The 56,457-nt window shown below is 65.8% G+C and carries 53 protein-coding genes (2 of these 53 running past the window's edge); 12 read left to right on the forward strand and 41 right to left on the reverse strand.

All coding sequences use genetic code 11. The features are described from left to right. The 3 genes in view from RM463_RS14165 to RM463_RS14175 are tightly spaced (at most 56 nt apart) and all read right to left on the reverse strand, a layout consistent with a single transcriptional unit that may run on beyond the window. Window positions 1–101, reverse strand: the 5' portion of a protein-coding gene (locus RM463_RS14165) for a FecCD family ABC transporter permease (protein ID WP_409228809.1). It extends 1,009 nt beyond the left edge of the window; the window shows 101 of its 1,110 coding nt (coding positions 1–101); it begins with the start codon at window positions 99–101; its stop codon lies off the left edge, out of view. A 19-nt stretch (window positions 102–120) separates the two neighbouring features. Further along, window positions 121–1,089: an iron ABC transporter permease gene (locus RM463_RS14170; protein WP_311430350.1), complete on the reverse strand. Its 969-nt coding sequence runs from the start codon at window positions 1,087–1,089 to the stop codon at window positions 121–123. Window positions 1,090–1,145: 56 nt separating this feature from the next. After that, on the reverse strand, window positions 1,146–2,075 hold the full coding sequence (locus RM463_RS14175; RefSeq protein WP_409228786.1) for an ABC transporter substrate-binding protein: 930 nt from the start codon (window positions 2,073–2,075) through the stop codon (window positions 1,146–1,148). Between the two features lie 236 nt (window positions 2,076–2,311). On the opposite strand from RM463_RS14175, the gene RM463_RS14180 reads away from it, so the two are divergent. Both RM463_RS14180 and RM463_RS14185 read left to right on the forward strand, forming a co-directional pair. Further along, a complete protein-coding gene (locus RM463_RS14180) occupies window positions 2,312–4,441 on the forward strand; it encodes a TonB-dependent receptor domain-containing protein (protein WP_311430351.1) in 2,130 nt (709 codons plus the stop codon). 203 nt (window positions 4,442–4,644) lie between these two features. After that, on the forward strand, window positions 4,645–5,553 hold the full coding sequence (locus RM463_RS14185; protein WP_311430352.1) for a LysR family transcriptional regulator: 909 nt from the start codon (window positions 4,645–4,647) through the stop codon (window positions 5,551–5,553). A gap of 9 nt (window positions 5,554–5,562) precedes the next feature. Here RM463_RS14185 and RM463_RS14190 read toward each other — a convergent pair. From RM463_RS14190 to RM463_RS14200, 3 genes are all read right to left on the reverse strand, one after another. Next, a protein-coding gene (locus RM463_RS14190) for an IS5 family transposase (RefSeq protein ID WP_311430353.1) occupies window positions 5,563–6,365 on the reverse strand; the annotation gives its coding sequence in 2 pieces (ribosomal slippage) (window positions 5,563–6,035 and window positions 6,035–6,365; 804 coding nt in all). 189 nt (window positions 6,366–6,554) lie between these two features. Further along, a complete protein-coding gene (locus RM463_RS14195) occupies window positions 6,555–7,538 on the reverse strand; it encodes a DMT family transporter (RefSeq protein ID WP_195688402.1) in 984 nt (327 codons plus the stop codon). Between the two features lie 112 nt (window positions 7,539–7,650). Further along, entirely contained in the window at window positions 7,651–9,351 is a 1,701-nt protein-coding gene (locus RM463_RS14200; RefSeq protein ID WP_311430354.1) for a DEAD/DEAH box helicase, read from the reverse strand. Between the two features lie 448 nt (window positions 9,352–9,799). Here RM463_RS14200 and RM463_RS14205 point away from each other — a divergent pair, with 448 nt between their 5' ends. Then, window positions 9,800–10,252 (forward strand): YaiI/YqxD family protein, encoded by a 453-nt coding sequence (locus RM463_RS14205; RefSeq protein WP_311430355.1) that lies wholly within the window; start codon window positions 9,800–9,802, stop codon window positions 10,250–10,252. Between the two features lie 45 nt (window positions 10,253–10,297). Here RM463_RS14205 and hslR read toward each other — a convergent pair whose 3' ends face one another. Beyond that, a complete protein-coding gene (gene hslR, locus RM463_RS14210; protein ID WP_195688405.1) occupies window positions 10,298–10,684 on the reverse strand; it encodes a ribosome-associated heat shock protein Hsp15 in 387 nt (128 codons plus the stop codon). 40 nt (window positions 10,685–10,724) lie between these two features. Further along, the gene (yrfG, locus tag RM463_RS14215; RefSeq protein WP_311430356.1) at window positions 10,725–11,396 is read right to left on the reverse strand and encodes a GMP/IMP nucleotidase; all 672 of its coding nucleotides are present in this window, start codon (window positions 11,394–11,396) and stop codon (window positions 10,725–10,727) included. Between the two features lie 73 nt (window positions 11,397–11,469). Between yrfG and nudE the strand changes: the two genes are divergently transcribed. Then, a complete protein-coding gene (gene nudE, locus RM463_RS14220) occupies window positions 11,470–12,051 on the forward strand; it encodes an ADP compounds hydrolase NudE (RefSeq protein WP_195688407.1) in 582 nt (193 codons plus the stop codon). Between the two features lie 18 nt (window positions 12,052–12,069). On the opposite strand, the gene RM463_RS14225 is transcribed toward nudE, so the two are convergent. From RM463_RS14225 to RM463_RS14245, 5 genes are all read right to left on the reverse strand, one after another. Then, entirely contained in the window at window positions 12,070–13,155 is a 1,086-nt protein-coding gene (locus tag RM463_RS14225; protein WP_311430357.1) for an oxidoreductase, read from the reverse strand. 60 nt (window positions 13,156–13,215) lie between these two features. Further along, entirely contained in the window at window positions 13,216–15,060 is a 1,845-nt protein-coding gene (ilvD, locus tag RM463_RS14230) for a dihydroxy-acid dehydratase (RefSeq protein ID WP_311430358.1), read from the reverse strand. 102 nt (window positions 15,061–15,162) lie between these two features. Continuing rightward, window positions 15,163–15,711, reverse strand: coding sequence for a hypothetical protein (locus tag RM463_RS14235; protein ID WP_311430359.1), 549 nt, complete (start codon window positions 15,709–15,711; stop codon window positions 15,163–15,165). Window positions 15,712–15,787: 76 nt separating this feature from the next. After that, window positions 15,788–17,611 (reverse strand): TRAP transporter fused permease subunit, encoded by a 1,824-nt coding sequence (locus tag RM463_RS14240; RefSeq protein ID WP_311430360.1) that lies wholly within the window; start codon window positions 17,609–17,611, stop codon window positions 15,788–15,790. Beyond that, a complete protein-coding gene (locus tag RM463_RS14245; RefSeq protein ID WP_311430361.1) occupies window positions 17,611–18,588 on the reverse strand; it encodes a TAXI family TRAP transporter solute-binding subunit in 978 nt (325 codons plus the stop codon). Before RM463_RS14245 ends, RM463_RS14240 begins: the two co-directional genes overlap by 1 nt. A 96-nt stretch (window positions 18,589–18,684) precedes the next feature. On the opposite strand from RM463_RS14245, the gene RM463_RS14250 reads away from it, so the two are divergent. Beyond that, window positions 18,685–19,413 (forward strand): SDR family oxidoreductase, encoded by a 729-nt coding sequence (locus RM463_RS14250; protein ID WP_311430362.1) that lies wholly within the window; start codon window positions 18,685–18,687, stop codon window positions 19,411–19,413. Between the two features lie 114 nt (window positions 19,414–19,527). On the opposite strand, the gene lon is transcribed toward RM463_RS14250, so the two are convergent. The 10 genes from lon to RM463_RS14300 form a co-directional block, all read right to left on the reverse strand. Then, window positions 19,528–21,966: an endopeptidase La gene (gene lon / locus RM463_RS14255; protein ID WP_311430363.1), complete on the reverse strand. Its 2,439-nt coding sequence runs from the start codon at window positions 21,964–21,966 to the stop codon at window positions 19,528–19,530. 131 nt (window positions 21,967–22,097) lie between these two features. Continuing rightward, window positions 22,098–23,333, reverse strand: a complete 1,236-nt coding sequence (locus RM463_RS14260) for a DUF945 family protein (RefSeq protein WP_311430364.1) — start codon at window positions 23,331–23,333, stop codon at window positions 22,098–22,100. Between the two features lie 73 nt (window positions 23,334–23,406). Beyond that, window positions 23,407–23,880 (reverse strand): phosphatidylglycerophosphatase A, encoded by a 474-nt coding sequence (locus RM463_RS14265; RefSeq protein ID WP_195688034.1) that lies wholly within the window; start codon window positions 23,878–23,880, stop codon window positions 23,407–23,409. Further along, a complete protein-coding gene (gene thiL / locus RM463_RS14270; RefSeq protein ID WP_311430365.1) occupies window positions 23,877–24,842 on the reverse strand; it encodes a thiamine-phosphate kinase in 966 nt (321 codons plus the stop codon). Before thiL ends, RM463_RS14265 begins: the two co-directional genes overlap by 4 nt. 11 nt (window positions 24,843–24,853) lie before the next feature. Beyond that, window positions 24,854–25,351: a transcription antitermination factor NusB gene (nusB, locus tag RM463_RS14275; RefSeq protein WP_195688036.1), complete on the reverse strand. Its 498-nt coding sequence runs from the start codon at window positions 25,349–25,351 to the stop codon at window positions 24,854–24,856. Then, window positions 25,348–25,842 (reverse strand): 6,7-dimethyl-8-ribityllumazine synthase, encoded by a 495-nt coding sequence (gene ribE, locus RM463_RS14280; RefSeq protein WP_195688037.1) that lies wholly within the window; start codon window positions 25,840–25,842, stop codon window positions 25,348–25,350. Before ribE ends, nusB begins: the two co-directional genes overlap by 4 nt. 138 nt (window positions 25,843–25,980) lie before the next feature. After that, entirely contained in the window at window positions 25,981–27,150 is a 1,170-nt protein-coding gene (gene ribBA, locus RM463_RS14285) for a bifunctional 3,4-dihydroxy-2-butanone-4-phosphate synthase/GTP cyclohydrolase II (RefSeq protein WP_195688038.1), read from the reverse strand. A gap of 354 nt (window positions 27,151–27,504) precedes the next feature. After that, the gene (gene ribD, locus RM463_RS14290) at window positions 27,505–28,653 is read right to left on the reverse strand and encodes a bifunctional diaminohydroxyphosphoribosylaminopyrimidine deaminase/5-amino-6-(5-phosphoribosylamino)uracil reductase RibD (RefSeq protein ID WP_311430366.1); all 1,149 of its coding nucleotides are present in this window, start codon (window positions 28,651–28,653) and stop codon (window positions 27,505–27,507) included. A gap of 12 nt (window positions 28,654–28,665) precedes the next feature. Next, the gene (gene nrdR / locus RM463_RS14295; RefSeq protein ID WP_195688040.1) at window positions 28,666–29,139 is read right to left on the reverse strand and encodes a transcriptional regulator NrdR; all 474 of its coding nucleotides are present in this window, start codon (window positions 29,137–29,139) and stop codon (window positions 28,666–28,668) included. Window positions 29,140–29,214: 75 nt separating this feature from the next. Continuing rightward, on the reverse strand, window positions 29,215–29,673 hold the full coding sequence (locus RM463_RS14300; protein ID WP_311430367.1) for a copper chaperone PCu(A)C: 459 nt from the start codon (window positions 29,671–29,673) through the stop codon (window positions 29,215–29,217). A gap of 199 nt (window positions 29,674–29,872) precedes the next feature. Here RM463_RS14300 and RM463_RS14305 point away from each other — a divergent pair, with 199 nt between their 5' ends. Then, window positions 29,873–30,694, forward strand: coding sequence for a TlpA disulfide reductase family protein (locus RM463_RS14305; protein WP_195688041.1), 822 nt, complete (start codon window positions 29,873–29,875; stop codon window positions 30,692–30,694). A 58-nt stretch (window positions 30,695–30,752) separates the two neighbouring features. After that, a complete protein-coding gene (gene dsbG / locus RM463_RS14310) occupies window positions 30,753–31,529 on the forward strand; it encodes a thiol:disulfide interchange protein DsbG (RefSeq protein ID WP_311430368.1) in 777 nt (258 codons plus the stop codon). Window positions 31,530–31,624: 95 nt separating this feature from the next. On the opposite strand, the gene RM463_RS14315 is transcribed toward dsbG, so the two are convergent. The 9 genes from RM463_RS14315 to RM463_RS14355 form a co-directional block, all read right to left on the reverse strand. Continuing rightward, complete coding sequence (locus RM463_RS14315; RefSeq protein WP_311430369.1) at window positions 31,625–32,590, reverse strand: c-type cytochrome; 966 nt, start codon at window positions 32,588–32,590, stop codon at window positions 31,625–31,627. Beyond that, window positions 32,587–33,282, reverse strand: a complete 696-nt coding sequence (locus RM463_RS14320; RefSeq protein ID WP_195688043.1) for a cytochrome c — start codon at window positions 33,280–33,282, stop codon at window positions 32,587–32,589. The genes RM463_RS14315 and RM463_RS14320 overlap by 4 nt, the downstream gene beginning before the upstream one ends. 19 nt (window positions 33,283–33,301) lie before the next feature. Further along, window positions 33,302–34,639 carry an ATP-binding protein gene (locus RM463_RS14325; protein WP_311430370.1) on the reverse strand — a complete coding sequence of 446 codons (1,338 nt, stop codon included), beginning with the start codon at window positions 34,637–34,639 and terminating at the stop codon, window positions 33,302–33,304. Next, window positions 34,636–35,337, reverse strand: coding sequence for a response regulator transcription factor (locus RM463_RS14330; protein WP_311430371.1), 702 nt, complete (start codon window positions 35,335–35,337; stop codon window positions 34,636–34,638). Before RM463_RS14330 ends, RM463_RS14325 begins: the two co-directional genes overlap by 4 nt. Window positions 35,338–35,496: 159 nt before the next feature. Further along, on the reverse strand, window positions 35,497–35,910 hold the full coding sequence (locus tag RM463_RS14335; protein WP_311430372.1) for a DUF6691 family protein: 414 nt from the start codon (window positions 35,908–35,910) through the stop codon (window positions 35,497–35,499). Then, window positions 35,907–36,380, reverse strand: a complete 474-nt coding sequence (locus RM463_RS14340) for a YeeE/YedE family protein (protein ID WP_195688047.1) — start codon at window positions 36,378–36,380, stop codon at window positions 35,907–35,909. The genes RM463_RS14335 and RM463_RS14340 overlap by 4 nt, the downstream gene beginning before the upstream one ends. Window positions 36,381–36,440: 60 nt before the next feature. Further along, the gene (locus RM463_RS14345) at window positions 36,441–38,204 is read right to left on the reverse strand and encodes a sulfate permease (RefSeq protein WP_311430373.1); all 1,764 of its coding nucleotides are present in this window, start codon (window positions 38,202–38,204) and stop codon (window positions 36,441–36,443) included. 50 nt (window positions 38,205–38,254) lie between these two features. Next, window positions 38,255–39,121, reverse strand: a complete 867-nt coding sequence (locus tag RM463_RS14350) for an MBL fold metallo-hydrolase (protein ID WP_311430374.1) — start codon at window positions 39,119–39,121, stop codon at window positions 38,255–38,257. Between the two features lie 163 nt (window positions 39,122–39,284). Next, window positions 39,285–40,031 (reverse strand): MBL fold metallo-hydrolase, encoded by a 747-nt coding sequence (locus RM463_RS14355; RefSeq protein ID WP_311430375.1) that lies wholly within the window; start codon window positions 40,029–40,031, stop codon window positions 39,285–39,287. Between the two features lie 682 nt (window positions 40,032–40,713). On the opposite strand from RM463_RS14355, the gene RM463_RS14360 reads away from it, so the two are divergent. Next, window positions 40,714–41,250, forward strand: coding sequence for a gluconokinase (locus RM463_RS14360; protein ID WP_311430376.1), 537 nt, complete (start codon window positions 40,714–40,716; stop codon window positions 41,248–41,250). 84 nt (window positions 41,251–41,334) lie between these two features. Here RM463_RS14360 and RM463_RS14365 read toward each other — a convergent pair whose 3' ends face one another. The 8 genes from RM463_RS14365 to RM463_RS14400 all read right to left on the reverse strand — a co-directional run bounded on the left by RM463_RS14365 (window position 41,335) and on the right by RM463_RS14400 (window position 51,562). Further along, the gene (locus RM463_RS14365) at window positions 41,335–42,636 is read right to left on the reverse strand and encodes a TRAP transporter large permease subunit (protein ID WP_311430377.1); all 1,302 of its coding nucleotides are present in this window, start codon (window positions 42,634–42,636) and stop codon (window positions 41,335–41,337) included. Then, window positions 42,636–43,244, reverse strand: a complete 609-nt coding sequence (locus tag RM463_RS14370) for a TRAP transporter small permease subunit (protein WP_311430378.1) — start codon at window positions 43,242–43,244, stop codon at window positions 42,636–42,638. The genes RM463_RS14365 and RM463_RS14370 overlap by 1 nt, the downstream gene beginning before the upstream one ends. 69 nt (window positions 43,245–43,313) lie before the next feature. Then, window positions 43,314–44,348: a TRAP transporter substrate-binding protein gene (locus RM463_RS14375; RefSeq protein ID WP_311430379.1), complete on the reverse strand. Its 1,035-nt coding sequence runs from the start codon at window positions 44,346–44,348 to the stop codon at window positions 43,314–43,316. Window positions 44,349–44,414: 66 nt separating this feature from the next. After that, on the reverse strand, window positions 44,415–45,182 hold the full coding sequence (locus tag RM463_RS14380; protein WP_311430380.1) for an FCD domain-containing protein: 768 nt from the start codon (window positions 45,180–45,182) through the stop codon (window positions 44,415–44,417). Window positions 45,183–45,363: 181 nt separating this feature from the next. After that, entirely contained in the window at window positions 45,364–46,629 is a 1,266-nt protein-coding gene (gene glyA, locus RM463_RS14385) for a serine hydroxymethyltransferase (protein WP_311430381.1), read from the reverse strand. A 129-nt stretch (window positions 46,630–46,758) separates the two neighbouring features. Next, window positions 46,759–47,919: a hypothetical protein gene (locus RM463_RS14390; protein ID WP_311430382.1), complete on the reverse strand. Its 1,161-nt coding sequence runs from the start codon at window positions 47,917–47,919 to the stop codon at window positions 46,759–46,761. A 335-nt stretch (window positions 47,920–48,254) separates the two neighbouring features. Further along, complete coding sequence (locus tag RM463_RS14395; RefSeq protein ID WP_311430383.1) at window positions 48,255–50,849, reverse strand: FtsX-like permease family protein; 2,595 nt, start codon at window positions 50,847–50,849, stop codon at window positions 48,255–48,257. Next, window positions 50,846–51,562 (reverse strand): ABC transporter ATP-binding protein, encoded by a 717-nt coding sequence (locus tag RM463_RS14400; RefSeq protein ID WP_195688059.1) that lies wholly within the window; start codon window positions 51,560–51,562, stop codon window positions 50,846–50,848. Before RM463_RS14400 ends, RM463_RS14395 begins: the two co-directional genes overlap by 4 nt. Between RM463_RS14400 and RM463_RS14405 the strand changes: the two genes are divergently transcribed. The 3 genes from RM463_RS14405 (at window position 51,561) to RM463_RS14415 (ending at window position 54,952) form a co-directional block, all read left to right on the forward strand. Further along, window positions 51,561–52,223: an arylesterase gene (locus tag RM463_RS14405; protein WP_311430384.1), complete on the forward strand. Its 663-nt coding sequence runs from the start codon at window positions 51,561–51,563 to the stop codon at window positions 52,221–52,223. The two genes, RM463_RS14400 and RM463_RS14405, sit on opposite strands and share 2 nt — an antisense overlap. Window positions 52,224–52,281: 58 nt before the next feature. Continuing rightward, window positions 52,282–52,983: a transglutaminase-like cysteine peptidase gene (locus RM463_RS14410; RefSeq protein WP_311430385.1), complete on the forward strand. Its 702-nt coding sequence runs from the start codon at window positions 52,282–52,284 to the stop codon at window positions 52,981–52,983. A gap of 67 nt (window positions 52,984–53,050) precedes the next feature. Then, entirely contained in the window at window positions 53,051–54,952 is a 1,902-nt protein-coding gene (locus tag RM463_RS14415; protein WP_311430386.1) for a LapD/MoxY N-terminal periplasmic domain-containing protein, read from the forward strand. Between the two features lie 89 nt (window positions 54,953–55,041). Here RM463_RS14415 and RM463_RS14420 read toward each other — a convergent pair whose 3' ends face one another. Next, window positions 55,042–55,914 (reverse strand): DMT family transporter, encoded by an 873-nt coding sequence (locus RM463_RS14420; protein WP_311430387.1) that lies wholly within the window; start codon window positions 55,912–55,914, stop codon window positions 55,042–55,044. A 103-nt stretch (window positions 55,915–56,017) separates the two neighbouring features. Between RM463_RS14420 and RM463_RS14425 the strand changes: the two genes are divergently transcribed. Beyond that, window positions 56,018–56,457, forward strand: the 5' portion of a protein-coding gene (locus RM463_RS14425) for an MFS transporter (RefSeq protein ID WP_311430388.1). Its footprint extends 874 nt past the window's final position; only the first 440 of its 1,314 coding nucleotides appear in the window; it begins with the start codon at window positions 56,018–56,020; the stop codon falls past the right edge of the window.

The following is a 56,457-nucleotide window of genomic DNA, read 5'->3' on the forward strand; positions in this document are numbered from 1 at the left end:
AGTCGCCAGTGTCCAAGTGGCGGGGGTATATCCTCTGCGAGGGCGGCTCTTGATTCGGCCGGGGTCGTTTCCCGGGGGGCAAACCGTTCGAGGCTCTCCATGTTCATTCTCTGCGCCTCCTTACAGCGTCGGCAGGCGTCGCGCGCGCACGATGGCCACCAGCACCGGGGCGCCGAGCAGGGCCGTCAGCACCCCGATAGGCAACTCCGACGGCGCCACGACCAGGCGCGAGATGATATCCGCCGCCAGCACCATCAGCGGCCCCAACGGTAGACAGATCCAAAGGGTGCGGCGGATATCGGGGCCGGCCAGGGCGCGAGCGGCGAAGGGCACCACCAGGCCGACGAAGGCGATGGGGCCGGCCACCGCCGTGGCCGCCCCCACCATCAGCGCCACCGCCAGAACCACCAGCAGGCGAACGCGGCCCGGATGATGGCCCAGGCCCGAGGCGACCCGCTCGCCCAGTGCCAGGGCCGCCAGGGGCCTGGCGATGACAACGATGATCCCCAGCGCCAGGCCCAAGCTGGGCAATACCGCCAGGAGATCCTCGAGACGGCGCCCCGCCAGGCTGCCCACGACCCAGAAGCGGATCTCGTCGGCGGTCCGCTGATCGAACAACAGCAACAGCGAGGTGAGCGAGGCGAGCAGCGCCGAGAAGGCGGCACCGGCCAGCACCAGACGTACCGGGTCCCTGCCCATGCCACGCAGACGCACCACGCTGAGCACGGCCAGGCAGCCCAACAGCGCCCCCACCTGCCCCACCGCGATGCGCAGCGTCGCCGCGCTGGCACCCAGCCACAGCGCCACGCCCACGGCGAACGCCGCACCGGCACTGACGCCCAGCAGCCCGGGCTCGGCCAGCGGGTTGCGCGACACCGCCTGCAACAGCGCCCCGGCCAACCCCAGCGAGATACCGACGACGATGCCGATCAGGGTGCGGGGTGCACGCAGCGAGCCCACCACGAAGGTGGCCTCGTCATCGCCGTGCCCTGCCAGCACGGCCAGGGCCCGGCCCGGGGTTACCTCTCCGGCGCCCAGCATCAAGCTGACGATGACCACCGCTGCCAACAGCACCAGCAGGAGCATCATGACGCGCCAAAGCCCCACCGGGCGGCGGGGTTGAAGACAGAAGCCGCTCGCCGCCATCAGGGCAGCAGCGCGGCTTGGATGTCGTCCAGGATCGCCTGGGCAGCCAGCGGGCCACTGGCGCTGGTCCACAGCTGGCCATCCACCGGAACCACCCGATCGCTCTTCACGACCGGCAGGCGGGCGAAGGCGGCCGACTGCCTGGCCGCTTCCAGGGCCTGATCGCCCTCTTCATTCAGAGTGGCCAGAAACAGCCAGTCACCCTCCAGCCGCGAGAGGTTCTCGAGGCTCAGCGGGTCGCTATGCACCCCGCCTTGATTGACCAGTCCGGCATCGGTCACCTCGAGGCCGGCCGCCGCCAGCATAGCGCTGGAAAACAGCGCATCGGACATCACCAGCGGGCCCTGAGGCATCCAGCGCACCAGGTTGGCGCTGCCGCCCACGCCGGCTTCTTCGACTGCCTCGGCCACTGCCGCGGCGCGCTCTTCTACCCGGGTGATGGCGCTTTCCAGCGCCTCCTCGCGGCCCAGGGCCTCACCGAAGAGGCGCGCTTCATGCAGCCAATTATCGGGGGCCAGCTCACGGGCCTCCGGTACCACGGTGGGCGCGATCTTAGACAGCAACCTGTACTGCTCGTCGGACAGCTGCGGGGAGGCCAGGATCAAGTCCGGCCGCTCGGCCAGCACAGCTTCCAGGTTGACCTCGCGCACCACCCCGACAATGGCCGGGCGGGTCTCTTCTTCGAGGTAGGCCTCGATATAGCGGGCGACGCCATCACCACCGCGGGTAGTGACGGCGCCCACGGGCGTTACCTCCACCGCCAGGGCAGCATCCAGGGCGCCCTCATGGAGGGTTACCACCCGCTCGGGGGCATCGGGAACTTCGACTTCACCATGGGCGGTGGCAACGCTGGCGGCCTGAGCCGTGGAAAAGGTCAAAAGCGTGGTCAGGCCGGCCATGGCGGCGGCGTGGCGTGTGACATGCAACATGGGCAGGATCTCCTTGGTCTCCGCTATGATAATAATTATCAGAGGCTTTTGCATGTAGCAAATAACGCAACGCTGCGTTCGAGATATCGCAAAGAGAAGGCTTCTGAGGCAGGCGCAAACCGGGGCAGCGTTCCTCTTTCTGCAACACAATGTTTTGTGAAAGCAAGTGTTATTTGATGATGATTCCCATATAAAATGCAAAGATTATTCGAAATCAATCTCATTCAAGGCATGCCATGAACCGCTTCAACCCTCATCTCCTGACCAGTGCCGTCGCGCTGGTCACCGCTTCCACTGCCCTGGCCCAGGAGACCCGGCAGCTGGATAACATCGTGGTCACCGCCGCCGGCTTCGAGCAGGCCATGGCCGAGGCTCCGGCCAGCATCTCGGTAATCAGCCGCCAGGAGCTGGAGGAGAAGCGGGTCAGCAGCGTCGCCGATGCCCTGCGCGATGTGGAGGGCGTCGATGTGGGCGGCCAGGTAGGCAAGACCGGCGGTCGCAATATCAGCATCCGTGGAATGCCCAGCGACTATACCCTGATCCTGATCGACGGCCGCCGCCAGAACACCGCCGGCAGTGTTACTCCCAATGGCTTCGGCGAGACCTCCACCAGTTTCATGCCGCCTGTCTCCAGCATCGAACGCATCGAGGTGATCCGCGGACCGATGTCGACCCTCTACGGCTCCGATGCCATGGGTGGGGTGATCAACATCATCACCCGCAAGGTTGGTCAGGAATGGAGCGGCTCGGTGCAGGCCGAAAGCACCTTTAATCAGCATGACGACTTCGGCGACAGCCGCGAGACCAGCCTCTATGCCAGCGGCCCGCTGATCGAAGACACCCTCGGACTCCAGGTGCGTGGTCGGTTTTATGAGCGCGACGCCTCAAGCCTGACCTATACCGAAACAGACGGTACCGAGGTGCCAGTCAGCCAGCGCGGCCCCAGCCCCGTCGAGGGGGATATTTACAGCCTGGGCGCCAGGCTCACCCTGACGCCCCACCAGGACCATGAACTCTGGCTCGACGGCGAGACTAGCCGCCAGGAGTACACCAACGATGACTGTCAGCTGGGCACCCTGGACGGTCGCACCCGCAGCTGCGAACCCGACCCGGGCGTGGCCAACGGCTACAGCGACGAGCTGCGCTTCGAGCGCGACCAGATCGCCGTCGGGCATACCGGTCGCTTCACCGCCGGCACCTGGGAGTCCAGCCTGATGCACAACACCACCGAGACCAAGGGTCGCACCATCCCGGGCACCATGGGGCAGCCTTATACAGGTTTCCCCGATATTGTGGGCGGCGATGCACGTGAGCTCGAAACGACTAACACCGTCCTGGACAGCAAGTTCATCATGCCGCTTGGCGACCATATGACAACGCTCGGCGGTCAATGGATGGATTCCGAGCTGACCGATGGTCTTGCTACCGAAGCCTTCGAGCAGACCACCTGGGCACTGTTCGCCGAAGACGAGTGGTGGTTGGCCGAGGACTGGGCCCTGACCCTGGGTGGCCGTTACGACCACCATGACGCCTTCGGCAGTCAGTTCAGTCCCCGCGGCTATCTCGTATGGAGCGCCAGTGATGACTGGACCCTCAAAGGAGGAGTCAGCCGTGGCTACAGGACACCCTCACTCAACGACTTGCACAATGGCATCAATGGTGTCACCGGCCAAGGTACCATCCTGACCATCGGCAACCCTGACCTGCAGCCGGAAAAGAGCACCAGCAGCGAACTCGCCGCCCAGTACGATAACGGCAAGGGGTTCATGGCCAGCGCCACCCTCTTCCACAACCGCTTCGACGACAAGATCTCCTCCGGCCCGGGTATCGTGGTCAGCGGTGATCCGATGATCCCTGATGGCACCTACTCTCAAGACATCAATATCGACGAGGCCGAGACCCAGGGCATCGAGCTATCCACACGCATCCAGCTCTCGGAAAGCGTCAACCTGAGTGCCAACTACACCTATACCGAGAGCGAGCAGAAGAGTGGTGAGCAGCAGGGTGAGCCTCTAACCGATACCCCGGAGCACGCCGTCAACGGCACCCTGCGCTGGCAGGCCACCGACCGCCTCGGCACCTGGCTCTCCGGCGAATATCGCAGCGAGCGCTACCGCAACCGCGAGCGAGTGCGCGGGGCGGCCTCCTACGACGACCTGGGCGACTTCGAGTCCTATGCGTTGTTTCATCTGGGCGGCAGCTATCGAGTATCCAATGCCTTCACAGTGAGCGCCACGATCCGGAACCTGTTCGACAAGGACTTCGTCGACTACCGCGCCTACGATGGCGGTGCCAGCTACGGCAATATTTATGCCAATAGCGCGGAAGGCCGCCGCCTCTGGCTCTCCGCTCGCTACGAGTTCTGACGTCGACTCATCTTCTGTTTCGAGCCCCATCTCTCTGTATCCGATGCTTCGCTTCGCCCCGACCACCCCGGGGCTTTTTATTACCCTTCATGCTGCTCTCTATTCACTATAAGGAGGTAACGACACAAAACTAAACCTTAATCGTTTTTATTAATATTCATGACATGACATACTGTCCATCTTTCGGCGCAACCCTCACGATCATGCACGACTTCGATGAACTGGCCGCCTTCGATGCGGTGATGACCTCGGGCAGCCTGACCCGCAGCGCCCGTGAAATGGGCCTGGCCAAGTCGACACTCAGCCGTCGCATCACCCAGCTAGAATCGCGGCTTGGGCAGACGCTGCTGCGGCGCCAGGCCAACCGGCTAACACCTACCGAGGCGGGGCAGGTATTTCACGACTACTGCCGCGAGATGCTGAGCCTGGCCAGCCGCAGCCGCGAGGCGCTGGCCGATCTTTCCGAAGTAATGCGCGGGCACCTTACCCTGGGAGTGCACTGCAGCCTAACGCGCAGCTGGGCGGCCAAGGTGGTCGAGGCCTTCCTGGCATGCCACCCCGAAATGGAGTTGACCCTGCAGGCACGCAAACGTCCGGAATATTCCTCGGGAAAACAGTGCGTGCAGGTATGGCTGGGCGAACTGCCCACCGAGACCGGCCTCAAGACAGAGCCCCTGGGGCGGCTCACCCAGCGGCTCTACGCCAGCCCCGGCTATCTGGCACGCCACGAGGCACCAACATGTCCCGACACGCTGGCATACCACCCTTGGATCGACCTGCTCGGCACCACCCATGACGGGTTGACCTTACACCACGCCGAGCGGGGCGAATTCTGCTTTCGCCCGCCACGCTCCCGGCTTAGCGTCAACCTGCCGGAGCTGCAGTTGGATGCCATCGCTCAGGGCCAGGGCCTCGGGGTGCTGCCGGAATGGCTCGTCGCGGCACGAGAGGTGTATCACCCCGGTGAACTCATGCCCTGTCTGCCCGAGTGGCGACCAACGCCGCTGGCAGCCACGCTGCTTTACCCCTATGGCCAGCGCCCCCAGCGCATGGACGCCCTGCTCGATGCACTGCGCCAGGCAGTGCCGGCGTCATGGTATAATGCCTCCTAAGAGCTTATTTCAAAACGCTCTCATGAGCCGTTTGAAGCAGATCATCGAGCAGCCCAGCAGGGTAAACGCCTCATGGATGTCGGCTCGGCGCTCGTAACGCGTGGCCAGACGCCTCATCTGCTCCATCCAGGCGAAGGTACGTTCCACCACCCAGCGGTGGCGTCCGAGCCTCTGGCCATCTTCGATGCTTCGGCGAGCTATTCGGGGCCGAATGTGTCGGGTGCGACAGGCTCGGCGGCAACGTCGAGCACCGTAGGCCTTGTCCGCATGCAGCTTGCGGGGACGTTGCCGTGGCCGGCCACGTCGTCCTACCACGGGATGGACGGCATCCAGCAGATCTTCCAGGAGCACGCTATCGTGCGTATTCGCCCCCGTCAGTCGTACCGCCAGCGGTGTCCCGAAACGGTCAGACAACAGGTGGCGCTTGGTGCCCGGTCGGCCTCGGTCCGTCGGATTCGGCCCCGTGGCAGCCCCCCTTTTTTGGCCTTTATGGAGGCACTGTCCATGCAGGCTCGATCCCAATCCAGACGGTCGGCACCGTGCAGGTGCTCCAACAGCACCTGATGCAGCCTTTGCCAGACACCGGCCTCATGCCAGTCTCGAAGGCGACGCCAGCAGGTGACGCCGGAGCCGCACCCCATTTCCTGAGGCAGCATGTCCCATGGGATACCGGCCTTCAGAACGAAGAGGATCCCGGTCAAGGTGGCACGGTTGGAGTTGGGAGGTCGGCCACCACGCGGCTTTGGCTTCTCCGGCGGTAACAGCGGCTCCACGATTTCCCAAAGCTCGTCGGATACGATCTTCTTGGCCATACCAACAGGCTGGGGTTGTCACTGGCGTGAATCAAGGTTTTGAAAAGCGCTCTTAGCCCTGACGCCGAGTCGCGCCTTCCCACAAGGTGACCACAGGCACTACAGGCATAGGTGCGAAGAGCGCCCTTCCTTTCAGCTTCCAGCCGCGAAGCGGCGCTCTTCCAGCTTCAAACTCCCGAGGCCGCCGCCTCAGTGGCGCTCACCCACCGGCGGTGCGAGGTCTCCGCGTTCGAGGCTCTCTTCCGCGGCCTCGTCACGCAGGCGCCGGGTGTCCGGGGCCCCCTCGGCAGCCTTGCGGCGCTGGCGCAGGAGGTCACGCAGCGAGCTGATCAGCATGGCGGCGACGATCATCCCCCCACCCACGAAGGCGAGCGGCGCCGGCACCTCGCCGACCCACCACCACACCAGCAGGGTACCGACCAGGGTCTCGAGCAGCATCACCAGGCTGACCTCGGCACCCGGCAGGTAGCGCGCCCCGGTCTGGATCAGGAAGTAGGCCAGCGGCAGCAGCATCCCCATCAGCAACAGGCGCTGCATATTGTCGCCATCGGGTATCTGGGCGCCGCCCATCAGCGCCCCGGGGACCAGCATCACCAGGCATCCCAGGGGCAGCACCACCGTGGTGTCCAGGCCACGCTTTCCGGCACCGGGTCGTGAGCTCGCGACGCTGGTGTTGATCGCAATGGAGACCGGCACGATCATCGCCACCGCCAGGCCCAGCAGACTCCCCTGCCCCACCTCACCGGCGGCCATCAGGCTGGCGCCGGTAATACAGATTGCGATCACCACCCAGGTCTGGCGGCGCAACCGCTGCCGGAAGAACAGCAGACCGATCAGCCCGGCCACCAGGGGCGCCAGGTTGAGCATGACCAGCACATTGCCCGCCGAGGTCAGGCGAGTGGCCACCACGAAGGCCCAGGCGCTGGCGGCAAAGGCGAGCGGGCACCACAATGCCGCGGGTCCGCAGGCCAGTATCGCCTTCCCCAGGCGCTCGCGATAGCGTGCCGCGGCGATCAGCAGCAGCACCACACCCAGCATCAATCCACGCCAGAACATGAAGGTGGCGACATCTACCGAGGTGTCCTTGACCAGCAGCGCATCCGGCGAGAGCAGCAGCACACCACTCATCGTGATCAGATAGCCGCGCAGGCGAAACGGCAAACGCTTCCACATGATGCATCCTCCCGATGCTCGAAGTTATCGAGTTCACTAACGACGACAGGCCGGAGCTGGGCTCCGACCTGTCGTGAGGTGGAATGCCGCCCTGGGGGCGGCAGCCGAGGCGTTACGCGCGTGACTGGCGACGAATCGGCGCCTGGCCATCATCGTTGCGACGGCGCGGGGCACGCTCGGAAGTGCCACGATCCTCGCTGATCTCCAGCGGGCGGCCGGCGACACGGGCGCGCGCCATCTTGGCCAGAATGCTGGACGGCAGCGAGCTGGGCAGCTCGACCACGGAGAAGGCGTTGCGGATGTCGATGCGCCCGATACGCGCGCCTTCGATACCGCCCTCGTTGGCCAGGGCACCGACCAGCTGGCCGGGCTTGACGCCGTCCTTGTGGCCCACGGCCACACGGTAGCGGGTCATCCCCTCGCTGGGCGCACGGTCACGCGGTCCACGGCCCGGCTTGGCATCACGCGGGGCGCGCTCCTTGCGGGGCGCCTGCAGGCGGCCGATGGGCGCCTCGTCGGCACGCGCCAGGCGGGCGAAGGCACAGGCCAGCTCGACGGGGTCGTAACCCTCACCGATCAGACGCTCGACCAGGGCCTGCTGCTCCTCGGCACCGGCGGTCAGGGCGGCAATCACCTTCTGGTGGAACGCCTCGTCGCGGTGCGCGCGAATGGCCGACTCGTCAGGCACCGCCATCTCGCTCATCTTCTGGCCGGTGGCCTGCTCGATCCAGCCTACCTTGCGGCCCTCACGGAAGCCGACGAAGGTGATCGAGGTACCGGTGCGCCCGGCACGGCCGGTACGGCCGATGCGGTGGGTGTAGGCCTCGGAATCCTGGGGCAGATCGTAGTTGAAGACATGGGTGATACGCGGCACGTCGAGGCCACGGGCGGCGACATCGGTGGCGATCAGCACGTCGACCTTGCCGCGCTTGAGACGCTGAATGGTGCGCTCGCGCAGGCTCTGGTCCAGATCACCCGAGAGGCTCGCCACGTTGAGGCCGCGAGCGGAGAGCTGCTCGGTCAGGGTGGTACAGGCGGCACGGGTACGCACGAAAACGATCGCCCCGTCGACCGGCTCCACCTCGAGGATGCGCGAAAGTGCCTCCAGCTTGGCACCGCCGTCGACCCGCACCAGACGCTGCTCGATGTTCTCGCCGGTGGTGGTACGCGACTCGATGGAGACCTTGACCGGGTCCACCAGGTAGCGGTTGACGATACGCTCGATCTCGGCGGGCAGGGTCGCGGAGAAGAACACCCGCTGGGCTTCCTTGGGGGTGTCGGCCACCACGCGCTTGACGTCGTCGATGAAGCCCATGCGCAGCATCTCGTCGGCCTCGTCCAGCACCAGGGCGCTGAGACCGTCGAGCTTGAGGCTGCCGCGATCCAGGTGATCGATGATCCGCCCCGGGGTACCCACGACGACCTGGGCGCCACGTCGCAACGCACCCAGCTGCTCGCGATACTCCTGGCCGCCACACAGGGTCGCGACTTCCAGGCCCTGGAGGTTCTGTCCATAGCGGCTGAAGGAGACGGCCACCTGCTGCGCCAGCTCGCGGGTCGGCGCCATGACCAGCACCTGCGGCTCACGGCGAGTCAGTTCGAGACGCGAGAGCAGCGGCAGGGCGAAGGCCGCGGTCTTGCCGGTACCGGTCTGGGCCTGGCCCAGCATGTCGCGCCCTTCCAGCAGCGCCGGAATGGTCTCCATCTGGATCGGCGAGGGGGTCTGGTAGCCCAGGGTCTCGACGGCAGAGAGAACAGCAGGCAGCAGGGCAAGATCACCGAAGTTCGGCGAGGCGACGGAAGAAGAGGTCATTGATCACACCTTGGTAAGCCGGGATCACCGGCGTAAATTCATTGGCGTCCCTGACGCGAGCGAAAAGCGATCAGGCGCGCTGCGGCCAGTGATGGCTGTCAGCACGGGACATCGGAGTCGGGGACGCCGGTCGCACCTGGCATCGGGTCAGCGCCATCGGTGATGACAGTGAACCCCTGTGGCGACCGTTTGCGCCGATCACGCCAGAACGGCGGAATCTCGGTTGGCGCTCCATCTACACAATTCGAACGCTTGCGGCGGCCGGCAATGGCGGCTGGGCCTGGCGTTGCGGCGCCCATCTTCTGTTCGGTCGATGACCGCCAGCGATGGCGTCGTACATGATGGTGGGGTCAGCACATGCGAGGAGGGCGCATGCTACCATCGTCGACCTAGCCTGGCCAGCCTTTTTGGTCTTTCTCTTACTGCGTTGTTCCATCGAGGAGATATCATGCCCAGCCTATGGGTCGATGCCGATGCCTGCCCCAGGGTGGCCCGCGAGATCATCGTGCGCGCCGCCGAGCGAACCGCCACGCCCACCTGGTTCGTGGCCAACCATACGGTGCCCCTACCCCGCTCACCGGTCGTCAAGGCGCTGGCCGTCAGTCACGGCTTCGATGCCGCCGATGACGAGATCATCGAGCGTCTGGCGGCCGATGACCTGGTGATCACCTCGGACCTGCCGCTGGCCATGGCCGCCATCGAGCGCGGTGCGAAGGTAATGACCACCCGTGGCGAGACACTCGACGCCGATAACATCCGTGCGCGAGTGCAAATGAGGGATTTCATGGAGACCCTACGCGCCAGCGGCGAGCATACCGGCGGCCCCAAGGGGTACTCCGATACCGACCGCCGTGAGTTTGCCAATGCGCTGGACCGCTGGCTGGCCAAGGCGCACCGTTAACCCCTTTCGATATCCAGGCGCCAGTCGCGAGGCGGAGCCTACCTCCTACTCCCCCTGATTGCGCTGGAAGCGCTGGATCTCGCGACGCTGCTTCTTGTCCGGGCGCTTGAGAGGGTGCTGCATGACCTGATTGGTCAGTCGTCGCGCCTCGGCCTCCTGCTCGCGGCGGCGGGCACTCTCCTCGGTCTCGCGGTAGAGTTCGCGCGCCTCGGGGGCGCCACGCCGCTGGTCGGAGAGTGCCATCACCTCCACCTCCCAGATATCCCAGCCCTGGGGCACGCGTATGATGGCACCGACCTCGACGTTCTTGCTGGTCTTGGCCCGGCCGCCGTTGTAGTGCACCTTGCCACCCTCGATGGCCTTCTTGGCCAGGCCGCGGGTCTTGAAGAAGCGTGCCGCCCACAGCCACTTGTCGAGCCTGACACTATCCATGGGAATCCTCCTAGCTGTCGGCCACGAGCCCACCCACCGCTCAAGGGGTCAGGGGCGGCTCGTTGCCAGGCAGAATGGTCGCGAAGGTGTCCAGGGTGATGAACTCCTCCAGCTCGCGTTCGGGCCGCTGACTGTTGGGCTGCTTGATGCCCAACAGATGACGAATGCCGAACTGTCGGGCGCTCTCCAGTACCCGTGGGTTGTCGTCGATAAACAGGGTGCGGGCCGGCACGAAGGGCTCGACCTCCTGCAGGCGCGTCCAGAACACCTGCTCCTCCTTGGGCGCACCGAAGTCGGCCGAGGAGACGATGGCATCCAGGTAGGGCTCAAGACCGGTCAGCGGCAACTTGAGTGCCAGGCTGGCGCGGTCGGCATTGGTGGCCAGCACGACCCGGGGATGAGCCAGCTTGAGCCACCTGAGGAAATCCAGGGCGTCGCTGCGCAGGCCGATCAGGTGTTGAATCTCGCGCTTGAGGGCGACCACATCGACGTCGAGCTCGCGGCTCCAGTAGTCGAGGCTGTACCAGTCGAGTGTCCCCTGCTCGCCGATGACCTTCGCGCGCACCCTCTCCTGGGTGGCTTCATCGAGTTGATGCAGCTCCACATAGCGACGCGGCAGATGCTCGAGCCAGAAGTGGCTGTCGAAGTGCAGGTCCAGCAGGGTGCCGTCCATGTCCAGCAGAACGGTATCGATGGCGCGCCAGTCAATCATGAGAGTTCCGGGTCGTGGCTTGCGGGAGGTGATATGGTAGCAGGCAAGTTCCTACCCAGAAACGGAGCCACCGATGACTTCGCCCGACTGGCCACAGAAGCCCGCCATCCTCGACCGCCGCTCGGAGGCCAGAAGCCGCCTCTTTCATGTCGAATCGCTCGATCTGCGCTTCTCCAATGGCGAGGAGCGCACCTTCGAGCGCCTGACCGGCAGCGACAGCGGCGCCGTGATGATCGTGGCCATGCCCGACCCCGAACACGTGCTGCTGATCCGCGAGTATGCCGCCGGCTTCGAGGAGTATGTGCTGACCCTGCCCAAGGGGCTGGTCGACCCGGGTGAGGATATCATCAGCGCCGGCAACCGCGAGCTGATGGAGGAGTGCGGCTTCGGCGCACGACGCATCGAACCGCTGGTCGAGCTATCACTGGCCCCCAACTACATGCGCCATCGCATGCAGGTGCTGCTGGCCACGGACCTTTATCCCAAGCGCCTGCCCGGTGATGAACCCGAACCGTTGATCGTGGAGACCCACGCCCTCGAGGAGCTGCCCGCCCTGCTGGCCCGGGAGGACTTCCATGAGGCTCGAGCCATCGCGGCACTCTATATCGCCCGGGAACGGCTGCGTAGCGAGGCGGAGGGCGGCGAGCTCTGGTAGCCCTGCCGATGATGCGACTCAGCGGCGATGCAGGCGCTGACGCAGCTGGCTGTTGCCCTCCTTGAGTCGCAGCCAGCGCGCCTGGCGATAGCTGTCCAGCCCCACCTCCAGCAGCTCCATGACCTGCAAGGCGCTATCCAGCGAAACGGGCGGTGGCGCACCATGCAACAGCATCTCCACCACCCCGGCGTAGAAGGCCGGGTAGTCTCCCGGCAGGTTGAGGTGCTGCTGTACCTCCGGCACATCCTCTTCGTCGGCCACCAGGCTCAACTGCCCCGGCTCGGGATCCACGCCCATGCCAGGCATGACCGCCAGTGACTCCTGCAGGTGGGCCTCCTGGGGATCCTGACCAAACTTCACGTAGCTGCCATGGGTGCCATGCACACGAAAGCGCGGAGTAGGATCGGCCACCAGCGAACTCGCCTGCAGGCTGACCCTTAGCCCGTCGTACTCCAGCAGGCAGTGGAAGTCATCATCCACTTCGGCGCCGTCACGCAGCGTGGCCAGCTCCACCAGGATCGCCCGCGGCATGCCGAACAGCTGCACGACCTGGTCGAGCAGGTGTGGTCCGAGGTCGTACCAGATCCCCGCGCCCGGTCGATGATTATCACGCCAACGGTCGCTCACCGTGGGCCGGAAGCGATCGAAGCGAGACTCCAGCGATACCACTCGCCCCAGGCTGCCCGCATCAATCAGCTCCTTGAGCGTCAGGAAGTCGCTGTCCCAGCGGCGGTTGTGAAAGACGCTCAGGCTACGGTCGGCGTTATCCGCCTGGGCGCGCAACATTCGCGCCTCGGAGAGCGTCACCGCAAAGGGCTTGTCCACCACCACATGCTTGCCCGCCGCCAGGGCGGCCTTGACCAGAGAGTAATGAGTATCGTTGGGGGTGGCGATCACCACCAGGTCGATGTCCTGCCGCTCGAACAGCGCCGCCGCCTTGGGCAGCACCTCCACCCCCGGCAGGTCGGCATGAACCCTGTCGGCATCCGAGCTGACCACGGCGGCCAGCTGCATGCCCTTGGTGGCATTGATCAAGGGGGCATGGAACACCTGGCCCGCCAGGCCATACCCGACCAGCCCGACGCCGAGCGTTAAGGTCTTCATCGCAGCTCTCCTCGCTGGAAACTCGACGCCCCGGCCGGGGCCGGGGCGTCGTGGGGTGGTTCAGTCGAGCTTGCTCAGGTCGCGTACCGCGCCCTTGTCGGCAGAGGTGGCGAGCAGTGCATAGGCCTTGAGCGCCGCGGTGACCTTGCGGTCGCGCTGGATAACCGGCTTCCAGGCATCTGTGCCTTTCGCCTCCATGGCCGCACGGCGACTGGCCAGCTCCTCATCGCTGAGCTTGACGTTGATCCCACGGTTGGGAATATCGATCTGGATGATATCTCCCTGCTCGATCAGGCCGATGGCGCCGCCGGCGGCAGCTTCCGGTGAGACGTGGCCGATGGAGAGCCCCGAGGTACCCCCGGAGAAACGGCCATCGGTAAGCAGCGCACACGCCTTGCCCAGGCCCTTGGATTTCAGGTAGCTGGTCGGGTAGAGCATCTCCTGCATGCCGGGGCCGCCCTTGGGACCCTCGTAGCGGATCACCACCACGTCGCCCTCGCTGACCCGGTCGGCAAGGATGTCTGCCACCGCCTGGTCCTGGGACTCCACCACGTGGGCGCGGCCCTCGAAGACCAGGATCGACTCGTCGACCCCGGCGGTCTTCACCACGCAGCCGTCGACGGCGATATTGCCCTTGAGCACGGCCAAGCCGCCCTCCCGGGAGAAGGCATGGTCGAGATCGCGGATACAGCCGGTGGCACGGTCGCCGTCGAGGCTCGGCCAGCGAGCACTCTGGGAGAAGGCCACCTGGGTCGGCACCCCGCCGGGGCCGGCCTTGAAGAACTCCACCACCTCGGGGCTCGGCGAGCGCATGATGTCCCACTCCTCGAGCGCCTCGGCCAGGCTATCGCCGTAGACGGTGGGCACGCGGGTATCCAGCACCCCGGCCCGGTCGAGCTCGCCGAGGATGGCCATGATGCCGCCGGCCCGGTGCACATCCTCGATGTGATACTTCTGGGTGTTCGGCGCCACCTTGCACAACTGCGGTACCTCCCGCGACAGACGGTCGATATCGGTCATGTCGAAATCGATCTCGGCCTCCTGGGCGGCGGCCAGCAGGTGCAGGATGGTATTGGTGGAGCCGCCCATGGCGATATCCAGGGTCATGGCGTTCCTGAACGCCGCCTTGGCACCGATGGCACGGGGCAGCAGGTGCGCCTCCTCATTCTCGTAATAGCGTTTGGCCAGCTCGACGATGCGGTGACCGGCATTCTCGAACAGGCGACGACGGTCGGCATGGGTGGCCACCACGGTCCCGCTGCCCGGTAGCGCCAGGCCCAGCGCCTCCATCAGACAGTTCATGGAGTTGGCGGTGAACATGCCGGAGCAAGAGCCGCAGGTAGGGCAGGCGCTGCGCTCGATCTCGGCGAGTGTCTCGTCATCGACGCTGTCGTCGGCGGCCATCACCATGGCGTCGACCAGGTCCAGGCCATGATCGAGCAGCTTGGTCTTGCCCGCTTCCATGGGCCCGCCGGAGACGAAGATCACCGGCACGTTGAGGCGCATGGCGGCCATCAGCATCCCCGGGGTGATCTTGTCGCAGTTGGAGATGCACACCAGGGCATCGGCGCAGTGGGCGTTGACCATGTACTCGACGCTGTCGGCGATCAGGTCGCGACTCGGCAGCGAATAGAGCATGCCGTCGTGGCCCATCGCGATGCCGTCGTCCACGGCGATGGTGTTGAACTCCTTGGCCACCCCGCCGGCCTTCTCGATCTCCCGGGCCACCAGCTGCCCCATGTCCTTCAGGTGCACATGCCCCGGCACGAACTGGGTGAAGGAGTTGGCCACGGCGATGATCGGCTTGTGAAAGTCCTCGTCCTTCATGCCTGTGGCGCGCCACAGGGCGCGAGCGCCGGCCATGTTGCGGCCGGCGGTGGTGGTGCGGGAACGATACTCGGGCATGCTGTCCTCTTCTCTTCTTCTCTCGGCGGCCGCCTGTGCCGGCGGCTCGGTGTCCAGGTCAGCCGACGATTCTGGCACGCGGCCGGCCGTCAGGCCAGTGACTCAGGCAATGACCAGAGGGTGGTGATCGGGCAGTGGTCGAGTGCCGTAGAGCACCCAGACATCCAGCGCCGGGCCCAGGTCCTCCACCAGTCGCAGCGCTTGGGAGTGCCGCCCCAGCGTCTCGCGTGGGCAGATGCCGGCGTCGATATCCCCCGCCAGCAACGCGGCGGCCACATCCACGATGGTGGCGTAGTCACGCTGCTCGGTGAAGGCGGAGAGATCCGTGTAGTGACGGGTGGCCGGTTGGAGCCCGACCGTCACCGGAGCGGCCACCTCCGCGCGCGCCAGCAGCGCCAGTGGTTGGCTACCGGCGACGAAGAGATCCACCGGGAAGGCGCGATGCATGGTACGCCCCACACAGTCGGCATGGCTGAAGTGGGCGCTACACTGCAGTACCCGGCCGACGCGACCGGCCAGCAGGGCCTCGAAGGCCTCCGGAAAGGCCTCGAAGAGGGAGACCTCGGCATCGACGATGCCATGCTTGTCGAGATAGCGGCCCAGCACCAGCGCATGATTGCTGCCCTCGGGCCCCAGGGTGGCGAAACGCATCCCAACCTCCTTTAACAAAGATCCGCCGCATTCTGCGAATCTATTCACAGAATGAGCCGTCGCAGGGTTCCACACGCTAGACCATAAACACGATGAGCGCCCCGGCCACCACCAGCAGCAGCCGCACGCCTACCGCCCGGCGTGCGATCACGCCGAAGGAGATGGCCGCCAGGCCGACGCCGATCTTGAGCATGTCGAACACCGCCGCCCCAGGGGCTGACGCCAGCTGGATCACCTCGGGGTTGGCCACCATGGCCAGCGGAATCAGATAGAGCCCGATGCCAAGCGCCATGGCCTTGAAGGCCACCCTGAGCCAGCTCTCCCCGACCATGCCGGCGGCGATAAAGACCCCACCACAGACCGGCGGCGTGATGGTCGAGAGCAGCGCGAACCAGAACACGAAGAGGTGCGCCAGCAGCGGCTCGAGCCCCAGCGAGATCAACGCCGGACCGGCGACCGAGACGCAGATCACATAGGCCGCCGTGGTGGGCACCTCCATCCCCAGCACCAGGCAGGCCAAGGCGGTCAGCAGCAGCGCCGGCCACAGCATGTCGTTGGACAGTGCCAGGATCCCCGAGGTGATCTTGACCCCCAGCCCCGTCATCGCCAGCACACCGATCACCAGCGACGCACAGATGATGATGGAGCCGATCACCGCCACCTGACGGCCCGCCGTGACCAGCGCCTCCGCCAGACGAGCGGCGAAACCGCGCAGCGAAAAGCTCAGGGAGACGTCGAGGAAGAGCAGTGCCAGGCCGGCGAAGATCGCCAGGCTGGCCGCGTACTGGGGCGTGTAGCCGCCCACGAAGATGCGCTCCAGCAGGGTCACGAAGGGGACGGCGAAGAACAGCGAGGTAATCAATACCTCGCGTCCCGCGGGGCGGTCCTTCTCGGCCAGCGGCTTGAGGTCGTGGCGTGTCGCGTAGGCGTTGATGCCCACCCACACGGTGGCAAAGTAGAGAATCGCCGGCAGCATCGCCGCCGCCATGATCTGTGTGTAGGGGGTACCGGTGAGCTCCACCATCACGAAGGCCCCGGCCCCCATCAACGGTGGCATGATCTGCCCGCCGGAGGAGGCGACCGCCTCCACCCCGCCCGCCAGGGAGCGAGGATAGCCCAGGCGCACCATGCCGGGAATGGTGATGGCCCCGGTCGAGGCCACGTTGGCCGAGGCCGAACCGGAGATCGACCCCATCAGGGCCGAGGAGATCACCGACACCTTGGCGGCCCCGCCGGTCAGGCGACCCGCCATGGCACCGGCAAGATTCATGAAGCCACGCCCCGCCTCGCCGGCATTGAGCACCGCACCGAAGATCACGAAGATGGCCACCACACCGACGCTGACCCCGGTCAGCGAGCCCCATAGCCCCCCTTCGGAGATCGTCAGGGTGCCCATGAAGCTCGGCAGCGGCATCCCGGGGTGGCCGAACTGGCCGGGTATCAGGTCACCGAACAGCCCATAGAGCAGCGCCACGAGTGCCACCAGCGGCAACGGCCAGCCGATGGCGCGGCGCGCCGCTTCCAGCGCCAGCAACACCAGGAAGGCACCGATGACCATCTGCAGCGGAGTATCGATAAACCCATACTGCTGCAACAGGGCGTCGTGGTTGACGACGATAAATCCGCAGGCGGCCACCCCCAGCCCGGTCAGCACCCAGCCGCTGGCGCGCTCGAAGGGCGTGCGGGCCATGAAGATCAGGATCCAGGGCAGCGCCAGGGCCATGTGGATCGGTCGACTGATCAGCGCCGGTGCCAACCCATAGAAGATCAGCCCCAGATGGAAGATGACGCTGACGGCACCGAGGATCACCCAGGCCGGAGACGGACGCGCCGACGTGGCATCGCCGGCCACGGCCGGCGATGGAGTTGATGATGGGGTTGATGAATGAGTATGTGACATCAGCGCAGCTCGTCGGGAACCTCGATACCGGCCTCATCGTAGTAGCGCAGGGCCCCCGGGTGGAGGGTGCCGGCGATATTGCCGACCATGTCGTGGGTGATGCTGCCCCACCAGGCGGCCTCCTCCGCCATGGCATCACGGCGCTCCCAGAAGGTGCGGGTCAAGGCATAGGCGGTATCGTCATCCATGGCACTGGTGGTGTAGGCGATCACCGGCAGTGAGGTCGTCTCCACGTCCTCATCGACCCCGGCATAGGTGCCCGCCGGGATGGTCTGACGCGCCGCTCCGGTCTCTTCGATCTGCTCATCGCTCAGCGTGACCAGGCTGATCGGCATGCTGGCCGCCGTCTCGATCACATTGGGGGTGGGGAAGGAGCTGGCGGTCACGAAGGCGTCGATCTGGCCATTCTTCAGGGCGTCCGGGCCGCTGCCGATGCTGGCATTGGCAACCTCCACCTTGTCGATCAGCTCGAACAGTTCCAGGTAGCGCTGAGCCTCACGTGCCCCGAAGGTGCCCTGGCCGATAAGGATCTCCTTGCCTTCCAGGGCATCGAGATCAACAACGCCCCCACCACTGCCCTGCTCATCGGCCAGCACGAAGTGCATGGTAATGGCCGGGATCGGAAACAGGCCGCGAATTTCCGCGAAGCGTGGGTTCTGTCGCTTGGCGAAGGGGCCGGTCCCCTCCAGGGCACGCGTCACCAGCCCCGGCGGGGTGGTGAACACATAGTTGCCCTGACGCGCCATCACCTCCATGACGTTCTGTACCGAGCCTTGGCTCTCCTCGAGGGTCACCACCACGTCACCATCGGTGCCCTCGCGAATGGCCTCGGCCAGCTCGACACCCATCTGATAATAGGCGGTACCGACGGACGCCGACTTGTAGGTCACACGGGTTTCGGCCTGGGCATGGAGGGCCATGGCGCCCATCAGGATCGCCGTGGTGGAGGCCAGCAGGGTACGGGTAAAGCGGGGCATCGTTATCTCCCAGGGTGGTCCAGCATTCATCATGTTGTGACTGTTTAATTCAGCAATCACTATAATGCCGTTCGCCCACCCGAGGAACCATCCCCCATGTTGACATACCGTGTAGCCCTGCTGGGCGCCGCCGGCGGCATCGGGAGCGCGATTGCCGACCATCTGCTCGCTGCCGGCCACCGGGTCTGGCTACTGGACCTTCCCGACCGCCGTGCTGCCCTCGAGGAGCTCACCACACGCTGGCCCGGCCAGGCACGCTATCTGGGCTGTGACCTGTGTGACCCCGACACCCTAACCACCGCCTTCGCGACAATCGCCGAACAGGCTGGTGGCCTGGATGCCTGCATCAACGCCGCGGGTGTGATCCACCGCGCCGGCTTTACCGACACCTCGCGCGACGAGCTGGAGCGGGTCATGGCGATCAATGTCAGCGGCCCCTTCCAGGCGCTGCAGCACGCGGTCGCCCTGATGCAGAACGGCGGGCGCATCGTCAATGTGGCCTCGGCCCACGGCCTGCGCACCGGAAGCGAGCGCAGCGCCTACGCCATGAGCAAGGGCGCCATCCTGGCCCTGACCCGAGCGCTGGCGGTCGAGCTGGGTCCCCGCGGCATTCTGGTCAATGCACTCGCCCCCGGACCGGTCAGCGCCGGCATGCAGGATGCCAGTTCCGAATCCAGGAGCCGCTGGCAGGCCGCCACGCCGCTGGGCCGGGTGGCCCTGGCCGATGAGGTGGCACGCGCCGTGGCCTTCCTGGTCTCGGCCGAGAATACCTTTATCTCCGGCGACACCCTGATCATCGACGGCGGTGCCACGGCGGCGATCTAGCGTTACCCGTTGAGACGCCACGGGTAGCCCCTTGTCACGAATAACCCCGGAATCGGCACCGTTACCGTTTCCGGGGTTCTGGGGATTATTGCTTATGTCGCCTGCGCAACCGGATCAGCCGAACACCACTCTCGCCACATCCTTGTAGCGCTTGGCGAAGTGCACGGTGACGCCCTCCTTGAGGTGCTCGGGCAGCTCGTCATAGTCGCGGCGGTTGGCATCGGGCAGGATGACCTCGAAGATACCGCTGCGCCGGGCGGCGATCACCTTCTCGCGGATACCACCCACCGGCAGCACATGCCCCGTCAGCGTCAGCTCCCCGGTCATCGCCAGATTGCGATCGATGGCCTGATGCTTGGCCAGCGACAACAGCGCGGTGGTCATGGCCACCCCCGCCGAGGGGCCATCCTTGGGCGTGGCACCCTCCGGCACGTGCAGGTGAACGAAGGCCGAGTCGAAGAAGTCGGCGTCGGCGCCATACTCGGTCAGATGGCCCAGCACATAGCTGTAGGCGATATTGGCCGACTCCTGCATCACGTCACCGAGCTTGCCGGTCAGCTTGAAGCCACGGTCCAGGGCGTGAACCTTGCCCGCCTCGATGGGCAGGGTGGCGCCCCCCATGGAGGTCCAGGCCAGGCCGGTGACCACCCCCTCGCCGCCGAGCACCTGCTCCTTGCGAAACAGCGGCGCCCCAAGATACTCCTCGAGGTTCTTGACCGATACCTTGACCGTCTGCTGGTCGCTCTCCAGCAGCGTGACCGCCGCCTTGCGCACGATGCGGTGCAGCTGCTTCTCGAGCTGGCGCACCCCGGCTTCCCGGGCATAGCCCTCGATCACCTGACGCAGCGCCGCCGCGGTGAGGTTGATACGCTTCTTGGGGATGTTGTTGCGCTTGAGCAGCTTCGGCCACAGGTGATTCCGGGCGATGGCCACCTTCTCCTCGGCGATATAGCCTGAGAGGCGGATCTGCTCCATGCGGTCGATCAGCGCCGGCGGAATCGAATCCGGGGTATTGGCGGTGCAGACGAAGAGCACCTTGGAGAGGTCCAGGCGCACGTCCAGGTAGTGATCGAGGAAGTCGACGTTCTGCTCCGGGTCGAGCACCTCGAGCAGCGCCGAGGCGGGGTCGCCCTGGAAGGACTGACCCATCTTGTCGATCTCGTCGAGCATGATCACCGGATTCTCGACCTCGACCTCCTTGAGGGCCTGGGCCAGCTTGCCGGGCATGGCGCCGACATAGGTACGCCGATGCCCCTTGATCTCCGCCTCGTCGCGCATGCCACCTACCGAGAAGCGGTAGAACTCGCGCCCCAGGGCGTCGGCGATGGAGCGGCCGACGGAGGTCTTGCCCACCCCGGGTGGCCCCACCAGCAGCACGATGGAGCCGCCCACGTCGCCCTTGAAGGTACCCTCGGCGAGGAACTCGACGATGCGCTCCTTGACGTCGGCCAGGCCGTCGTGATCGCGGTCGAGCACCTTGCGCGCATGGGCCAGGTCGAGCTGGTCCTGGCTACGCACTCCCCACGGCATGCTGGTCAGCCAATCGAGGTAGTTGCGGGTGGTGCCATACTCCGGCGAACCGGTCTCGAGCATGGCCAGCTTGTCGAGCTCCTCCTCGATGCGGGTCAGCACCTTGGGCGGCACCACCAGGCTCTCCAGGCGGTCGCGGAAGGTGTCGACGTCGCTCTCGCGGTCATCCTTGGAGATGCCCAGCTCCCGCTGGATCACCTTGAGCTGCTCGCGCAGGAAGAACTCGCGCTGGCGCTCCTGCATCTGGGCATTGACCTGGTCGCTGATCTCGCTCTGCAGCTGGGCGACCTCGATCTCCTTGCGCAGCAGCGGCAGCACCTTCTGCATGCGGGCGAGCACCGGCAGGGTCGCCAGCACGTCCTGCAGCTCGTACCCCTTGGCCGAAGTGATGGCGGCGGCGAAGTCGGTGAGCGGACCCGGTTCGTGGGGGCTGAAGCGATTGAGGTAGTGCTTGAGCTCCTCGCCATAGAGCGGGTTGATCGGCAACAGCTCCTTGATGCCGTTGATCAACGACATGGCGTAGGCTCGGGCCTCATCCGCCTCCGCATCCACCGGCTCCCGCGGGTAGCTCACCTCCACCAGATAGGGTGGCTCCCGGGAGATCCAGCGCTGGATCCTGAAGCGCTGCAGGCCCTGGGCGATGAACTGCAGCTGGTCCTCCTCGCCCTGCAGCTTGTGCATCTTGACCGCGGTGCCGATCTCGGGGAAATCGCCATCGGCCATGCCTTCCGAGGCGCCCTCCCCAACGAAGGCGAGGCCCACGGTATGGTGAGGGGTCTTGGCGACACGCTCGATCGTCTCGTCCCAGCGCTCGCGATTGATGACCAGCGGCTGCACCTGGGCGGGAAAGAAGGGGCGATTATGGATGGGCAGCAGATAGATTCGCTCGGGCAACGCCTCGCGGGCCGGCACGACGGAGTGCTTGGTGTCACCCTGCGTTTCACCGAGGTCGAGATCCTCGTCCTGCCCGTGGTGAATCCACTCCGGCTCATCCGTATCGTGGCGGTCCTGTTCATCGCTCATGGTGTCTCCCTGTCCAAGCGGTTGGGCTTATGCCAATGCTGTTAGGCTAATGTTCTTAAGCCAGTATTCTTAAGCCAATGCTCTTAGGGATGCGGGCGACGAGCGGGAACTTCAAGCCTGACGACCCGCCGTCAGCGCCGGAGCGGCGGCAGCGGGCGGCCATTGACGCGCACCTTGCCGCGAATAACGTCCACCACCAGCTCCTGGGTACTCAACGGCAGGCCCAACCACAGGGTCACCACGGTAGGGACATCACGCCAGACGAAGTCGCCGTCGAGGCGGCGGCGCCAATGCGCCTGCTCCTCGGGGTCATCGAGGCGAGCCACCCTGAGCTCATCGAGATGTCGTGGGTCGAAGATCAGCACCCCCTCCCCCTGGACGGAAACACCGAGCATGGGGCTGTCGAGATCCACCCTGCTGATATCCAGACGCGGCGAGTCCTGCAGCAGGGCCTTGAACTCCGGCTCCAGCCGTTCGATCAATTCACGCGGGGTGTAGCGATGAGCCTGCATGACCTCTTCGCGCAGCCGGCTGAGCAGCGTTCGCAGGGCCTCGGCATGCAGACGCGAGAGCTGCGCCTCCACACGGCCGGTCAGCAGCACCTGCTCTTCGGCCACCAGCTCCCCCAGGACAAGCTCACCCTCGATGCGCAGCTCGCTGTCATCGAGTTCCATGCGGCTTCGATAGTCCAGCTCGCTGCCATCGAGCACCAGTCCCGGCTGACGCCAGGTAAGCTGGTCAAGATGCAGCAGGTCATGCTGGGTGAAGTGGTAGGCACCCGCGGTGTAGGCGTAGCGGCTCTCGAGGCTCGAAGGTCCCGCCTCCAGGGTGGTGTCGCCATCACTGAGGCGCAGCGGCTTGAGCCTGGCACGCAGCCACCAGTCGCCATACTCGCCACCGAAGGTCACCTGACCGCCCTGGAAGTCGAGCTCGCGCTCCTGCTGATGAATCACGAAGGGCGACAGTCCGATACTGCCCTCGAGTGTCCCTCCCAGAGTCTGATAGCGGGCATGCCAGCGGGGTGCCGAGGATGGCAGGGCGTCGCCGAACAGGCGCTGCTGCTCCGGCCCCAGGGTAGGGTGAAGCTCGCCATCCAGCCGGGTGCTGAGCACCCCGTGGCGGGCAGAGTAGGTGAAGGCGAGCTGCCAGTCATCCCCCAGCAGCGGGGCGATCGCAACGCGTCCCGACGAGGAGAGCCAGCCACGCTCAACGGCGACACGCTCGACCACCAGCTCACCGCGCGCCTCCAGGTCGCTCAACATGCGCACCAGCTCGCGTTCGAAGAGCAGCGAGGCGGCATACTGGGCCACGGCCCAGAGCGACGCCAGCCCTACCACCAGTGGCACGATGAGTCGTTCCTTGCGCATGGTGACTCCCTTCCCTGCGGCACCCCGGCAGCCGACACCACCGCGATACCAATCTAGGCTCTGGTTTTAGGGTCTAGTGTAGCCAGAACCAAAGGTGCATAAGGCTGCCGGCGAAGATGCCGGCGAGAACATCGTCGATCATGATGCCGAAGCCGCCGGCCACACGACGATCGGCCCAGCGAATGGGGAATGGCTTGATCACGTCGAAGACCCGGAAGATCAGGAACCCCCAGAGCGCCGACTCCCACGAGAAGGGAATGGCCGCCATGGTGATCCAGTAGCCCACGAACTCGTCCCAGACGATGCCCGAATGGTCGTGGACACCGAGGTCGCGGGAGGTCTTCTCGCAGAGCCATACGCCCCAGACAAAGGCGATGATGACGACGCCCCAGTACCAGGAGAGCGATAGCTCGGAGAGCAGCCAGTAGAAAGGGATGGCCGCCAGGGTGCCGAAGGTACCCGGCGCCCAGGGCACGGCGCCGCTGCCGAGGCCGAAGGCCAGAAAGTGCGATGGACGATGCCAGACACTGGACGGGGCTCGATTCATGGTTTGCCTCCCCGGCCAGCACCGTGGAAATGCTGCCAGCCGGTGCGCTGGGTCGCCGTCACACCACTCACGCCGGCGACTTCTGTGAGCCGACCGACCACCGTGAGGGGGAGTGACAGCCCCGCCAGTCGTGACCGGGCCTCCTCCAGCTGCTCGGGGGGCAGGCTCACCAACAGCTCATAATCGTCGCCACCGGTCAGGGCCGCCTGTTGTGCGCCCTCCTCGCCCAGCGCCTCGACCAGTCCCTCGGCCAGCGGCAGGGCCTCGGGCTCGAGGTGTGCGCCGCCTCCGGAGCGCTCGAGGACATGCCCCAGATCGGCAAGCAGCCCGTCGGAGATATCCAGGCCGGCCGTGGCAAGCCCCGCCAGGGCCTGGCCGGCGGCCAGCCGCGGCTTGGGGGTGAGATAGCGCTCAAGCAGCGGGTGTGCAAGGTCACGCTCACCCGCCTGCCAGGCGGCCAGGCCTCCGGCGCCACCGCCCAGGGCCCCGGTCACCGCCAGCAGGTCGCCGGGACGACCCCCGCTCCGGCCGATGGCCACCTCGGGTGACACCTCCCCCATCACGGTGACGCCGATGGCCAGTTGGCCACGGGTGATGTCGCCGCCGGCCAGGCTGGTGCCGGTCTCCTCGCAGAGCGCCAGGAAGCCGCGCGAGAAGCTCTCCAGCCAGGCGTCATCACTCTCCTCGAGAGTGAGCGCCATAAAGCACCAGCGCGGCCTGGCCCCCATGGCGGCCAGATCGGAGAGACTGACCGCCAGGGCGCGATGGCCAACCGCTTCGGGGGGCGCCCCGGGCGGAAAGTGGACCCCGAGCACCGAGGTGTCGACGCTCACCGCCAGCCGCCGGCCCGGGGTGGGGGCCAGCAGCGCACAATCATCGCCCACCCCCAGGGCCACACCGGACTCGGGGCCGGGCGTGGCGGGGGTAAAGTGGCGTGCGATGAGTTCGAATTCGCTGTGCATCCGGTCATCCTTCAGCGGCGGCGGGCGGCTACCTCGGCGCCACGCAGGCGCCCGGCAAGCTTGTCGAGGATGCTGTTGACGTACTTGTGGCCGTCGGTGGCACCGAACGACTTGGCCAGCTCGACCCCCTCGTTGATCGCCACACGATACGGCACCTCCAGGCGGCGCGAGAGCTCGTAGGCGCCCAGGCGCAGGATGGCGAGCTCGATGGCGTCGAGCTCCTCGAGCTTGCGGTCGAGCAGCGGCGCGATGGAGGCATCCAGGTCGGCACGAAAACGCGACACGTTGTGCACCAGCTCATGGAACAGGGCCAGGTCGGCGATCCCCATGACCTTGTGCCAGTTCTCGTGATCCTCGAGGTCATCATCGGCCAGCTGGCTGCGGAACTCCGCCTCCACCGCGCTCATGGACTTGCCGGTCAGCTGCCACTGGTAGAGGCACTGCACCGCCAGCTCGCGGGCGGCACGACGCGACTGCTGCGCCTTGGAAGGCGCGCGTTCGCGGCTCATGCCTCCTCCTCGGCGCCGCCGCCAAGCTGGCGCATCAGCGACACCATCTCCATGGCCGCCATGGCGGCCTCGGCCCCCTTGTTGCCGGCCTTGGTGCCGGAACGCTCGATGGCCTGCTCGATGGAGTTGACGGTAAGCACGCCGTTGGCAATGGGCGTCTCGAACTCCAGCTGCAGAGTCCCCAGGGCCGAATTGCACCCGCCGGCCACATATTCGAAGTGCGGCGTGCCGCCACGGATCACCGCGCCGAGGGCGATGACGGCCTCGGGGCGCGCCGCCTTGAGGACCTGCTTGACCGCCAGCGGCAGCTCCCAGGCACCGGGCACATGGACGATATCGATGTTCTCGGCATCGACGCCATGGCGCACCAGGATGTCAACGGCGCCCTCTACCAGGCTGTCCACCACATGGTGGTTGAAGCGGCCCACCACGATCACATAGCGCCCGTCGACGTCGACGAAGCTGCCTTCCACTTGAGAAATGGGTTCCATGTCGGTTTCCTGCTGAGACTCACTGGCGCGGTCGACCCGCGCCTGGTGTTGAATGGGAATGTTGAACGCGAATGCTGAATGGGTGTGCAGATACAAAATGCTGAAAGGTGGCGTCGGGCGTGCCGCGGGGGCACCGGCTCACTCGCCGGCCGCCCCCTCACCGCCGGCCGACACATCCTCGGGCCCCAGCCGCTCCACCACTTCCAGATCGAAGCCGGATAGCGCCGAGAACTTCCAGGGGGAGCTGAGCAGCCGCATCTGGCCCACGCCCAGGTGGCGCAGGATCTGTGAACCGGTGCCGATGGTCAGGTAGTTGCCGGCACCGTCCGAGTCGCTGGTACGCGGGGCTCGGCGACGCTCGAGGAAGGTATCCAGCTGGTCGCGCAGATCGAGTCCCGGTCGCCCCTGATCGAGCAGCACGAAGACGCCACGCTCGCTGCGAGCCACCTCGGCGATGGCCTGATGCGAGGTCCAGTGACCGCCCTCGCCCTTCTGCAGGCAGAGCAGGTCGCGCAGGGTGTCCGCCAGGTGCACGCGCACCGTGGTCGGCGCCTCTGGACTCGGCCGCCCCTTGACCAGCGCCACATGGTGAGCCCCCTGGATGCTGTCACGGAACACGTGGAGCGTCAGGTCGCCGAAGGCGGTCGACACCTGGGTCTCTTCCACATGATCCACGGTCTGCTCGTTGTGGATGCGGTAGTGGATCAGGTCGGCGATGGTGCCCATCCTGATGCCGTGCTCCTCGGCGAAGCGCTCCAGCTCGGGACGCCGCGCCATGGTGCCATCGTCGTTCATGATCTCGCAGATCACGCCACTGGGGTCGAGCCCGGCCAGGGCGGCCAGGTCACAGGCGGCCTCGGTGTGGCCGGCACGCCGCAGCACGCCACCCGGCTCGGCCATCAGCGGAAAGATATGGCCGGGCTGCACGATATCCTCGGCCTTGGCGTCGTGAGCCACGGCGGCCTGGACGGTGCGGGCACGATCGGCGGCGGAGATGCCGGTGGTGACGCCCTCGGCGGCCTCGATGGAGAGGGTGAACTTGGTGCCGAAGCCCGAGCCATTGTCGTTGACCATCAGCGGCAGCTTGAGCCGTTCGCAGCGGTTGCGGGTCATCGGCAGGCAGATCAGGCCGCGGGCGTGGCGCGCCATGAAGTTGATGTGCTCGGACTGCACCTTCTCGGCGGCCATGATGATGTCGCCTTCGTTTTCACGATCCTCATCATCCATCAGGATCACCATCTTGCCCTGACGGATATCCTCGATCAGGTCCTCGATGGGGGCCAGGCCCCCGGCAGTGGCGTGCACCATGAGATCTCCAGAAATTCTACGCGGCGGGCGTTGCCAAACGACGACGGTCGCGTCGTCCATCGGCGTCGCCTCGCCTCGGAAACGGCGTCAGGGTACCTTGGCGCGGCATCGGGCGCCAGTAAAGTGCACCTTGGCGCGGCAGCGGGCGCCAGTAAAGTGCATCTTGGCGTCGCAGCGGGCACCGCTCAAGGCTTCCCCGGGGATAGGGCCTTCGAGGGGGCGCTGTAAATACCTCCATGTACGCTACCTCGGCCGTCCATGGTCCTCGGACCCCCTCTACAGCCTATCCCCGGCGCCTTTCGCTATTGCAGCACAGCTAACGATGATAGCCCTACCTTGGAGCGGCAGCGGGCGCTACTCCTGCGCCTTGATACGGCGCTTCGGCCTGGCGGTAATGCGCCAATCCTGGCCCACGGCGCGGATATCGAGGATATCCAGGCCGCGCTGATGCGCCATGGTCTCGATACCGGCGAGCTGGAACAGCGGCCGAGCATCGCCGCCGAGCAGAGTCGGTGCCACGAACAGCTGCATCTCGTCGACCAGGCCGGCATCGAGCATGGCGCCGGCCAGGGTCGCCCCGGTCTCGAGCAGTACCTCATTGACCTGCTCGACCTCGGCAAGATGGCGCAACAGGGCCTCGAGGTCGACCCGCCCCTCGCTGCCGGCGGGCAGTGTCAACACCTCCGCCCCGGCACGGGTCAGCCGCTCGACTCGCTCCTCCTCGACCCCCTCCACGGCAACCACCAGGGTGCGCCCTGGCTCGGTAAGACAGGCCGCCGCTTCGGGTAGCCGCAGCTGGCTGTCGACGATCACCCGCAACGGCTGGCGAGCGGCGATGGTGGCGGCATCGTCGAGGCCGAGCTGGTCGGCACGCACGGTGAGTCGCGAATTATCGAAGATCACCGACTCGACACCGGTAAGCACGGCGCTCGAGCGGGCACGCAGCCGCTGCACCTGACGGCGTGCCTCGGGACCGGTGATCCACTGTGACTCGCCGGATGACATGGCGGTACGGCCATCGAGACTCATGGCCATCTTCAGGCGCACGAAGGGGCGGCCATGATCCATGCGCAGGATAAAACCGGGATTGAGCGCCCGTGCCTGGGCCGTCATCACGCCGACCTCCACCGCGATGCCGGCATCACGCAGCAGGGCAACGCCGCGGCCGGCCACCTCCGGATTGGGGTCCTCCATGGCGACCACCACTCGCGCCACACCGGCCTCGATCAACGCCACGGCGCAGGGGCCGGTTCGCCCCTGATGGGAGCAGGGTTCCAGGGTCACGTAGGCGGTGGCGCCGCGGGCCTCCTCGCCGGCATCCAGCAGGGCGTTTACCTCGGCATGGGGCTCACCGGCCCGGGCGTGGTAGCCCTCCCCCACCAGGCGATCGTGCTTGACCAGCACACAGCCCACACGTGGATTGGGGTGTGTCGTGTAGAGGCCACGCCGGGCCAGCTCGAGGGCGCGAGCCATCCAGGCTTCGGAAGGCGTAGGGTGGGCCATGGGGGCTCCGTATCAGCGAGGGGGCGTCTGGTCAGGGTCCTGGGCGAGACGCTCGATCTCGGCGCGAAACTCATCGATATCCTGGAAACGGCGATAGACCGAGGCGAAGCGAATATAGGCCACCTGATCGAGACCGCGCAGCGCGGCCATGACCGCCTCGCCGATATCGCGCGCGTGGACCTCACGCTCGCCACGGGCGCGCAAGGTCTGGCGAATGCGCTGCACCGCGGCCTCGATCGCCTCGGCGCTTACCGGACGTTTCTCAAGCGCGCGCAGCATGCCGGCGCGCATCTTCTGCTCGTTGAAGGCTTCGCGGGAGCCATCGCCCTTGATCACCCGCGGCATGATCAGCTCGGCGGTCTCGTAGGTGGTAAAGCGTTCACCGCAGGCCACACACTGGCGACGCCGGCGCACCTGGTCCCCTTCGGCGACCAGCCGCGAATCGGTGACCTTGGTGTCGTGGGTGCCGCAGAAGGGACAGTGCATGACAGGGTTCCAGAACGAAGAAACGGGACTCGTCGCATTGTAGCGACTCGAGCCCCATTCGCACAGCAGTGCCGATCAGTGCCCCATGGTCTCGATACGCCGCACCGGTGCCTCGAGCTCCAGGGTGTGGCCATCATCGAAGGTCAGGCTGAGCGCCACCTCGTCACCCTCGTGGAGCGGTGCGGCCAGGTCGATCAGCATCAGGTGATAACCGCCCGGGGCCAGGCTGACACTCGCGTCGGCCGGTAACGGAACCGCCTCGACCCGGCGCATCTGCATCACGCCATCCACATCCACATGGTTGTGCAGTTCCGCCACCCGGGCGGCCGGTGTGCTCGCCGCCACCAGGGAGCGGTCGGTTTCCCCTTCATTGTGCAGCACCATGAAGGCGGCCGTGGTGGTGGAGACCGGCGGCACGGCGCGCACATGAACGCCTTCGACTCGCAGCGAATCGGCCAGTACCGCGGAGCTGACCAGTGAGGCAAGCAGCGTCACCATGGGGAGGCGCCATGACATCGGGGAGCGTGGCAGCATGCAGGATATTCCTTCTTCGGTGATGGAAACAGGGAGCAAGGCTCAGGCCAGCAAGCTTAGGCCAGGCCGAGGCGCCTGTTCACCCTTGCGACATAACGTCTCAGCGCCGGGCCGGTTAATGCAACGCTAATCACTGGCTGCCAAGCTCGGCCTCCGGCGACGTGAACGCCGCTGAACTCATTGGCAAGGAGCACTTCCCATGCAGGCATTGAACCAGAGTATCGCCGTGGGCCCCATGGGCTTCTCGATCGGCCAGCTGTTGATCATCCTGGCCTTCGGCGTCGCCTTGCTGGCCGGGGCGTTGATCGGCCGCCGCCATCGCACCCCCACCGCCGACACCCTCTTCAACCTGCTGCTGGTCGCCCTGGTCGGCGCCCGCCTGGTGTTCGTGGCGCGCTACTGGAATAGCTACGATGGCATCCTCTCGATGCTGGATATCCGCGATGGCGGCTTCGATGCCGTGGGCGGTCTGGTAGCGGGCCTGGGGTACGCCGCCTGGCGGCTATGGCGCTCTCCCCGCCAGCGCCGGCCACTGGGTGGCGCACTGCTGGCCGGCACACTCGCCTGGGGACTGACCGCAGGCCCCCTGCTGCTGATCGAGGAGCAGGGCCGTCCGCTCCCCGACACTCCCTTGACCACCCTCGCGGGCGATCCGACCGCTCTGCCAGAACTGGCGGAGCGCGAGGCCAAGCCGCTGGTGGTCAATCTCTGGGCCACCTGGTGCCCGCCATGCCGCCGCGAGATGCCGGTGTTCGAGCAGGCCCAGAACGAGATCAGCGACATTACCTTCGCCTTCGTTAACCAGGGCGAGAACGTGGCACTGGTGAACCGCTTCCTGGACGAGATGTCTCTGGATCTGGACAACGTGCTACTCGATGCTCAAACCACCCTGGGCGACGTCACCGGCGCCATGGCCATGCCCACCACCCTTTTCTACGACGCCGAGGGGCAACTGGTGAACACCCACTTCGGCGAGCTCTCCCACGCTACCCTGCGCCAAGGGCTGGAACGTCTGCGCTGATGCCCTGACGTCACCCCAGGCTGCTTAATCTTCACGACAACCGCACAAGGACCCTACCATGCGATATCTCCTCAGGATGCCTGCCTTCGCGGCGCTGACCCTGACCCTCACGCCCCTCGCTCTGGCCAATGATGATCCGAACCCCGCCGATTTGCCGGCCCCCGTGAAAGCCATCACCGACCAGGGGCTGACCATTCATAGCGAGTTCGAGGCGCCGGCCGGCCTGACCGGCTACGGCGCCAGCCACTCCCGCGGCGAGGTAGCCGTCTACCTGCTGCCGGGGGGCGAGCATGCCATTATCGGCACCCTGGTCGATGCCGAGGGCAACAACCTCTCCGAGCCCGCACTTGACACGCATGTGCGTGCCACGCAGTTCGCCGAGATCTGGCAGGATCTGGAAGCGAGCCACTGGATCGCCGATGGCAGCCCCGATGCCGGGCGTATCATCTACACCTTCACCGATCCCAACTGCCCCTACTGCCGCCAGTTCTGGCACGAGGCCCGCCCCTGGGTCGAGGCCGGCCAGGTACAGCTGCGCCATATCATGATTGGCGTTCTGGCCTCGGACAGCCCCGCCAAGGCCGCCGCCCTGCTGGGTGCCGAGGACCCCGCCGCCGCCCTTCATGCCCACAGCGGCGATGGCGACGAGATCGAAGCGGGCCCCCAGTCGCGCGAGGTCGAGGAGCAGGTCTACGCCAACAATCAGCTGTTCGACTCGCTGGGCTTCATGGCCACGCCCACCACGCTCTACCGCGATGGTGACCGTGTCGACCGCGTCGAGGGTGTGCCCAACCCCGAGCGCCTCGAGGAGGTCATGGGCGGCCCGGCGCCCTGAGCGGCCAGCGAAGCATCGCTGTCAGCACTACCTGCTCGCAAAAGCGCCCCGCTGCCTTCAGGGCAGCGGGGCGCTTCACTTCCGCCCGGCAGGAATCAGCCGTCGAGGGGGACGGGATTCTCGCCGAAGTCGGCATGATCCCCCAGACGCTTGCCGTCGACCTCCTGACCATAGAAGCCATGATGGTCATGGAAGATCTCGGCGGTCTCATCCAGCGTGTCGAGGGTGCGACGACGCGGGTCCTGGGGCCGCTCCTGGCTGTTGATGAAGGCCGCCACATCCCAGGCTTCCTGATCCGTCAGCGAGTAGGGCTTGCCCAGGGGCATGTTGGCCTTGATGAAGTTGGCCGCGGTATTCACTCGGTGCATGCCGGCCCCCCAGTTGTAGGCGCCATCGCCCCACAGCGGCGGGAAGACCTGGCGCTCGCCGACCTTCTGCCCCTGGCCCTCATCGCCGTGACAGACCGCACACTGCTGGGCATACACCTCGGCCCCCCGCTCGCGGTCGGCCCCCTGCTCGGTCTCCTCGAGCTTGGGATAACCGCGTCCCGGCAGCGACTCGTTGATCGGCGCCCCAGTGGCCATCCAGTGCAGGTAGGTCTGCATCGCGACCAGCGGCTCGCTGCCGTTCTCCGGCGGCTTGCCGTTCATGGAGTAGGTGAAGCAGCCCTGAATGCGTTCGGCGAGCGTATTGACCTTGTCGTTCTTGCCACGGTAGGCGGGATAGACGCCGAAGGAGGCCCACATCGGTGCCGAGTTGGCGAGCCGGCCGGCATCGAGGTGGCAGTTGGCGCAGTTCTGCTCGCTGAAGACATACTCTCCCCGCAGCGCCTGGGTGTTGAGGAAGAGATCACGCCCCTTGCGCACCATATCGCCGTACTGGTTGTCGGGGATGTCGCGCTCCAGGGGTGGCTGGAAGGTGACCTCCCCCGCCGGCGCCTCGGGCAACGGGATCTGGTAGTCACGCTGGACCTCATCATCCTGGGCCAGTGCGGTCAGGGGCAGGCCCAGCGCCGAGGTCAGGGTGCCGGCCATCAACAGGTGGAATCTACGCTGGCTCATTGACCGCTCTCCTCTTGTGCCGCATCGCCCTGCGCGGCGATACGCTCCGGCAGGGTGGCATAGTAGTCGGCTATCAGTTCGATCTGCTGTTCGTCAAGGCGCTCGGCGATCCCCACCATCAGATCGTTGGGGTCGTTATGACGCCTGCCATCGCGCCAGGCCTCGAGCTGGCTGACGATATACCCCGCATGCTGACCCGCCAGTGGCGGGAAGCTGGTACCCACCCCCTGACCATTGGGGCCATGGCACTGACTGCAGGCCGGAATCATCTTGTCCTCGGACCAGTCACCGCGCTCTGCCAGCCACTCGGCCTCGTCATTCGGGTCGGCGGCATGATAGGCCGTGGGAAGTTCCGGCCAGGGCTCGAGCTCGGCATAGTAGGCCGCCACGTCGGCGATCTGCTGGTCGTCGAGCATATTGGCGAACGGCAGCATGGTGGGCGCCCCGCGACGTCCCTCCTTGATATCGTGCAGCTGCTTGGCGATATACGCCGCCGGCAGCCCGGCCAGGCGCGGCCAGGACTCCCCCTTCGGCAAGTTCATGCCCATGCCATCGGCCTGGTGGCAGGCCACACAGGTTCCCGCCGCCGCCTTGCCTCGCTCGGCGTCCCCCTCGAGCGCCACGGCCTGGCTGGCAGCCAGCCCGGCACCCAGCAGCAGGCCGAGCCCACTCGCGATCCTCTTGCCGGTCATCGGTCTTCTCCTTGTCGTGTCATGCCCTCGCCGGGGCACTATTACTGGCCTGGACCGGAAGGGTCAGGCGCGCTTCCAGCCCACCCCGCGCGGGGCTGGTAAACTCCAGGCGACCACCGAAACGCTCGGCGATCGCCACCACGATGGTCAGGCCCAGGCCGCTGCCGTGCTGCTTGCTGGCACGCCAGAACCGCCTGACCATCTGCTTCATGACTTCCTCATCGACCCCGGGCCCCTGGTCGATCACCCTGAATGTCAGGTACGTACGGCTATCGCTCTCCACGCCGAGGGTCACTCGCGATGCCTCGCCGCCGTGGCGCAGGGCGTTATCGATCAGGTTGCGCAGCGCGGTCACGGCAAGCTCCCGCGGCAGCGCCAGCGGGGCCTGTGGCCACGCCTCGGGCAGCTCGAAGCGTGACGTCGCGGCACCGCTATCGCGCAGCGCCAGGGCCACCACCTCAGCGGGTCGACACAGGGTGCCGTCCTCGAAGGCCAGTCGCCCCTCCACCCGTGCCAGCATCAACAGCTGGTCGAGAATTCGTGCCAGACGCTCGACGCCCTCCTCAGCGTAGACGACGGCGTCGCGCGCGGCCCTGCCCTCCACCCGACTCGCCACCTGCAGATGGGTCTTGATGGCGGTGAGCGGCGTGCGCAGCTCGTGGGCCGCATCGTTGGTAAAGCGCTGTTCGCGCACGATGGTCTGCTGAACGCGAGCCAGCAGGCCGTTGAGGGTCTCCACCAGCGGACGCAACTCACCCGGTACCCCGTAGGTGGCTACCGGCGCCAGGGCATCCGGATGGCGCCGGGCCAGGGAATCACGCAGCCGTGCGATGGGCGAGAGTCCACGTACCACCCCCATCCATAGCGCCACCAGGCTGCCCAGCATGGCCACCACGAAGGGCACCGTGGCCACCTTGATGACATTGCCGAGCAGCATATCGCGCTCATCCATGCGATCGGCGGTGGTGATGGTCAGCCCGTTGCGCTCATAGGTAAAGACCCGCCAGGTCACGCCACCCTCTTCACGGTAGGCATGCCCGCCGGCCTCCCCCCTCGCCAGGATCGACCCCAGGTCGGTATGCGTCCGCGCCATGATCTCGCCGCGCGGCGAATGCACCTGACAGGCCAGTCCCTCGGTGGGCGGGATCGACAGTGCCCGTCGGTCGGCCTCGAGCCACACCTCCTGGGGCAGCTGGGCCATCAGCCCCGCGACCATGCGCGCCGACTGGGCGAGGCGCTGATCGAGGGTGGCCACGAACTGCTCCTCCAGATCACGCAGCAGCCAGGCGGCGGCCAGACCCCACAGCACCAGCAGGGTGACACCGAGGGTCACCAGCAGCCGCGTGCGCAGGCTCACGATCGCTCCTTTTCGGTTGACTCGTCGGCTGACTCGCCCAGTGGCGGCCCCAGCCGATACCCCAGCCCGCGCACCGTCTCGATCAGCCCGCTGCCGAGCTTGCGGCGCAGATGATGGATATGCACGTTGAGGGCGTTGCTCTCCACGTCCTCGCTCAAGCCATAGAGGCTATCCTTGAGCTGGTCGGCCGACAGCACGCTGCGCGGCGCATGCAGGAAGGCCTCGAGCAGCACCAGCTCACGGCGCGACAACGTTACCGGACGACCATCGAGGGTGACCTCCCGGGCCACCGGATCGAGACACAGGGCACCGTGCTCGATCAGCGGATGCGAACGCCCCGCCGCGCGACGCAGCAGCGCCTGCAGCCGCGCCACCAGCTCGTCGAGGTCGAAGGGCTTGACCAGATAGTCGTCGGCACCGCCCTGCAACCCCGCCACCCGGTCGCTGACCGCATCGCGGGCGGTCAGCACCAGCACCGGGGTGGTCACCCCGCCATCGCGCCACTCCATCAGCAGGTTCAGGCCATCGCCGTCGGGCAACCCGCGGTCGAGGATCACCACATCGCTGGCGACACTCGCCAGGGCGCGACGCGCCTCGGTGATGGAGGTCACGTGATCGACGACATAGTCGTACACCGCAAGCCCCGCGCGAATGCCCGACGCCACCAGGGCGTCATCCTCGATCAGCAGTACGTGCATGGCGTAAGGCTCCTCTGGTTGTGCGTCATCTTGTCACCGGGTCATTAAGCCAGCGTTAATGGCTATCGTGAGTTAAACCACTCCCGGCGAGCCATTGGTCGTAGACAGCAACTCCCCCGCAGGCCGATCCTGAGGGGGAGCTCTTGATACAGCACAAACTCAACTGGGCGCAGGCATCGACCTGGCCAGGAACCAGCCCGCCACCATCGCCACCAGCATGGCGACCAGCGGTGCCGTCAGCCCGGCGACGGAGGCGATGGCCGGCCCCGGGCAGTAGCCGGAGAGCCCCCAGCCGATGCCGAACAGCGCCGAGCCGCCGATCAGGCGGGCATCCAGGTCCTGGCGGGTGGGCAGCTGGAAGCGCTCGGCAAACAACGGGTTAGCGCGCTTGAAGACCAGACGGTAGCCGATAAAGTTGGTGACCACGGCGCCGCCGAGCACGAACATCAGCGTCGGGTCCCAGGCGCCGGCGATATCCAGAAAGCCCAGCACCCGGGCCGGATCGGTCATGCCGGAGACGGCAAGCCCCAGGCCGAACAGCAGCCCGGCGATATAGCCCATCAGCGTTTTCATGCGCCACCTCCGACCACGTGTCGCACCATGAACACGGTGACGATCGCCGCCACCAGGAAGGTGATGGTAGCCACCATCGAGCGCACCGAGAGCCGCGCCAGGCCGCAGACCCCATGGCCACTGGTGCAGCCGCTGCCAAGGCCGGTACCCAGGCCCACCAGCAGTCCGGCCAGCAGCATCAGCGCCACGCCGCCGGCTGGCTCGCCGATCACCCGACCGGTGACGTCGACGGCATCACCCGCCACGTTGCCCAGGCCACCGCCGAGCAGCATCACCACGATGGGGCCACTGATCATGCCCAGCAGGAAGGTCAGCCGCCAGGCGCTGTCACCCTTGGGTCGCGCCGTGATCAAGGTGCCAACAATGCCGCTGATGCCCGCGATGCGACCCAGGGTCGCCATCAACCAGGTCGCGGAGAGGCCGATCAGCACGCCGCCGGCCAGCCCTTGCAGGGATGAGCTCCAGTCCACTCTTCTCTCCTTTGATGCACCCGGGGGTGCATTGTTAAAGAAACATTTGGGAAATTGCTGCTAGAGCAGCGTGTTTGCCTGCAGCTCGGTATAGCGCCGCGACAGGCTGATATCGCTCTCGCCACGCAGCTCGCACCAGGCATCATAGGTGCTTAGAAACACCTCGCCGGTCATCTCGCGGCAGAAGTCGGTATGCTGCAGTCGATCTATCACCGGGCCTTTCACCTCGGCCAGATGGAGGCACACGCCGGAGTCCCTGAGACGCGCATTGATCGCTTCCAGGCTCTCCAGTGCCGAGGCGTCGATGACATTGACCGCCTGGCAGGCCAGCACGATATGCTCGAGGCCAGGCTGACGAGCCGCCAGCGCCATCACGGTGTCCTCCAGATAGCGCGCATTGGCGAAGTAGAGGCTCTCGTCGACCCGCAGGATCGACATGCACTCGTCGGTCTCCACCGCATGGCGCTGAACGTTGCGAAAGTGCTCGGTGCCCGGTACTCGCCCCACCACGGCACTGTGCGGCCGACTGGTGCGATAGAGGTGCAGCGCCAGCGACAGCCCCACCCCGACCATGATCCCACTCTCCACGCCATCTCCCAGGGTCACCGCGATGGTGGCCAGCATGGCGGCGACGTCACCGCGGGAATACGCCCAGGTGCGCTTGATCGCGGCGATGTCGACCAGCGACAGCACCGCCACGATGATGGTGGCCGCCAGCGTGGCGATCGGCAGATAGGCGATCAGTGGGGTAAGAAATAGTGCCGCCACACCGATGCCCACCGCGGTAAAGGCCCCGGCGGCCGGGGTCTCGGCCCCGGCATCGAAGTTCACCACCGAACGTGAGAAACCCCCGGTCACCGGCATGCCACCGGTCAGTGAAGCGGCGATATTCGAGGTTCCCAGCCCCACCAGTTCCTGGTCCGGGTCGATGCGCTGGCGCCTCTTGGCGGCAAGCGTCTGGCCCACCGACACCGATTCCACGAACCCGACGATGCTGATCAGCAGTGCCGCCACGAACAGCTCGCTCCACAGGCCACTGTCGAAGCCGGGCAGGGTCAGCGGCGGCAGTCCCGCGGGTACCTCGCCAACCAGCGCCACTCCGTGCCGATCCAGACTCAGCCCCCAGCTGGCCAGAGTCGTCACGGCCACCGCCAGGATCGGCGCCGCTCTGGTCAGCATGTCCGCCGGGCGCGCCGGTACCCCAAGCCGACACAGGGCGGGCTTGAGCCGGCGCCGCGCGGCTTGCAGAAAGGCCAGCACCGAAAGGCCGATCACCAGGGTCGGCAGGTTGACGCTGCCCAGCTGGCTACCCAGTTCTACCACCAGCGCCAGCAGGTTATGGCCGCTCGCCTCGACGCCCAATAGATGCTTGAGCTGGCTGGCGGCGATGACCAGCCCCGAGGCGGTGATAAACCCCGAGATCACCGGGTGGCTGAGGAAGTTGGCCAGAAAACCCAGCCGAGCCACCCCCATCACGGTCAGGATCACCCCGGTCAACAGTGCCAGCGCCAGGGCTGCACCGAGATACTCCGGCGTGCCCTGAGGCGCCACCTGCCCTATCGCCGCGGCGGTCATCAGCGATACCACCGCCACCGGCCCCACCGCCAGAGTACGACTGGTGCCGAACACCGCATAGACCACCAGCGGCGCGATGCTGGCGTAGAGCCCCACCTCGGGGGGCAGACCCGCCAGCATGGCATAGGCCAGCGATTGGGGGATCAGCATGATGGTGACGATCGCCGCCGCCAGCAGGTCGCTGGCCAAGGTACTGCGCCCGTAGTCGGGCAGCCACTGCAGGATCGGCAGATAACGTTTCGGATTCACGCGGCTTGCCTCAGCACTCGCTGGTTGGAGCGTGTCGTTAGAGACTGAAGTTAGAACGTATTGATCGGCACCTTGAGGTAGACCTGGCCATTGTCCTCGGCGGGGGGCATCTGCCCGGCCCGCATGTTCACCTGCACCGAGGGGATGATCAGTTTCGGCATGCCCAGGGTGGCATCGCGCTCGGTGCGCATCTTGACGAACGCCTCCTCGCTGACTCCCTCGTGAACGTGCACGTTGTGGGCGCGCTGCTCGGCCACGCTGGTCTGGTGCTGGAACTCCTCGCGCTCAGGTGCCTTGTAGTCGTGGCACAGGAAGAGTCGCGTCTCGTCGGGCAGCGCCAGCACCTTCTGTATGGAGCGATAGAGCGTCCGGGCATCACCGCCGGGGAAGTCGCAGCGTGCGGTGCCGTAGTCGGGCATGAAGAGGGTGTCGCCGACGAAGGCGGCGTCGCCGATCACATAGGTCAAGCAGGCCGGCGTATGGCCCGGGGTGTGCAGCACCCGCCCCTCGAGGTTGCCGATGACAAAGGTGTCTTCCTCCTCGAAGAGCCGGTCGAACTGGCTGCCGTCCCGGGCGAACTCGGTGCCGGCATTGAAGGCCTTGCCGAAGACATCCTGCACCAGGGTGATATTGGCGCCGATGCCGGTCAGCCCGCCCAGTTGTTCATGCAGATAGGGTGCGGCGGAGAGGTGGTCGGCATGCACGTGAGTCTCGAGGACCCACTCCACCTCCAGGGCGTTGTCACGCACGAAGGCGATGATCTCGTCGGCGGAGCGCACGTCGGTGCGCCCGGCGGCATAGTCGAAGTCGAGCACCGAGTCGAGAATTGCGCAAGACTTGCTGTCGGGATCCTGCACCACATAACTGAAAGTATTGGTGGGCTCGTCGAAGAAGTGGGTCACGACTGGCTTGGACATGGGATACAACCTCCGTGGGATGTCGCGTGCCGCTGTACCGCCAGCATAGCCAAAAACACGTTCTAAGCATAGCTCGTTTAGCTATATATCACCCACGCCGTGAGACACCACGAAACGACACGGGCTCCGAAAGTGCGGGGCCCGTGAGCGGTGAACGGTAGATTTACTCCCAGGCAGCACCCTCCAGGGCATCCAGCGGGATCTTGAGGTAGCGCTTGCCGTTGGCCTCGGGCTCCGGCAGGCGTCCCCCCAGGGTGTTTATCTGAAGGGAGGGGAGAATCAGCTTGGGCATGGGCAGCTCGAGGATCGCCTGGATGGAGCGCCAGAGCTGACGAGCGTCGCCGCCGGGGAAATCGGCCCGGGCGGTGCCGAAATCCGGCTGGAAGAGGGTATCGTGAACGAAGGCGGCATCGCCCACCACATAGGTGATCGACGCCAGGGTGTGCCCCGGCGAGAACATCACCCGCGCCTCCAGTTCACCAATGGAGAAGGTGTCGCCCTCGGCGAAGAGGCGGTCCCACTGGGAGCCATCGGCGGGGAAGTCTGGCCAGTGATAGATCTCCTTCCACAACTTCTGAACCTCTACCACCTTCTCGCCGATGGCGGTGGGGGAGCCAGTCTTCTCCCGGAGGTAACGGGCCGCGGAGAAGTGGTCGGCGTGAGGATGGGTATCCAGGACCCACTCGACCTCGAATCCCTTCTCCTTCACATAGTCGAGCAGTTCGTCGGCGTGATGAGTTGCCGTGGCCCCGGAGTTCTCGTCGAAGTCGTACACCGGGTCGATGATGGCACACTTGCCGGTAGCGGGATCACTGATCACATACTGGATGGAGGAGGTGCGCGAGTCGTAGAAACCGGCCACCTCGGGGCTGCCGGTGCCGGTGCTGGGCGAGAGGGCAAAGGTCTTCATGGGTACCTCCGTTAGCGTGCCGGATGGATCGTCCACCAGTGACGTTGCATGAAATAAACTTAGCACGAAATGGACTATACGGCGATTGTGTCACTCCACAACGGCAATCGCCTACCCCCCGAGGCATACCTGGGCGCCCGTGGCCTCGCGGTTACGGGTGCCCCCCTGGTCGCCGGCCCAGACCGGCGACCGCGACTCCTGCGACTTGCAGGCATTCCCCCAGCAGCCGGTAGACCGAGTAGGTGCACCGGCTGGCCATAGCAGTGGGAGACGCGTTGGGACAGTGTCTGTTCGGCAGCGTCAAGCTTATAGAGTGGTTCCAACAGCGGTCTGGCGTTGCGCTTGCGCCACTTGTGTTCCCTCTCGATATCCTTGGCCATCACGAAGGCCGCATCTGCAGCAGGATCTCGAGCAGGTAGCAGGAGCCGGTGACCTACTTCACCGCGCCCAGGAGCGTCAGGGGCGACATGGGCATGCCTCCTTTTCGCCATGGATTACCATTGCCATGGCTTCCTTTCCCTTCAGCACAATAGATTCACGCCTGCACGCTGCCTATCCACAACAGTGGATTCGCCCAAAGGGTATTCGCGAGGCGACTATTGCCAATAAAACGACAATCTTCTTGCCTAGCCCTGCCGGCAGTTTTAATCTAGCAACACACGTAAATTACCGTGCTTCAAACATGACCATTGAGAGCCACTACAGGATATCGACACCCCCTCATCTCGTGCTGGTCATGGGTGTCTCGGGGTCGGGAAAGTCTTTCATCGGCCGGCTACTCGCCGAGAGGATGTCGGCCGACTTCATCGATGCCGATGACCACCACAGCCCCACCAGTATCGCCAAGATGTCGCGGGGTGAGCCCCTCACCGACGGAGACCGTGAAGGGTGGCTGGCGACGCTGGCCGACTTCTACCGCGAGCACCGCCGCCAGGGACGCTCGCTGGTCATCGGCTGCTCCGCACTCAAGCGTCGCTATCGCGACACCCTGCGTAGCGGTGCGCCGGAGTTGAAGATTCTTTACCTGGACGGCAGCCGCGAGCTTCTGCTGACACGACTGCATACCCGGCAGGGTCACTTCTTCCAGGGTGACCATATGCTGGATAGCCAGCTTCAGACCCTGGAACCTCCGGGAGACGACGAGGCCTTGTGCCTCGATATTGTCCTGCCACCCCTGGAAATTGTAGAGAGATTCACCCAACATCTAAGCGCCTTATAGCTCCCCCCCCTTCCCTTTCCGAAACCTTATACAAGGAAAAGGAGGAGGCTTAGGCCTCCCCCTTTTTCCTCTTTCTGCCCTCATCTATAGCGGCCATATTGCCAGCTGTGGCCAGACGAGAAGTGCCGCCAACACCAGTAGCTGAATTGCCATGAAAGGCAATACCGAAAGGTAGATATCCTTCAGACTGATTTCCGGCGGGGCCACACTCTTCAGATAGAAGGCCGCGGGTCCGAACGGCGGCGACAGGAAGGAGACCTGCATGTTTACCGCGAACAGGATGCCGAACCAGATCGGGTCGTAGCCCAACTGGGTAACGATGGGCAGGAAGATCGGCAGGGCCAACATGGCGATGCCGATCCAGTCGAGAAAGAGGCCGAGCACCAGCATGATCGCCATCATCACCAGGATGATAACGATGGGCGCCACCTCCATGCCCAGGATCATCCCCGAGACGAAGCGGTTACCCCCCATCAGGTTATAGACCCCCACCAGGGCCGCGGCGCCGATGCCGATCCAGATGATCATGCCGCAGGTGTTGAGCGTCTGGCCAAGACTATGATGCAGCATGCCGATACTGAACTCGCCACGCAGCACGATGGCCAGCATGACCCCGAACACCCCCATGGCCGCCGCCTCGGTCACCGAGGCGATCCCCCCGTAGATGGTGCCCAGCACCAGAAACGCGATCATGCCCGGAAGCAGAATCGCCTTGGCCGCCTCGAGCTTGCTGTCGAAGGGGTTGTCCTGGGTATCGGCAGACAATGGCGGCCCCATCTCGGGGTTCTTCAGGCAGCGTACCAGCACGTAGGCGATGTAGGAGCCCATCAGGATCACCGCCGGGGTGACCGCGGCGGTAAACAGCTCGGCAATGGAGACGCTGGCGATCAGGCCGTAGATGATCAACACGATCGACGGCGGCATCATGGTGCCCAAGGCGCCACCCGCGCATACCACGCCGATGGAGAGCCGCTTGTCGTAGCCCAGGCGCAGCATCTGCGGCAGTGCCAGGATGCCTAGCAGCACGATCTCGCCGCCGATGATGCCCGACAGTGCGGCGAGGAAGAAGGCCACCACGATGGTCTGCACCGCCACCCCTCCAGGCAGCCGCCCGGCAAAGACCCGCATGGCATTGAAAAGATCCTTGGCGATGCCCGAGCGGTCGAGCAACGAAGCCATCAGCACGAACATCGGTACCGCGACCAGCGAGTATTCGGTGATGAAACTGAAGACTCGACTGGTGACCAACGGCAGGGCCATCTCGCCGAACCAGCCGAAGGTGAAGATCATCGCTACCAGGCCGGTGATAAAGGCCAGCGGCAGGCCGGTGACCAGCAGGCCGAAGATGGCGGCGATCATGACGATCGTGGCCGTCCCGATATCCATCAGCGCGTCTCCTCGTTATCGACCGACGCAGGGTCAGCAGGACGGGCACGAAGCGACTGCACCAGGTGGAGCAGCGCCTGCAGCGTCATCAGCGCCAGGGCAAACAGGATCACTCCCTTCACCAGCGCCGGAAAGGGGGGGTTCCAGGAGGTACCGGAGCGCTCCAGCTGCCACTCGCCGAACGGGTTGTGAGAGGCCCGCCAGAACATGTGAAAGGCGGCATAGCTCATGGCCAGGCAGAAGCCCAGCGTCACGAAGTCGTTGAAGCGATCCATCCAGCACTTGAGGCGAGGACCGGCACTGTCATAGAGCACACGCACGCGAATATGGGCGTTACGAGCCAGGGCGGCGGGGCCAGCCAGGGCAAAGCTGACTGCCACCAGGAAGACCACCGATTCGTGTACCCAGGAAGTGGGATTGTTGAAGCCGTAGCGCAGGAACACCTCGACCACGCTGATGGCCATGGCCACCAGCACCAGCCAGGCGGCACCTCTCGCACCGCGGGCCACCAGGCGATCCAGGGCGGTACGCTCGGGGCCGCGTTCCGGGCGCTGTTCGTCCGACACGCCGTGCCCGCCATGTCGGGATTCGTTTGGGGGATGAGTCATGCTGTATCTCGGTCGAACGCCGCCCGGGAGGAGACCGAGCGGCGACGTGGTGATGAATGGTTAACCGGCTTACATCAGGTTGCGCGCCTGAAGAAATTCGACCACGGAGTCGTAAACCTTGCGGTTCATCTCGCTGCGCTCGGCCCAGGCGGCCCACTCCTCCTTGGCGATGTTGCGGAACTTGGCACGCTCTTCCGGGGCCATGTCGATCAGCTCGATCTCGGGATCCTGACGCGCCTCGGCCACGGCCTCGAGATCCAGCTTCTTGAGCTCGAACACCATCTCGTAGGCCAGCTTGTCCACCGAGGTCTCGAGGATCGACTGGAGATCCTCGGGCAGGCCATCCCAGATCTCCTTGTTCAGAGAGACGGAAACCATGGGCAGCGAGTGGAATCCCGGGTAGTTGGGGTAGTTGGCGAAGCTATGCAGGCCCTGGCTGTGGTTGGTGGAGAACACCGTGTAGTCGGCGGCATCGATCACCCCCTTCTCCAGCGAGGTGTAGACCTCGGAGCCCGGCAGGTTCACCGGGGCGGCACCGGCCTTTTCGAAGATGTTGTAGACCATGCCCTCCGGGGCGCGCACCTTGAGGCCTTCGAGGTCCTCCACGGTGCGGATCGGACGCGTGGAGGGGAAGGACTCCAGGCCGGTGGCGGCGGCGCCGATCAACTGCACGCCATAGGGGTTGACCAGCTCGTTGTAGAGCTCCTCGCCGCCGCCGTGATTCATGTACTCGAGAAACTCCAGCGGGTCACCCCAGGCGCCGACCAGGTTGCCGAGCATGCCGAAGGCCGGGTCACGACCGGAGAAGTAACTGGGATCCGTCAGGTGGCCCTGGAGGATACCGGACTGTACGGCGTCCAGGGTCTGGTTGGCCTGAACCACGGCATTGACCGGCAGGATCTCGATCTCGATGCGCCCGCCGGACATGGTGTTGACGTTGTCGGCCCACGCCTTCTTGAGCTCGAACTGCGGCTCACCGGCGGTCTCTGAGGTCTGGAAGGTCCACTCGTACTCCGCTGCCTGGGCGGACAGCGCCACGGTCCCGAGGACGGCGGCCGTGATCCCCTTGAGGGCAAAGGCAGAAAGCGGCTTGAGCAATGGCATGGGTTGACTCCTTGTTATGGTGTTCGAGCTAGCACATGGTTGGCGATTGCCGTGATGTCCGGACGTTCAGCCCGGTCGGTGATCGGCTGCACCAGGCAGGCGCAGCCGAGGGGGTAAGTGGTCGAAGAGACTGGCGAAGCCCAGGTCGAGGCCGGTGCGTTCGAGCACCGACAGTGCCGCCTGCTCGGCCTGTTCCGGCTGACGCAGGCGGATTGCCTCCATCAGCAGACGGTGACGCTCCATGCTGTCGCCAAGCTCCGCGGCACTGTGATTGGAGGTTTCCACCAGCAGGCCGATGGCCGGCTTGAGCATATGGCTGAGCTGGGACCACAGCAGGTTGTGGGTGGCCGCGAAGATCGCTTCATGGAACGCTACATCATGCTCGTCGTGACTACGCCCTGCCCAACGGCGGTCGGGGGAGTTCAGCGCGCTGATCATGTTGTGCCAGGCGGTCTCGATGGCCAACAGGTCGGCGGCGGTGGCGTTTTCGGCGGCCAGGCGTGCCATGAAGGGCTCTACCGCCACACGGAAGGCGAAGATGTCGCGTTGAATGCGAGGGTTGGGCTGGGCGAAGCGCGCCATCCAGTCACTGACCCGCGGGTCGAGCAGATGCCAGTCGGTCAGCTCACATACTCGGGTTCCCTGCCCCGAGATTCGTACCACCATGCCCCCCGAGACCAGCTGTTGAAGCGCGCTACGCACCGTGCTTCGGCTGACACCGTAGGTGCCACAGAGATCGACCTCCCGGGGCAGAAAGCTGCCAGGGAGGTAATCTCCGGCGAAGATGCCGCTCGCCAGGTCCTCGGCGATGTCGGGTTTCTGCGGTATCGTCATGGGGGTGCTCTGTTCGACCTATCGCAACCTATGTCCGACATAGAGTGAAGCAGTTTCGGGCCATTCGCCGCTAGACATTGGTCGACCCCATACAGCAAGACCCCGTCAGGCGGGGTGCCTGACGGGGTCTTGAAATAAAGCGCGGCGACGGACAGGCCCCAGGGGGACCCGTCAGTCGTGATCAGCGATAGACCGGAAGCTCGGCGCAGACGGCCTCGACCTTGGCCTTGACCTCACCCTCGATGGCGGCGGTATCTTCACCCCTGGCCATCACATCGAGAATGTCACAGATCCAGCCGGCAAGGTCCTTGCACTCGCCCTCGCCGAAACCACGGGTGGTCACCGCCGGGGTGCCGATGCGCAGCCCGGAGGTGACGAAGGGGCTCTGGGGGTCGTCGGGCACGGCGTTCTTGTTGACGGTGATATGGGCGCGGCCCAGGGCGGCGTCCGCATCCTTGCCGGTCAGCTCCTGCTTGATCAACGAGAGCAGGAAGAGGTGATCCTCGGTGCCACCGGAGACGATGTCATAGCCACGCTCGAGGAACACACCGGCCATCGCCTGGGCGTTCTTGACCACCTGATGCTGATAGGTCTTGAACTCGGGCGCCATCGCCTCCTTGAAGCAGATCGCCTTGGCCGCGATGACGTGCTCCAGGGGACCGCCCTGGCCACCCGGGAAGACCGCGGACTGCAGCTTCTTCTCGATCTGCTCGTCACCCTCGCTGGAGAGGATCAGGCCACCGCGCGGGCCGCGCAGGGTCTTGTGGGTGGTGGTGGTCACCACATGGGCATGGGGCAGCGGGTTCGGGTAGACGCCGGCGGCTACCAGGCCCGCCACGTGGGCCATGTCGACCAGCAGATAGGCACCCACCTCATCGGCGATCTCGCGGAACTTGCCCCAGTCGATGATCTGGGAGTAGGCGGAGAAGCCGGCGATGATCATCTTGGGCTTATGCTCACGGGCCAACTTGGCGACTTCGTCGTAATCGATGCGACCGGAGTCGTCGATACCGTACTGCACCGCATGGTAGTGCTTGCCGGAGAAGTTGGGCTTGGCCCCGTGGGTGAGGTGGCCACCGGCATCGAGACTCATGCCGAGGATGGTATCACCCGGCTTGACCAGCGCCTGGAAGACGGCACCGTTGGCCTGGGAGCCGGAGTGGGGCTGAACGTTGGCGTAGGTGGCGCCGAACAGCTCCTTGGCGTAGTCGATGGCCAGCTGCTCGACGATATCCACATACTCGCAGCCGCCATAGTAGCGCTTGCCGGGATAGCCTTCCGCGTACTTGTTGGTCAGCTGGCTGCCCTGGGCTTCCATGACCCGGGGGCTGGCGTAGTTCTCGGAAGCGATCAGCTCGATGTGCGCCTCCTGACGCTGCACCTCCTTCTGCATGGCATCAAAGAGGGCGTCATCGAAACCGGCAATCGTCATGTCACGGCTGAACATCGGCGGGAAACCTCGTATTACGGGGGGTTGAGTCAATCACGGCATGATACCCCAGCCCCCCGCCCCTTTCACATGAATCGACGTCATCCCTGCTCGCGACGCGTTCATTTTCCCGGCCTGCTCCCGGGGTCAGCGCGTCTCCACCTGCATGGCGAAGCGCTCGGGCAGCGCCAGGGGGTCCTCGGCGAAGCTCTCGAGACGCTCCTCGGCGGGCAGATCGAGGGTGACCACCAGCTCCTCGGCACTTCCGGCCATCAGGTCGACCAGGCCATGGAGCAGATCGCTCACCTGAGGACCGAACATCATCCCGAAACCTTCGGCCTGGGTCCGCGCCTTCTCGAGGTACTCGGCTTCACTGACGCCCTCCATGGTCGCTCCCAGGGTCATCAATCGCCCGAAGAGACCCTGCTCGGCGAGGCTCAGCACCAGATGACCACCTCCGAGGCTGGCCTCTTCCAGCAGTGAGCCATCGGCCATCAACTCGGCAACGTCCACCCCTTCCGGCAACGCCAGCAGACTTTCCAGATCGAGGGCCAGGGACAAGGCATCGCGCAGGGCCAACTCACCGCTGCTGACCAGGCGCCCCTCCTGTTCACCCGAAGGCTCCCACTGGGCATCGAAACCGCCATCCAGACGAAGCAAGCCACTACCCTCGGTCAGCACATTGCTGACCATTCGCATCTGGGTACGCTCCTCTTCCGGCGAGAGCGCGATCAGGCGGCTCAGGTCGACCTCCAGGGCCTCGAGTGACAGCCCGCCCTCACCATCCTCGAAGTCCCCGTCCAGCTCGAGTCCGATCAGGGACGCCAGCGCACCCTCGGGGTGGTCGAGGCTCAGTTCGGCCAGGGACATCACTTCGAACCACTGTTCGGCCAGCGTCTCGTCGTCGAGAGGCGGCACGGCGCTGCCGGGCGCCTCCACCACGATGCTGCCGATGTTCAGCAGCAGGTCATCCTCGAGCCCCGGGGGAGCGTCTTCGAGATCGACCCCTTCCACGCGAATGCCCTCGAGGGTGACGGTATCCGGATGCTCGTAGTCCCCCTCGACCACATAACGCTCGATCAGCAGCGTCTCGCCTTCAAGGCTCTCGAAGCGCAGGTCCTCGGCGCGGGTCTCTCCGCCCAGCAGCGAGGTGGAGAGGTCGCCGATGGTGAGCTCACCATGCTCGGCGACCAGTGCCCGCAGGTCGTTGCCGAGACGCTCGGCATCGGCGAATACGGGCGGGCTGGCCAGCAGGGAGAGCGCCAGGGGCAGGGCCAGGCGTGGCAGGGCAGTGTTCGGGAATCGCATGGGATCACCTCCTGTGTGATCGTGGAATCAGGCCATAGTCTAGACTAACGGGTTTTTCTCTACTCGACATGGCTTGCCTTTTCAGGGCTATCGCAGATGGCAGTAACGTTCAAGGCTATTCCGGGGACAAGCCCGTCGAGGGGGCGCTACGAGTACTTCCCTGTAGGCTACCTCGGCCTTCCTTGGTCCTCGGACCCCCTCTCCGACCTGCCCCCGGCGCCTTTCACTACTTCCCTGTTGGTAACTGCAACAGCTCTGCCTGCCTTTTCAGGGCCATGGCAGATCGCGCTTCGTGCGGGGCTAACCTGACGGCAAGACTGGCCGACAACGCCCCATCAGGTCTCGCCCAACAACCCCAGGCTCGTGGCCGGGGCCTGGCGGCGCAGGTTCCAGGAGAGCAGATGCCCGATGGCTCCGATCAGCAGGGCTCCACCCAACGGCAGCACCAGCCATAGCCAGAGATGCAGGCGCGGCGCGAGATCGAGCCAGGCCAGGTAGAGCGCCGCGGCGGCCAGCTCGGCAAGCAACGCCCCCATCAGACCACTGGCCAGACCGAGGATGGCAAACTCCGCGCCCTGTACCCGGGAGAGCAGGCGATTGCCGGCACCGAACACCCGCAGCAGGCCACTCTCGTGGGCACGCACCGGAAGGCTGGCCGTCAACGCCGCGTAGAGCACGCTGACGCCGGCCAGCAACACGAAGACCAGCACCACCTCCACGGCACGGGTGACCCGGCTCAGCAGGTCGCGCACCTGGGCGAGGATGGCATCGACATTGAGCAGGGTCACGCCGGGGAAATCGCGCACCAGCCCACGCTGCACCTCGCGCTCCGCGTCGTCGAGGTGGAAGGCGGTGATATAGCTGTGGCCGAAGCGCTCCAGCACCCCGGGTGGGAAGATCACGAAGAAGTTGGGGCGAAAGCTGTCCCAGTCCAGGTCGCGCAGGCTGCTCACCTCGCCGATGATCTCGGCGGCACCGATGGTGAAGGTCAGGGTGTCACCCAGCCCCAGGTCGAGTCGCTCGGCCAGGCCGTCCTCCATGGAGATCGGCACTCGCTCGGCACCGGGTGGCGTGGCGGACTCGCTGGCCACCTCGGCAAACCAGTCGCCGGGGGCACTCTCTTCCTGCTGATCGAACCAGGTGCCGGCGACGAGGCGATTGCCCTCGGGCAGCGTCTCGCGCCAGGTGAGATTGAGCTCACGGCGCAGGGCATTGTCGCCGCGCGCCTCGGCGGGTACCGCCTCGCGCGGCGCCATGTCGTTGATGGCGGTGATACGCCCGCGCACCATGGGGTAGAGGGCGCTGCGGGCATCGGCGGCGCCACTGAGGGATGCCTCGAAGGCCTCGCGCTCATGGGGCTGGATATTGATGGCGAAATAGTTGGGCGTCTCTGCGGGGAGCTGCGCCTCCCAGGTGGAGAGCAGGTCGCCGCGCACCAGGGCGATCATCGCCATGGCGAAGAAGGTGACCGCGAAGGCCAGCAGCTGGCCGAGGCTCGCGGTGCGTCGGCGTGCCAGCTGGGCGCCGCCCAGCCGCAGCGCCTGGGCCACACCCGCCTCGCGCCCGTTACGCGGCAGGCGGGCCGCCAGTCGCAACACGCCGCCGAGCAGCAGCGACCCCAGCCCCCACAGCACCATCAACATCACCAGGCCACCCAGCAGCAGCCCCAGCGCCAGACCCGGATCGCCGGAGTAGAGCCACAACAGCCCACCGAAGACGCCGCTGGCCACCGCCACCACCAGCCACGCCGAGACGGGCAGCGGGTCGAGCTCGCGGCGCAGCACCTTGAGCGCGCTGACCCTCTTGAGTCGCAGCAGGGTGGGGCCGGCGAAGCCCACCAGCACCGACAGGGCGGTAAATACCCCGAGCCATAGTGGCAGCGCCCCCGGGGGCGGCAGCTCCAGGGGGAGGAAGGCGGTGAGCAGCGCCAGCAGCGCCGCCTGACCGGCCAGGCCCAGCAAGGCTCCGAGCACCGAGGCCGCCAGCGCCAGCCACAGCAGTTGCAGGCCGAACAGGCGGCTCAGCTCGCCCTGGGTGGCACCGAAACAGCGCAGCAGCGCGGCGGTATCCAGGTGGCGATCGACATAGCGTCGAGTGGACATCGCTACCGCCACCCCGGCCAGCAGCACGGCGGCGAGCCCGGCCAGGCTCAGGTAGCGCTCGGCCCGCTCCAGGGCACTGCCGAGCCCGGGACGGTCGCGACGCACATCGCGGACCTCGACGCCGTCGCGGCGCAGCCGCTCCAGCAGCGGCGCCAGGTCGTCGAGGATAGCCGGCGGCCCCGCACCGAGCAGCTCGAACGCCACCCGCGAGCCATCCTGGACCAGCTCGGTGGCCTCCATGTCGTCACGATGCATCATCAGCCGCGGGTTGAAGCTGCCGAATCCAGCGGACTGATCCGGCTCGCGCTCCACCACTCCACCGACGGTCAGCTCACTCTCGCCCAGGCGCACGCGGTCGCCGATCTCGGCCTCGAGCAGCAATGCCAGGCGGGGCGCCAGCCACACCTCACCCGGAGACGGGCCGTGAGCCACCACCTCGACACCCTCCCCCTGGTCGACATGTACCCCGCCATAGAGCGGATAGCGATCATCCACCACCTTGAGGCTGGCGGGCTGGAAGGCGTCAGCCAGGCTGACCATGGAGACCATGTCCACCTGGTCGCTGAGTACCAGGCCCGCCTCCTCCAGGGTGACGCGCAACTCGGCATCGAAGGGGTGCCCCTGTTCCAGCACCAGGTCACCGCCCAGCAGCTGGCTCGCCTGACGGGTCAGGCCGCGGTCCAACCGGTCGAGGAAGAAGCCGATCATGGTGGAGGCGGCCACCGCCAGGGTCAGGGCGACGAACAGCGCACGCACATCCGCGGCGCGCAGGTCGCGGACGAGTCCCCGGGCCGAGAAACGTGCCAGGCGCAGAATGGAGAGACTCATGCGCCCACCTCGTCGAGCGCCATCTCCTCCAGGCGGCCGTGATCGAGACGCAGGCAGCGGTCACAGCGCCGTGCCAGGGCATGGTCGTGGGTCACCAGCACCAGGGTGGTGCCGGCCTCGCGGTTGAGCGAGAACAGGGCATCGATGATGCGCTCGCCGGTCGCGGGGTCGAGGTTGCCGGTGGGCTCATCGGCAAACACCAGCTCGGCACCGGTGACGAAGGCGCGCGCCAGGGCCACGCGCTGCTGCTCACCGCCGGAGAGCTGCTTGGGCAGATGGTCGAGGCGCTCGCCGAGTCCCACCCGCGCCAGCCACTCCCTGGCTCGCTGCTCGCTGTCCGTGCGGGGCGATAGCTCCAGTGGCAACAGCACGTTTTCGAGGGCGGTCAGGGTCGGCAGCAGCTGAAAGTTCTGGAACACGAAGCCGACACGACCGGCCCTCAGCCGCGCCCGACCATCCTCGTCGAGGTCGGCGAGCCGCTGGCCGAACATCGCAAGCTCACCGCCAGTCGGCAGATCGAGCCCGGCCAGCAGTCCCAGCAGGGTCGACTTTCCGGCACCGCTCTGGCCGAGAATCGCCACCGTCTCGCCGGGGAACACCGAGATGGCCAGGTCACTCAGAATGGTGAGCCGGCGCTCTCCGCTTCTTACCTGCTTGATCAGATGCTCGGCGTGTAGAATCGGTGTCATATCCGTGCGAGAGGTTGCGTTCATGATGAAGGAATTCCCTGAAGTTGCATTGCGCCATTTCACCACCTGGCTGCTGGCGCTGATCCTGTCGGTAGGTGTCGCTTCGGCCCAGGCCAACGATCGCACCACCCTGCTGGTGATGGGCGACAGCCTCAGCGCGGCCTACGGCATCGAGGCCGACAGGGGCTGGGTCAGCCTGCTGCAGGCGAGGCTGGAGGACAAGGCGCGGGTGATCAACGCCAGCATCAGCGGCGAGACCTCGAGCGGCGGGGCGAGCCGCCTACCCGAGCTTCTCGGACAGCATGACCCCGACATCGTTCTTCTCGAACTGGGCGGCAACGACGGCCTGCGCGGCCTGCCTCCCGGCCAGTTCGAGGCCAACATGCGACGCATGATCGAGGCGAGCCACGCGGCCAATGCCGAGGTGCTGCTGCTGGGTATCGATATTCCCCCCAACTATGGTCGGGCCTATCGCGACGCCTTCACCGGGGTCTACCGCCGCCTTGCCGACGACTTCGAGCTGCCGCTGGTCCCCTTCCTGCTCGAGGGCGTGGCCCTGGATGACAACCTGATGCAGAACGACGGCATCCACCCCACCGCCGCCGGCCAACCCATCATTCTGGAAAATGTCTGGCCCCAGCTGAAGGCACTGCTGGAGTTTGATCTGGACCTGGTATCAGACTAAACCTTAACTCACCTGCTGCCGGTATAAGTGGACACAACCCCGCTACTGGACCCTATTCATGCCGCCGCCGCATTCACCATCACGCTACTCGCGTCGCGGCCTGCTCGGCGGTGGCCTGATCCTGTTGACGACGCTATGTATCGGCGGCTGGCCGGGGCCAGTCGAGGCAAGCTTCAGGCCCGACCAGCTGCGCCTGGTGATGCGCGACCGCTATGGCGACCCAGGCAGCGCGATGCTGGAGGAGTGGTTCGCGCTGCTCGAGCGACTGGCCAGCCAACCCTTGCAGACGCAGCTTCGCGACACCAACGACTTCTTCAATCGCCGCATTCGCTGGCTGGATGATATCGATATCTGGGGTCAGGAAGATTACTGGGCCACGCCGCTGGAGACCATGGGCAAGGCCCAGGGCGACTGCGAGGATTTCTCCATCGCCAAATACATCACCCTGAAGCGCCTCGGCGTGCCGAATCAGCAGCTGCGCATGATCTATGTTCGGGCGCGCATCGGGCGTAGACAGGCGACCCAGGCGCATATGGTGCTGGGATATTACGAGACCCCCGCCAGCGAGCCCCTGGTCCTCGACAATCTGGTGACCACGATCACCCCCGCCGCCCAGCGGACCGATCTTGACCCCGTGTTCAGCTTCAATAGCGATGGGTTATGGGCCGTCGGCTCGACGCAGTCACGCGCCAACCCCTTACAGCGCCTGTCGCGGTGGAGCAGAGCTCTGACACGGATGCAGAAGCAGGGCTTCCTATGACTTCACCCCTGACAACGACACCAACCACCGTGGTTACACCACGAAACCTCGCAGAGGAGTGGCCGCCATGTCGCTGATAAAACAACTGTGGATCACGGTTCTGGTGATCCTGCTACTGCCCCTGGGTGGCAGCCTGGCGGTCGGGCTGTCGGCGCTGAGGAATTACACCGAGCAGGAAATTCGGGTCAAGAACATCGACAACGTCAATGCCCTGGCGCTCTCCATGAGTCAGCTTGACAAGGATTCGGTCATTATCGAACTGCTGATGGCCGCTCAGTTCGACACCGGCCACTACCAGCTGATCGAGTTGCACGCCCCCGATGGCGAGCTGCTGGCCCGGCGCGAGGCCGCTGCCCCTGTCGATAACGTGCCTGGCTGGTTCGTCGATCTGGTACGTTTCGATGTGCCGCCAAGCCAGGCGGTGATCCAGAACGGCTGGCAGCAATACGGCACCCTGACCCTACAGAGCCAGCATAGCTTCGCCTACCAATCCCTGTGGCACGGCGCCATTGGGTTGGTCGCCTGGTTCGGCCTGGCCGCCCTGATCGGTCTGCTGCTCGCCGGCTGGATCGTGCGGACCATTCGAAAGCCACTCAAGGCCGTGATTGCCCAGGCCCGGGATATCGGCGCCCGGCGTTTTACGACCAGCCCCGAGCCGCAGACTCGCGAGCTGCGCCAGGTGGTTCAGGCTATGAACCAGCTCTCCGACTCCGTAAGAGAGATGCTGCATAACGAGAGCGAGAAGCTCGACAAGCTGCGACGCCGACTACAGCAGGATAAAGCGACAGGCGCTCTGGGGCGTGATGCCTTCATGACCCAGCTGACTACGCACCTCGAAAGCGAAGATGAACGCGCCAGCGGCTGCCTGGTGCTGGTGCGTCTGAACCGACTTACCGACGTCAACCAGCGCCTGGGGCGAGCGCCAACCAATAAGCTGCTCAAGAGCCTGAGCCAGAGTCTTCACCGGGTCGCCCGGTCCCAGGGCGGTGGCATCGTGGGCCGCCTGAATAGTGGCGACTTTGCCCTGCTGATTCCCGGTTGCGAGGATGACGGTTCACTGGCCGAGGCACTCAGCGCCGAGCTGGAAGCCCTGCGGGTCGGCGAGAGCGGGGCGAGCCTGGGGCTGCTCTCGGCCCTCTGCCACTATGCACCGGAAGATACCATCAGTAGGCTCATGGCCGGCCTGGATGGTGCCCTGGCCGCCGCCGAAACCCAGGGTGATCTGGGCCAGCAGTGGGTCGAGAGCCAGCGCAGCGACCTGCTCTATACCAACCGCGCCGACTGGCGGAGCGCCCTGGAGCGGGCCATCGCCCAGGGGCCCCGACTGGCCAGCTTCCCGGTGGTCGATGCAGGGGGCAGCCTGCTGCATCATGAAGGCCCCTGCTCACTTTATCTCGAGGGGGAGTGGCGTGCGGCGGGCACCTTCATGCCCTGGGTATCGCGGCTGGAGCTCACTACGTCACTCGACCTGGCGGTTGCCAAGGCCGCCATCGATACCATCAGCCGCGACCAGGTACCCCTAGGTATCACTCTCTCGCCCGCCTCGATTCGCGATGCGGACTTCCTGACCCGCCTGACGGAGCTGTTCAAGGGACACCCCGAGCAGGCCCGGTTGCTGTGGCTGGAACTGCCGAAGTCCGCCGCCCTGCGTGAACCGGAGCAGTTCCGCCTGCTGTGCAGAGTCCTCGAGCCCCTGGTCTGTCGTATTGGTCTGAAACAGGTGGGCAGCGAGTTCTCCCGCCTGGCCGAGCTGCAGGGCAGTGGCCTCTCCTTCCTGAAGTTCGATCGCAGCCTGGTTCAGGGCATCGAGGCGAGCCCCGAGCAGCAGACGGTCCTCCTCGGCATGGCGACCCTCTGTCGCGCCCTGGGCGTGCTGACCATTGCCGAGGGGGTTGCCAGCGACATCGAGAGACAAACGGTATTCGATCTCGGCCTGGATGGCGCTACCGGCCCAGGCGTTCGCTTGTAGTACCGCCGAGAGCACTCATGAAGGCTCACCCACAGCCAACGCTTCCGGTTCGACTCCCGCGACTCAATGGCCTCGTCGCAGCACCTGACTCAGGGCGCTTTCTGCCACTGCTGCAGCCCGAGTCCGCCAAGGATCAGCACCAGGCCGATCAGGGTGGAGGGCAGGATCGGCTCACCCACCACCAGGTAGAGCAGCAGCAGTGACACCGGTGGCGAGAGGAAGATCAGGTTGGAGACCTTGGCCGTACGCGACACGCCGTGCACGGCAAGCTGCCACAGCACGAAGGCGATGCCCATCTCGAACAGCCCCACATAGACACCGGCACCCAGCGCCGGCCAGCCGTGCCATTCGATACCGGGGCCGGCGATCAGCAGCAGCGTCAACACCGGCACCCCGACGCTGAAGTTCTGCCACTGGGCCACCAGCGGCGGCCGATGGTCACGGGCGTTGAGGAGCCAGTAGAGCGCCCAGATCAACGTCGAGGCCAGCGCCATTCCCACCCCGAGCGGATCGGCGAAGGCCACGTCGAATACCGCACCACGGGTGGCGATCACCCACACCCCGGCGTAGGCAACAAGGCCCGCCAGCACATCGATACGCGTCAGCCGCTGGCCGAGGAGTGGTACCGCCAGGAACGCCATGGCCAGCGCCCAGGTATAGTTGAGCGCCATGGCCTCCTGGCCCGGCAGGCGGTCATAGGCGCCGAACAGCACCAGGTAGTAGGCCACCGGGTTCATCAGCCCGGCCCAGGCGGCGGTGCGCCAACCCCGGCGCAGCACCTGGCCCAGCAATCCCTGGCGCGCCACCAGGATGCCGATCAGCACCCAGGAGACCAGCGAGGCGAGCCACATCAACGCCAGTGGCGACATGTAACCCAGCGCCACCTTGAAAGCGGTGGCCACGGTGGACCACAGCGCCACCGCGCCAAGGCCGTAGAGCATGGCCTGACCGTCGCGGGTCATGATGTCACCCGCGTGGATGTAACACAGTCGAAGAATCTGATAGATGACACGGCGGCCTCCCTGTCGCGACAATGGGGCCCCATCCTACCAGCGAGGAGCCCCCATGGCCGCACCCGATATCAGCCAGCATCGTCTCTACGAATGGCTGACCGGCGACGATGACAGCCGGATGTGCAAGGACATCCCCGATGAGGCTTGCGACGAGCAGCCGCGCAGCTTCTTCCTGCATCTGATCGCCTCGCTGGGCAACAAGCTGGCCGACGAGCTGTCCAGCGCACGGCTGGTACTGCCCTGGCTGCTGGGGGTGATCGGGGCCCCCCTCTGGATGATCGGCCTGCTGGTGCCGATCCGCGAATCCGGCGCCCTGCTGCCACAGCTGTTCGTGGCCGGCTTCATCCGCCTCAAGCCCCAGCGCAAGTGGGTATGGGTGGCCGGTGGGCTGCTCCAGGCGGCGGCCGCGGCGTGCCTGGCCCTGCTGGCCCTGTTAGGCTCCGGCGGCGTCGGCGGCAGCCTGGTGCTTGCCACCCTGGTGGCGCTCTCGCT

The organism is Halomonas sp. LES1, assembly GCF_031846005.1.
GTDB lineage: Bacteria > Pseudomonadota > Gammaproteobacteria > Pseudomonadales > Halomonadaceae > Halomonas.

Excerpts from the sequence above, each read along its gene's own strand:
- RM463_RS14360 (WP_311430376.1), top strand. The coding sequence starts at position 40,714 with ATGACCATTGAGAGCCACTACAGGATATCGACACCCCCTCATCTCGTG.
- RM463_RS14205 (WP_311430355.1), top strand. The coding sequence starts at position 9,800 with ATGCCCAGCCTATGGGTCGATGCCGATGCCTGCCCCAGGGTGGCCCGC.
- RM463_RS14240 (WP_311430360.1), bottom strand. The coding sequence starts at position 17,611 with ATGTCACATACTCATTCATCAACCCCATCATCAACTCCATCGCCGGCC.
- RM463_RS14330 (WP_311430371.1), bottom strand. The coding sequence starts at position 35,337 with ATGCACGTACTGCTGATCGAGGATGACGCCCTGGTGGCGTCGGGCATT.
- nudE (WP_195688407.1), top strand. The coding sequence starts at position 11,470 with ATGACTTCGCCCGACTGGCCACAGAAGCCCGCCATCCTCGACCGCCGC.
- thiL (WP_311430365.1), bottom strand. The coding sequence starts at position 24,842 with ATGCACAGCGAATTCGAACTCATCGCACGCCACTTTACCCCCGCCACG.
- RM463_RS14300 (WP_311430367.1), bottom strand. The coding sequence starts at position 29,673 with ATGCTGCCACGCTCCCCGATGTCATGGCGCCTCCCCATGGTGACGCTG.
- hslR (WP_195688405.1), bottom strand. The coding sequence starts at position 10,684 with ATGGATAGTGTCAGGCTCGACAAGTGGCTGTGGGCGGCACGCTTCTTC.
- dsbG (WP_311430368.1), top strand. The coding sequence starts at position 30,753 with ATGCGATATCTCCTCAGGATGCCTGCCTTCGCGGCGCTGACCCTGACC.
- glyA (WP_311430381.1), bottom strand. The coding sequence starts at position 46,629 with ATGTTCAGCCGTGACATGACGATTGCCGGTTTCGATGACGCCCTCTTT.
- RM463_RS14175 (WP_409228786.1), bottom strand. The coding sequence starts at position 2,075 with ATGTTGCATGTCACACGCCACGCCGCCGCCATGGCCGGCCTGACCACG.
- yrfG (WP_311430356.1), bottom strand. The coding sequence starts at position 11,396 with ATGATTGACTGGCGCGCCATCGATACCGTTCTGCTGGACATGGACGGC.
- ribD (WP_311430366.1), bottom strand. The coding sequence starts at position 28,653 with ATGGCCCACCCTACGCCTTCCGAAGCCTGGATGGCTCGCGCCCTCGAG.
- RM463_RS14395 (WP_311430383.1), bottom strand. The coding sequence starts at position 50,849 with ATGAGTCTCTCCATTCTGCGCCTGGCACGTTTCTCGGCCCGGGGACTC.
- RM463_RS14260 (WP_311430364.1), bottom strand. The coding sequence starts at position 23,333 with ATGCGCAAGGAACGACTCATCGTGCCACTGGTGGTAGGGCTGGCGTCG.
- RM463_RS14225 (WP_311430357.1), bottom strand. The coding sequence starts at position 13,155 with ATGAAGACCTTAACGCTCGGCGTCGGGCTGGTCGGGTATGGCCTGGCG.
- lon (WP_311430363.1), bottom strand. The coding sequence starts at position 21,966 with ATGAGCGATGAACAGGACCGCCACGATACGGATGAGCCGGAGTGGATT.
- ilvD (WP_311430358.1), bottom strand. The coding sequence starts at position 15,060 with ATGCCCGAGTATCGTTCCCGCACCACCACCGCCGGCCGCAACATGGCC.
- nusB (WP_195688036.1), bottom strand. The coding sequence starts at position 25,351 with ATGAGCCGCGAACGCGCGCCTTCCAAGGCGCAGCAGTCGCGTCGTGCC.
- RM463_RS14305 (WP_195688041.1), top strand. The coding sequence starts at position 29,873 with ATGCAGGCATTGAACCAGAGTATCGCCGTGGGCCCCATGGGCTTCTCG.
- RM463_RS14200 (WP_311430354.1), bottom strand. The coding sequence starts at position 9,351 with ATGACCTCTTCTTCCGTCGCCTCGCCGAACTTCGGTGATCTTGCCCTG.
- RM463_RS14350 (WP_311430374.1), bottom strand. The coding sequence starts at position 39,121 with ATGTCCAAGCCAGTCGTGACCCACTTCTTCGACGAGCCCACCAATACT.
- ribE (WP_195688037.1), bottom strand. The coding sequence starts at position 25,842 with ATGGAACCCATTTCTCAAGTGGAAGGCAGCTTCGTCGACGTCGACGGG.
- RM463_RS14365 (WP_311430377.1), bottom strand. The coding sequence starts at position 42,636 with ATGGATATCGGGACGGCCACGATCGTCATGATCGCCGCCATCTTCGGC.
- RM463_RS14245 (WP_311430361.1), bottom strand. The coding sequence starts at position 18,588 with ATGCCCCGCTTTACCCGTACCCTGCTGGCCTCCACCACGGCGATCCTG.
- RM463_RS14235 (WP_311430359.1), bottom strand. The coding sequence starts at position 15,711 with ATGCGTTTCGCCACCCTGGGGCCCGAGGGCAGCAATCATGCGCTGGTG.
- RM463_RS14315 (WP_311430369.1), bottom strand. The coding sequence starts at position 32,590 with ATGAGCCAGCGTAGATTCCACCTGTTGATGGCCGGCACCCTGACCTCG.
- RM463_RS14420 (WP_311430387.1), bottom strand. The coding sequence starts at position 55,914 with ATGACCCGCGACGGTCAGGCCATGCTCTACGGCCTTGGCGCGGTGGCG.
- RM463_RS14195 (WP_195688402.1), bottom strand. The coding sequence starts at position 7,538 with ATGTGGAAGCGTTTGCCGTTTCGCCTGCGCGGCTATCTGATCACGATG.
- RM463_RS14410 (WP_311430385.1), top strand. The coding sequence starts at position 52,282 with ATGCCGCCGCCGCATTCACCATCACGCTACTCGCGTCGCGGCCTGCTC.
- RM463_RS14355 (WP_311430375.1), bottom strand. The coding sequence starts at position 40,031 with ATGAAGACCTTTGCCCTCTCGCCCAGCACCGGCACCGGCAGCCCCGAG.
- RM463_RS14370 (WP_311430378.1), bottom strand. The coding sequence starts at position 43,244 with ATGACTCATCCCCCAAACGAATCCCGACATGGCGGGCACGGCGTGTCG.
- RM463_RS14405 (WP_311430384.1), top strand. The coding sequence starts at position 51,561 with ATGATGAAGGAATTCCCTGAAGTTGCATTGCGCCATTTCACCACCTGG.
- ribBA (WP_195688038.1), bottom strand. The coding sequence starts at position 27,150 with ATGGTGCACGCCACTGCCGGGGGCCTGGCCCCCATCGAGGACCTGATC.
- RM463_RS14265 (WP_195688034.1), bottom strand. The coding sequence starts at position 23,880 with ATGAATCGAGCCCCGTCCAGTGTCTGGCATCGTCCATCGCACTTTCTG.
- RM463_RS14380 (WP_311430380.1), bottom strand. The coding sequence starts at position 45,182 with ATGACGATACCGCAGAAACCCGACATCGCCGAGGACCTGGCGAGCGGC.
- RM463_RS14180 (WP_311430351.1), top strand. The coding sequence starts at position 2,312 with ATGAACCGCTTCAACCCTCATCTCCTGACCAGTGCCGTCGCGCTGGTC.
- RM463_RS14400 (WP_195688059.1), bottom strand. The coding sequence starts at position 51,562 with ATGAACGCAACCTCTCGCACGGATATGACACCGATTCTACACGCCGAG.
- RM463_RS14390 (WP_311430382.1), bottom strand. The coding sequence starts at position 47,919 with ATGCGATTCCCGAACACTGCCCTGCCACGCCTGGCCCTGCCCCTGGCG.
- RM463_RS14170 (WP_311430350.1), bottom strand. The coding sequence starts at position 1,089 with ATGATGCTCCTGCTGGTGCTGTTGGCAGCGGTGGTCATCGTCAGCTTG.
- RM463_RS14185 (WP_311430352.1), top strand. The coding sequence starts at position 4,645 with ATGCACGACTTCGATGAACTGGCCGCCTTCGATGCGGTGATGACCTCG.
- RM463_RS14250 (WP_311430362.1), top strand. The coding sequence starts at position 18,685 with ATGTTGACATACCGTGTAGCCCTGCTGGGCGCCGCCGGCGGCATCGGG.
- RM463_RS14335 (WP_311430372.1), bottom strand. The coding sequence starts at position 35,910 with ATGAAAACGCTGATGGGCTATATCGCCGGGCTGCTGTTCGGCCTGGGG.
- RM463_RS14375 (WP_311430379.1), bottom strand. The coding sequence starts at position 44,348 with ATGCCATTGCTCAAGCCGCTTTCTGCCTTTGCCCTCAAGGGGATCACG.
- RM463_RS14415 (WP_311430386.1), top strand. The coding sequence starts at position 53,051 with ATGTCGCTGATAAAACAACTGTGGATCACGGTTCTGGTGATCCTGCTA.
- nrdR (WP_195688040.1), bottom strand. The coding sequence starts at position 29,139 with ATGCACTGTCCCTTCTGCGGCACCCACGACACCAAGGTCACCGATTCG.
- RM463_RS14320 (WP_195688043.1), bottom strand. The coding sequence starts at position 33,282 with ATGACCGGCAAGAGGATCGCGAGTGGGCTCGGCCTGCTGCTGGGTGCC.